Annotated in this window: 45 protein-coding genes (1 of these 45 running past the window's edge); 24 read left to right on the top strand and 21 right to left on the bottom strand. The window is 59.4% G+C overall.

All coding sequences use genetic code 11. The features are described from left to right. Positions 1-181 (bottom strand): ubiquinol-cytochrome c reductase iron-sulfur subunit N-terminal domain-containing protein (locus tag AC1DPR_RS20315; protein WP_477817039.1); only part of this gene is annotated, 181 nt, incomplete at its 3' end. A gap of 263 nt (positions 182-444) precedes the next feature. On the opposite strand from AC1DPR_RS20315, the gene napE reads away from it, so the two are divergent. The 6 genes from napE to AC1DPR_RS20285 are packed head-to-tail and all read left to right on the top strand — an operon-like array spanning position 445 to position 5098. Then, the gene (gene napE / locus AC1DPR_RS20310; RefSeq protein WP_192303306.1) at positions 445-639 is read left to right on the top strand and encodes a periplasmic nitrate reductase, NapE protein; all 195 of its coding nucleotides are present in this window, start codon (positions 445-447) and stop codon (positions 637-639) included. A gap of 7 nt (positions 640-646) precedes the next feature. Continuing rightward, entirely contained in the window at positions 647-1147 is a 501-nt protein-coding gene (locus tag AC1DPR_RS20305; protein WP_477817038.1) for a ferredoxin-type protein NapF, read from the top strand. Further along, a complete protein-coding gene (locus AC1DPR_RS20300; protein WP_018856239.1) occupies positions 1140-1427 on the top strand; it encodes a chaperone NapD in 288 nt (95 codons plus the stop codon). The genes AC1DPR_RS20305 and AC1DPR_RS20300 overlap by 8 nt, the downstream gene beginning before the upstream one ends. Further along, the gene (gene napA / locus AC1DPR_RS20295; protein WP_477817037.1) at positions 1402-3909 is read left to right on the top strand and encodes a periplasmic nitrate reductase subunit alpha; all 2508 of its coding nucleotides are present in this window, start codon (positions 1402-1404) and stop codon (positions 3907-3909) included. Before AC1DPR_RS20300 ends, napA begins: the two co-directional genes overlap by 26 nt. Then, on the top strand, positions 3876-4379 hold the full coding sequence (locus AC1DPR_RS20290; protein WP_037089420.1) for a nitrate reductase cytochrome c-type subunit: 504 nt from the start codon (positions 3876-3878) through the stop codon (positions 4377-4379). The genes napA and AC1DPR_RS20290 overlap by 34 nt, the downstream gene beginning before the upstream one ends. 5 nt (positions 4380-4384) lie before the next feature. Continuing rightward, positions 4385-5098: a NapC/NirT family cytochrome c gene (locus AC1DPR_RS20285; protein WP_162763480.1), complete on the top strand. Its 714-nt coding sequence runs from the start codon at positions 4385-4387 to the stop codon at positions 5096-5098. Between the two features lie 255 nt (positions 5099-5353). Here AC1DPR_RS20285 and AC1DPR_RS20280 read toward each other — a convergent pair whose 3' ends face one another. From AC1DPR_RS20280 to AC1DPR_RS20245, 8 genes are all read right to left on the bottom strand, one after another. Next, positions 5354-6166, bottom strand: a complete 813-nt coding sequence (locus tag AC1DPR_RS20280) for a c-type cytochrome (RefSeq protein ID WP_018856235.1) — start codon at positions 6164-6166, stop codon at positions 5354-5356. Continuing rightward, positions 6166-7788: a b(o/a)3-type cytochrome-c oxidase subunit 1 gene (locus AC1DPR_RS20275; RefSeq protein ID WP_018856234.1), complete on the bottom strand. Its 1623-nt coding sequence runs from the start codon at positions 7786-7788 to the stop codon at positions 6166-6168. Before AC1DPR_RS20275 ends, AC1DPR_RS20280 begins: the two co-directional genes overlap by 1 nt. Further along, positions 7778-8335, bottom strand: coding sequence for a cupredoxin domain-containing protein (locus AC1DPR_RS20270; protein ID WP_062368230.1), 558 nt, complete (start codon positions 8333-8335; stop codon positions 7778-7780). The genes AC1DPR_RS20275 and AC1DPR_RS20270 overlap by 11 nt, the downstream gene beginning before the upstream one ends. After that, on the bottom strand, positions 8335-8502 hold the full coding sequence (locus AC1DPR_RS20265) for a hypothetical protein (protein ID WP_018856232.1): 168 nt from the start codon (positions 8500-8502) through the stop codon (positions 8335-8337). Before AC1DPR_RS20265 ends, AC1DPR_RS20270 begins: the two co-directional genes overlap by 1 nt. 7 nt (positions 8503-8509) lie before the next feature. Continuing rightward, positions 8510-9724, bottom strand: a complete 1215-nt coding sequence (locus AC1DPR_RS20260; RefSeq protein ID WP_477817041.1) for a c-type cytochrome — start codon at positions 9722-9724, stop codon at positions 8510-8512. 41 nt (positions 9725-9765) lie between these two features. Further along, positions 9766-10476 (bottom strand): c-type cytochrome, encoded by a 711-nt coding sequence (locus AC1DPR_RS20255; RefSeq protein ID WP_051085577.1) that lies wholly within the window; start codon positions 10474-10476, stop codon positions 9766-9768. Between the two features lie 726 nt (positions 10477-11202). After that, positions 11203-13860, bottom strand: coding sequence for an adenylate/guanylate cyclase domain-containing protein (locus tag AC1DPR_RS20250; RefSeq protein WP_477817036.1), 2658 nt, complete (start codon positions 13858-13860; stop codon positions 11203-11205). A 38-nt stretch (positions 13861-13898) separates the two neighbouring features. After that, positions 13899-14090, bottom strand: a complete 192-nt coding sequence (locus AC1DPR_RS20245) for an aroma-sacti cluster domain-containing protein (protein ID WP_018856227.1) — start codon at positions 14088-14090, stop codon at positions 13899-13901. Positions 14091-14258: 168 nt separating this feature from the next. Here AC1DPR_RS20245 and AC1DPR_RS20240 point away from each other — a divergent pair, with 168 nt between their 5' ends. Further along, positions 14259-14912: an iron-containing redox enzyme family protein gene (locus tag AC1DPR_RS20240; RefSeq protein ID WP_477817035.1), complete on the top strand. Its 654-nt coding sequence runs from the start codon at positions 14259-14261 to the stop codon at positions 14910-14912. 246 nt (positions 14913-15158) lie between these two features. Here the strand turns inward: AC1DPR_RS20240 and AC1DPR_RS20235 are convergent, their stop codons facing one another. From AC1DPR_RS20235 to AC1DPR_RS20220, 4 genes are all read right to left on the bottom strand, one after another. Next, entirely contained in the window at positions 15159-16670 is a 1512-nt protein-coding gene (locus tag AC1DPR_RS20235) for a mechanosensitive ion channel domain-containing protein (protein ID WP_477817034.1), read from the bottom strand. 459 nt (positions 16671-17129) lie between these two features. Further along, positions 17130-18083: a C45 family autoproteolytic acyltransferase/hydolase gene (locus tag AC1DPR_RS20230; RefSeq protein WP_477817033.1), complete on the bottom strand. Its 954-nt coding sequence runs from the start codon at positions 18081-18083 to the stop codon at positions 17130-17132. A 334-nt stretch (positions 18084-18417) separates the two neighbouring features. Next, a complete protein-coding gene (locus tag AC1DPR_RS20225) occupies positions 18418-18900 on the bottom strand; it encodes a hypothetical protein (RefSeq protein ID WP_477817032.1) in 483 nt (160 codons plus the stop codon). Between the two features lie 15 nt (positions 18901-18915). Further along, a complete protein-coding gene (locus AC1DPR_RS20220; RefSeq protein ID WP_018856222.1) occupies positions 18916-19071 on the bottom strand; it encodes a hypothetical protein in 156 nt (51 codons plus the stop codon). A 297-nt stretch (positions 19072-19368) separates the two neighbouring features. Here AC1DPR_RS20220 and AC1DPR_RS20215 point away from each other — a divergent pair, with 297 nt between their 5' ends. The 6 genes from AC1DPR_RS20215 (at position 19369) to AC1DPR_RS20190 (ending at position 25103) form a co-directional block, all read left to right on the top strand. Next, entirely contained in the window at positions 19369-19908 is a 540-nt protein-coding gene (locus AC1DPR_RS20215; RefSeq protein WP_477817031.1) for a cytochrome c oxidase subunit 3, read from the top strand. Beyond that, positions 19905-20192 carry a cytochrome C oxidase subunit IV family protein gene (locus AC1DPR_RS20210; protein WP_477817030.1) on the top strand — a complete coding sequence of 96 codons (288 nt, stop codon included), beginning with the start codon at positions 19905-19907 and terminating at the stop codon, positions 20190-20192. Before AC1DPR_RS20215 ends, AC1DPR_RS20210 begins: the two co-directional genes overlap by 4 nt. Positions 20193-20551: 359 nt before the next feature. Beyond that, positions 20552-21004 carry a c-type cytochrome gene (locus AC1DPR_RS20205; protein WP_018856218.1) on the top strand — a complete coding sequence of 151 codons (453 nt, stop codon included), beginning with the start codon at positions 20552-20554 and terminating at the stop codon, positions 21002-21004. 18 nt (positions 21005-21022) lie between these two features. Next, positions 21023-22363, top strand: coding sequence for a cbb3-type cytochrome c oxidase subunit I (locus tag AC1DPR_RS20200; protein WP_477817029.1), 1341 nt, complete (start codon positions 21023-21025; stop codon positions 22361-22363). 27 nt (positions 22364-22390) lie between these two features. Next, positions 22391-23203 carry a CbbQ/NirQ/NorQ/GpvN family protein gene (locus tag AC1DPR_RS20195; RefSeq protein ID WP_018856216.1) on the top strand — a complete coding sequence of 271 codons (813 nt, stop codon included), beginning with the start codon at positions 22391-22393 and terminating at the stop codon, positions 23201-23203. Between the two features lie 7 nt (positions 23204-23210). Beyond that, entirely contained in the window at positions 23211-25103 is a 1893-nt protein-coding gene (locus AC1DPR_RS20190; RefSeq protein ID WP_477817028.1) for a nitric oxide reductase activation protein NorD, read from the top strand. 525 nt (positions 25104-25628) lie between these two features. Here AC1DPR_RS20190 and hemN read toward each other — a convergent pair. Beyond that, positions 25629-26981 carry an oxygen-independent coproporphyrinogen III oxidase gene (gene hemN / locus AC1DPR_RS20185; protein ID WP_477817027.1) on the bottom strand — a complete coding sequence of 451 codons (1353 nt, stop codon included), beginning with the start codon at positions 26979-26981 and terminating at the stop codon, positions 25629-25631. A gap of 219 nt (positions 26982-27200) precedes the next feature. On the opposite strand from hemN, the gene AC1DPR_RS20180 reads away from it, so the two are divergent. The 5 genes from AC1DPR_RS20180 to AC1DPR_RS20160 are packed head-to-tail and all read left to right on the top strand — an operon-like array spanning position 27201 to position 29962. Continuing rightward, on the top strand, positions 27201-27485 hold the full coding sequence (locus AC1DPR_RS20180) for a DUF2249 domain-containing protein (protein ID WP_112665258.1): 285 nt from the start codon (positions 27201-27203) through the stop codon (positions 27483-27485). A 15-nt stretch (positions 27486-27500) separates the two neighbouring features. Further along, positions 27501-28874, top strand: a complete 1374-nt coding sequence (locus AC1DPR_RS20175) for a hypothetical protein (protein ID WP_477817026.1) — start codon at positions 27501-27503, stop codon at positions 28872-28874. Then, positions 28858-29376: a DUF2249 domain-containing protein gene (locus AC1DPR_RS20170; RefSeq protein ID WP_477817025.1), complete on the top strand. Its 519-nt coding sequence runs from the start codon at positions 28858-28860 to the stop codon at positions 29374-29376. The genes AC1DPR_RS20175 and AC1DPR_RS20170 overlap by 17 nt, the downstream gene beginning before the upstream one ends. Then, positions 29369-29671 (top strand): metal-sulfur cluster assembly factor, encoded by a 303-nt coding sequence (locus AC1DPR_RS20165; protein WP_477817024.1) that lies wholly within the window; start codon positions 29369-29371, stop codon positions 29669-29671. The genes AC1DPR_RS20170 and AC1DPR_RS20165 overlap by 8 nt, the downstream gene beginning before the upstream one ends. Before the next feature lie 30 nt (positions 29672-29701). Further along, a complete protein-coding gene (locus AC1DPR_RS20160; RefSeq protein WP_018856209.1) occupies positions 29702-29962 on the top strand; it encodes a DUF6522 family protein in 261 nt (86 codons plus the stop codon). A 181-nt stretch (positions 29963-30143) separates the two neighbouring features. Here the strand turns inward: AC1DPR_RS20160 and AC1DPR_RS20155 are convergent, their stop codons facing one another. Then, complete coding sequence (locus tag AC1DPR_RS20155; protein WP_477817023.1) at positions 30144-31358, bottom strand: NnrS family protein; 1215 nt, start codon at positions 31356-31358, stop codon at positions 30144-30146. Between the two features lie 201 nt (positions 31359-31559). Between AC1DPR_RS20155 and nirK the strand changes: the two genes are divergently transcribed. The 5 genes from nirK to AC1DPR_RS20130 all read left to right on the top strand — a co-directional run bounded on the left by nirK (position 31560) and on the right by AC1DPR_RS20130 (position 35166). Then, positions 31560-32708, top strand: a complete 1149-nt coding sequence (gene nirK, locus AC1DPR_RS20150; RefSeq protein ID WP_062368251.1) for a copper-containing nitrite reductase — start codon at positions 31560-31562, stop codon at positions 32706-32708. 78 nt (positions 32709-32786) lie between these two features. After that, entirely contained in the window at positions 32787-33746 is a 960-nt protein-coding gene (locus tag AC1DPR_RS20145; RefSeq protein WP_477817022.1) for an SUMF1/EgtB/PvdO family nonheme iron enzyme, read from the top strand. Next, the gene (locus tag AC1DPR_RS20140; protein WP_018856205.1) at positions 33736-34431 is read left to right on the top strand and encodes a Crp/Fnr family transcriptional regulator; all 696 of its coding nucleotides are present in this window, start codon (positions 33736-33738) and stop codon (positions 34429-34431) included. The genes AC1DPR_RS20145 and AC1DPR_RS20140 overlap by 11 nt, the downstream gene beginning before the upstream one ends. 6 nt (positions 34432-34437) lie before the next feature. Then, the gene (locus tag AC1DPR_RS20135; RefSeq protein WP_025660782.1) at positions 34438-34818 is read left to right on the top strand and encodes an RrF2 family transcriptional regulator; all 381 of its coding nucleotides are present in this window, start codon (positions 34438-34440) and stop codon (positions 34816-34818) included. A gap of 177 nt (positions 34819-34995) precedes the next feature. After that, complete coding sequence (locus AC1DPR_RS20130; RefSeq protein ID WP_477817021.1) at positions 34996-35166, top strand: hypothetical protein; 171 nt, start codon at positions 34996-34998, stop codon at positions 35164-35166. Positions 35167-35397: 231 nt separating this feature from the next. On the opposite strand, the gene AC1DPR_RS20125 is transcribed toward AC1DPR_RS20130, so the two are convergent. The 4 genes from AC1DPR_RS20125 to AC1DPR_RS20110 are packed head-to-tail and all read right to left on the bottom strand — an operon-like array spanning position 35398 to position 38493. Beyond that, positions 35398-36768 (bottom strand): 4Fe-4S binding protein, encoded by a 1371-nt coding sequence (locus tag AC1DPR_RS20125; RefSeq protein WP_477817020.1) that lies wholly within the window; start codon positions 36766-36768, stop codon positions 35398-35400. Further along, positions 36765-37619: an FTR1 family iron permease gene (locus AC1DPR_RS20120; RefSeq protein ID WP_477817019.1), complete on the bottom strand. Its 855-nt coding sequence runs from the start codon at positions 37617-37619 to the stop codon at positions 36765-36767. The genes AC1DPR_RS20125 and AC1DPR_RS20120 overlap by 4 nt, the downstream gene beginning before the upstream one ends. Next, the gene (locus AC1DPR_RS20115) at positions 37616-37951 is read right to left on the bottom strand and encodes a cupredoxin domain-containing protein (RefSeq protein WP_025660786.1); all 336 of its coding nucleotides are present in this window, start codon (positions 37949-37951) and stop codon (positions 37616-37618) included. The genes AC1DPR_RS20120 and AC1DPR_RS20115 overlap by 4 nt, the downstream gene beginning before the upstream one ends. Beyond that, complete coding sequence (locus AC1DPR_RS20110) at positions 37951-38493, bottom strand: iron transporter (RefSeq protein ID WP_062368259.1); 543 nt, start codon at positions 38491-38493, stop codon at positions 37951-37953. Before AC1DPR_RS20110 ends, AC1DPR_RS20115 begins: the two co-directional genes overlap by 1 nt. A 161-nt stretch (positions 38494-38654) precedes the next feature. Between AC1DPR_RS20110 and AC1DPR_RS20105 the strand changes: the two genes are divergently transcribed. Beyond that, positions 38655-39335: an NnrU family protein gene (locus AC1DPR_RS20105; protein ID WP_477817018.1), complete on the top strand. Its 681-nt coding sequence runs from the start codon at positions 38655-38657 to the stop codon at positions 39333-39335. Here the strand turns inward: AC1DPR_RS20105 and AC1DPR_RS20100 are convergent. Both AC1DPR_RS20100 and AC1DPR_RS20095 read right to left on the bottom strand, forming a co-directional pair. Further along, the gene (locus tag AC1DPR_RS20100) at positions 39290-39925 is read right to left on the bottom strand and encodes a UbiX family flavin prenyltransferase (RefSeq protein WP_477817017.1); all 636 of its coding nucleotides are present in this window, start codon (positions 39923-39925) and stop codon (positions 39290-39292) included. The two genes, AC1DPR_RS20105 and AC1DPR_RS20100, sit on opposite strands and share 46 nt — an antisense overlap. Then, positions 39912-40743, bottom strand: the 3' portion of a protein-coding gene (locus AC1DPR_RS20095; RefSeq protein WP_477817016.1) for a UbiD family decarboxylase. The gene runs 677 nt beyond the window's last position; only the last 832 of its 1509 coding nucleotides appear in the window; the start codon falls outside the window, past its right edge; the stop codon is at positions 39912-39914. Before AC1DPR_RS20095 ends, AC1DPR_RS20100 begins: the two co-directional genes overlap by 14 nt.

The following is a 40743-nucleotide window of genomic DNA, read 5'->3' as shown; positions in this document are numbered from 1 at the left end:
GGCTGGAAACGTCAACCTCGATCGAGGCCAGCGCCAACGTCGAAGCATCCGGACGCATCTGGTCGATAAACGGCCATGCAACCGCAACGGCCCCAACCGCCCCCGCCATGCCTGTGGTGAGATAAAGGAAATCACGGCGAGTCGGCTCGTTTACGGTTTCTTGCTCTGTGCTGTCTGTCACGCGTTTGACCTTTCGACGCTTGGATCGATCGCTTCGCCGACTGGCGTCCCCTTGCTTAAGCAAGCGGCTGCACGGCGATTATGACCTCCATAGGTCGAAGGGCGCTCCCGGTATTTGCGCTCCCTCAAAGATCGTTGCGCTCGCCCGGCCGCCCTCGGCAAAACAGCTCAACGTTCCCATAGCCTTGCACGCAGGAGGAAGTGCAATTGAGACTATGCGTCTCCAAAAACGTGTGCTACGATTCTTGCCGTGGGGGAGCCGCCATGACCGACCTGATCGACAAAGCTCCGAAGGAAATCAACCCCCGCGGACGGCGGCGGGTCGAGGTCCTTGCCTTCCTCGTCTTGGCCTTTGGAATCTGGCCGCTCGTCGCCGTTGGCGTCGTCGGCGGATACGGCTTCCTCGTCTGGATGTTCCAGATCATTTACGGCCCGCCGGGGCCGCCTGCGGGTCATTGAGGGCGTCATGCGGACAGAGCCCATCTCACGTCGATCGCTGTTTTTCGGCCGACCTGCCAAAAGAAATATCGGCATCTGTCCTCCTGGGGCGACGGCCGAAAGCCTCAACGCGTGCACGGGATGCGGGCTTTGCGCCGAACGATGTCCGACGGGCATCATCCGGCTTTCGGACGGGATGCCCTCGATCGATTTCGCTTTTGGCGAATGCACCTTCTGCGGCGAATGCAGCTCGGTCTGTCCCGAACCCGTCTTTTTGACCGTGAAAGCCGATCGTTTCCCGCATGTGGCGGTTGTCGGCGACGGCTGTCTCGCGAAGCGCCACGTCGCCTGCCAGTCGTGCGGCGAATGCTGTCCCGAGCAAGCGATCCGCTTCCGCCCGCGGATGGGCGGCCCGTTCGTCCCGGAATTGAACGAAGCGCTCTGCAGCGGTTGCGGCGCGTGCCTCAGCCTATGCCCGGTCAGCGCCATCGGCCTCCAGGCCCGCCAAGCGGAGGCCGCCGATGTCTGAGCAGCCGCAGCGCTATCATATTTCCAGCGCGGTGATCGCGACGGTGCCGGCGCGAACCGAAGACGTCCTGGCTGCAATCGCCGGGATGGAGAATGTCGAAGTCCATGGCCACGGCGGCGGCAAGATCGTCGTCGTGATCGAGGGAACGAATACGGGCATGCTAGGCGAATGCCTGACGCGCATTTCGCTGCTTGATGGGGTGATCACGGCGAGCATGGTTTTCGAGCACGTCGAGACAGAGGAGATGCGAAGCGATGACCGGAACACTGACGCGGCGTGACATCCTGAAGGCCCACGCCGCCGGCATCGCCGCGGCGACCGCCGGTATAGCACTACCTGCCGCCGCCCAGCCGGTACCAGGCGGCGTCGAGGCGCTCGAGATCAAATGGTCCAAGGCACCCTGCCGCTTCTGCGGCACCGGCTGCGGCGTGATGGTCGGCGTGAAGGATGGCAAGGTGGTCGCCACCCATGGCGACATGCAGGCCGAGGTCAATCGCGGCCTGAACTGCATCAAGGGATATTTCCTTTCCAAGATCATGTACGGCGAAGACCGGCTGAAGACGCCGCTCTTGCGCAAGCGTAACGGCGTCTATGCCAAGGACGGCGAGTTCGAACCGATCACCTGGGACGAGGCGTTCGACGTGATGGCCGAGCAATGCAAGAAGGTGCTGAAGGAGAAGGGACCGACGGCCGTCGGCATGTTCGGCTCCGGCCAGTGGACGATCTTCGAGGGCTATGCAGCGACGAAACTGATGCGCGCCGGCCTGCGCTCCAACAATCTTGATCCGAACGCTCGCCACTGCATGGCCTCGGCGGCCTACGCCTTCATGCGCACCTTCGGCATGGATGAGCCGATGGGCGTCTATGACGATTTCGAGCATGCTGACGCCTTCGTGCTCTGGGGCTCGAATATGGCGGAAATGCATCCAATCCTGTGGACCCGCGTCGCCGACCGTCGTCTCGGTCACCCCCATGTCAGGGTTGCGGTTCTATCCACCTTTACCCACCGCAGCATGGATCTCGCGGACATACCGATGATCTTCAAGCCGGGGTCGGACCTGGCAATCCTCAACTACATCGCGAACCACATCATCCAGACCGGGCGGGTTAACCAGGACTTCGTGGATCGGCATACGCGGTTTGCCCGCGGCGTTACCGACATAGGTTACGGGTTGAGGCCGGATAACCCGCTGGAATTGAAGGCTGCCAATGCGACCGATCCGGCGAAGATGGAGCCAATTGACTTTGCCGCCTTCAAGAAATTCGTGTCCGAGTACACGCTGGAAAAGGCAGCTGAGCTGAGCGGCGTTGATGCAGGCTTCCTGGAGCAGTTGGCGGAACTCTACGCCGATCCGCAACGCAAGGTCATGTCGCTCTGGACGATGGGCTTCAACCAGCATGTGCGCGGCGTCTGGGCGAACCAGATGGTCTATAACATCCACCTGCTGACGGGTAAGATATCGGAACCCGGCAATAGTCCCTTCTCACTGACCGGGCAGCCGTCGGCCTGCGGTACCGCGCGCGAGGTCGGCACCTTTGCCCATCGCCTCCCGGCCGATATGACCGTTACCAATCCCGAGCACCGCAAGCGGGCGGAGGAAATCTGGCGCATCCCGCATGGCATCATCCCGGAAAAGCCGGGCTACCACGCCGTTCAGCAGGACCGCATGCTGAAGGATGGAAAGCTCAATTTCTACTGGGTGCAGGTCAACAACAATATCCAGGCAGCACCCAACACGAGCAACGAGACCTGGCAGGGATACCGAAACCCGGAAAACTTCATCGTCGTCTCCGATGCCTATCCGACAATCACGGCGATGAGCGCCGACCTGATCCTGCCGGCTGCGATGTGGGTTGAGAAAGAGGGCGGCTACGGCAATGCCGAGCGCCGCACCCAGCTCTGGCGCCAGCTTGTCCAGGCCCCTGGAGAGGGACGGTCGGACCTCTGGCAGATCGCGGAATTCTCCAAGCGCTTCAAGACTGACGAGGTCTGGCCCGCCAATATCCTCGACGCCAATCCGGAATATCGCGACAAGAGCCTGTTTGACGTTATCTTCCGCAATGGCGAGGTCGACCGCTTTCCCCTCAGCGAACTCGATGCCGACTACGACAATCAGGAAGCGAAGGCCTTTGGCTTCTACATTCAGAAAGGCCTGTTTGAGGAATATGCCACCTTCGGGCGCGGACACGGCCACGATCTCGCACCCTTCAACATGTACCACGAGGTGCGCGGGCTGCGTTGGCCGGTGGTCAACGGCCAGGAGACGCTCTGGCGCTATCGCGAGGGCTTTGATCCTTTCGTGAAACCTGGCGAAGGCGTGAATTTCTACGGCCAGCCGGATGGCAAGGCGGTGATCCTGGCCGTGCCTTACGAGCCGCCGGCGGAGGCCCCGGATGATGAGTTTGACGTCTGGCTGGTGACTGGCCGTGTGCTGGAACACTGGCATTCGGGTTCAATGACATTGCGCGTTCCCGAGCTCTTCAAGGCATTCCCGGGTGCACGGGTATTCATGAACGCGGAGGACGCCCGCAAGCGCGGCATCAACCAGGGTGCGGAAGTGCGGATTGTGTCACGTCGCGGCGAGATCCGGTCGCGTGTCGAGACGCGCGGGCGAAACCGCATGCCGCCCGGCGTCATCTTCGTCCCATGGTTCGATGCAAGCCAACTGATCAACAAGGTTACTCTCGACGCCACCGATCCCATCTCAAAACAGACGGATTTCAAAAAATGCGCGGTCAAGATTCTCCCCGTCGCCATTTGAGGCGGCCTGATTGGATGCTGGTCACGGCGGGTATTCTGCTTTTCGTCGCGACGGCCACGATTGCCCAGGTATTGCCGGAAACGGCACCGCAACTGGTCGGGCGAGTGCCGTCGATGGCGATCGGCCCGGCGGCGCCACTGCCGAAGTGGATCGTGGACGACCGCCGCAGGATGCGCGCCTATCCCGACCAGCCGCCAGTGATCCCTCATTCGATCGAGGGATACGAGCTCTCGGTGAACGCGAACCGATGCCTTTCCTGCCACAAGCGCGAGTTCACCCAGGACTCCGGTGCGCCGATGATCAGCGTGACACACTACATGACCCGTGACGGCCAGATGCTCGCGGATGTCTCGCCCCGGCGATACTTCTGTACCGCCTGCCACGTGCCGCAGGCGGACGTGCGTCCGCTGGTGAACAACCTGTTCAGGGATATGAGCGAAATGGGCGTCAAGCCTGCCGGAAGCGAGTGACGCCGATGATCTCATGGATCAAGAAAGCGATTGTCTGGGCCTGGTCGATCCTGACGACGCCTGCGGCCACGATTGGGCTCGGCGTCCTGACGCTCGGCGGTTTCATTGGCGGCGTGATGTTCTGGGGCGCGTTCAATACGGCGCTGGAACTCACCAATACCGAGAAGTTCTGTACCTCCTGTCATGAGATGCATGACAATGTTTACCAGGAACTGTCTCGCACGATTCACTTCTCGAACCGCTCAGGCGTCAGGGCCACCTGTCCGGATTGTCACGTGCCGCATCAATGGACCGACAAGATCGCTCGCAAGATGCAGGCATCCAAGGAGGTGTGGGGCAAGATATTCGGCACGATCAATACGCGGCCCAAATTCCTGGAGAAGCGGTTGGAGTTGGCACAGCACGAATGGGCGCGTATGAAGGCCAACGACAGCCTGGAATGCCGCAACTGCCACACCGCGGTGGCAATGGATCTGCAGAAGCAGACGCAGCGGGCTGCCGAGATTCACACCCGATATCTGCTATCCGGGCAGGCAACCTGTATCGACTGCCACAAAGGGATCGCCCATGAGCTTCCGAACATGGAAGGCGTCGACCCCGGCTGGAAGATGCCGAAAGAGCTGGAAGGCAATGCGATGACGAGATCGACGCCGATCGAGGATCTGCAGGATGCCATAGCCAGAGCGCATGCATCCGCCTCCTCGCAGATGGTTGATTGATCTGCCGCGGAAACCGCACGCGAAGTGGCCATTCATTGGAAGGACGGCAAGTGGATGAGACGGCCTTCCGCCGAGTGACTGACAGCCGAACACGATCGCGGTGAGGACCTCGCCCTCCCCCATGAGAGGAAATGTTTTATCGGTCGTTTTTCTTCACGTGGCGTGTAACCACAAGGCGCGATCGAACGAGATGACAGTCGCCATTCAAGCACCGTTCGAATCACCGGCATTTTGACGACACTGCGACTGATCGGTTCATTCGGTGGACAGATAGGGCGGCGGCTGGTTTGCGTAGTACCGGGCTGCCTCTTCGATCTCTTCGGGCGTCATCGCGCGCGCAACGTTGCGCATCTGACTGCTGATGTCGTTCTGCCGCGAGCCAGATACGAAGGCCTGGAGCTGGGTCTTGAGGTAAAGTTCGGACTGGCCCTCGAGCCACGGACTGCCCAGCTTGTTTTCAATAGTGCCGTGACACGAACCACAGGGCGCGATTCCTCTCGTTGGCGCGCCGCTGATCACGATGCGCGGGGCGGGATTGGCCCCGGCGGGATGAAAGCCAGGCAGTCGCGGCAAGAAGGCGTAGTATGCAGCAAGATCCTGCATGTCCCGCTCGGTCAGTTTTGCCGTGAACGGGCTCATGACAGCATTGACACGAACGCCGTCCTTGAAGTCGCGAAGCTGTTTATAGACCACGCTTGCATACTGGCCGGCCAGATTCGGGGAGTCTGCGCGGCTTATGCCTGTGGGGCCGTGACAGATGGCGCATTGCTGCGCAAGCGTGGCCCCTCTCCCTATCGCCTCCTCGTTGCGAGTTCGCGAAACTGCGGTTGCAATCTTCACAAGAGAAGTCTTGTAACCTGGCTGCACGGGTTCAGAAGCTTCTCCGCGCTGCGGCAGCCCGGCCGCCCGGCAGATGGTATCCCATAAGCCCACCACCTGCTCCCTTGCGTCAAGGCGCGGAAGCAGCACAAAGCCCAATAGCGCGGCGACAACAAAGATTGCGGCTGTCACGAGGACGCTGGTGAGCGTCCACCGGTTCCGAAAGCTGGTCAGCCTGTCGCCGTTCATCACCTTTCTCCCACATATACCGCTGGCACGGAGGTGTCATTGCGTATGGCAAGCTGAAGGATCGGATATCCATAGTTCGTGATCGTCAGTGCTACCATCAGGCCAACCCAAAGACCGTAGCTGTTCAGGGCCGCAGGAACTCTGGTGGTAGGATGGACAGCCAGCGCGAACCGATACTCCTCAGGCTGGCTTGGCGAAGCGAGATGCGAGCGGATAAGAACGACAAGGAAAAGAATACCCGAGGCAACGAGTATGAACCCACCAATTGCCGAGAGCACGACCGAAACCGCCTCGTTCGCAAGAGCCGGATCCGTATAGTCGAAGAAGGACATCCGGCGCGGCATGCCGAGAATCCCGACATAGTGCCATGGGAAAGTCGTGACGATCATTCCGATGAACCAGAGCCAGAGCTGAAGCCTGACCAGACCAAGGCTGACGAGAGGACGTCCCGTCAGATGGGGCCACAGGTCATAAGCGATGGCGAAATACATTATGACGATCGCGCCGCCGAAAATGAGATGAAAGTGCCCGGTGATCCACTGCGTGTTGTGGATCGACGCGTCGAGCTGGTAGCTCATGTTTATGAGCCCCCCGGCCCCGCCAAAGCCGAGCATGATGAAGGAGAATGTCACCGCCAGCATCATGGGGTTGCGCCAGGGGAGCGCGGTCAGCCAGCCGAAGGCGCCCCTGCCCCCTCGCGCACGCGCCGCGATTTCCACAGACGCCAGTATGGTGAAGACGGTCAGCAGCGTTGGAAGTGCGACCAGGGCGGTGAAAGTGGAATGGATGAACTTGAAGCCTGCACCGACCTGAGGGTCGGCGAAGGCGTGGTGGATGCCGATCGGCATGGCAACCACGAGAAAAAGGATGAACGAGATACGCGCCATGGTGTCGCTGAAGACGCGACCGCCGATCGCCCGCGGAACGATCGTGTAGTAGGCGATATAGGTCGGCATGAGCCAGAAATAGACGATTGCGTGCAATGTCCACGAGAAGAACACGCGCGCAAGACCGGCGTCGATGGTCGATTTGAACCCGAGTGCAACCGGGATGATTTGCAGCAGTAGCTCCAGGGCGGCGCCGACGGCGGTCCATGCCCATAGATACGAGCCGGCCACGTTGGCAAACATGGCGAGTGGCACTGGAGCGCCCGGATTGGCCCTTTTCCAAACCCTCAGATTGATGGACATGAGAGCCACCCAGATCCAGGAGCCGACAACGACCATCACCACGCCGATATAGTATAGCGCGCTTCCGATCAAAGGCGGGTAGAAGGTGTAAAGCACTGACGCCCGACCAAGGGACACGGGGATCATCGCGATGACAGCGCCGACCGCAATCAGCCAAAAACCGGTCCAGGCCCAGCGGACTCCAACGAGGGCCTGTTTCAGGGAAGCCTCGCTGATCGCATAGCCGAAGGCCATTGCGACAAGCGTTGGGAACACATAACCCATCACCGTGCCATGAGCGGTCAGGGAACGGTAATACCATTCAGGATTGCTGATCCAGGGAGAAAGCGGACTGCGGACGTACATCTGCCAGGCGCCGAGCGGCAGGGCAACGCCAAAGGTCGCGAAGGCGAGCCAGAAGTGCGCCAGAATTAGCCTGCGATTATGGAGCACAGGAAAGCCTCCTCTTGTCCGCAATTTCCGAAAGGAACTGCTGCTTGTCGACGGCCTTCACTTTCGCCCACATGCCTTCGTGGCCAACACTGCAGAACTCCTGGCATGGCATGAGGTGTTCACCGGGTTGGTCAAAGCTGGCCTTCTGAACCGATACGTAGCCAGGAACGAGCATCGTGTTGATGTTGGTGCCCTGGATGAGGAAGCCATGCACGACGTCGGCGCTGGTGGCCCTGAAAGTAACCGGGGTCTGAGTTGGAACGACGATGCAGGGCGGGGAGAACGAATACTGCTGGCCGATCGCCCTTACCGTCACGGAACCATCCTGCTCGACCGCGCTGCCCAGATTGGACTCAATGAACTCGCCCTGGAGATGGATCGTGGTCGGGTCGATGGTTTCGACCGCTGTCTGCGGCATGGTCGCCTGATGTATCCCGGCGAACGCCGCCATCCCCGCCAAAAACACAATAATCAAGATCGCAACGGTCGCCCAGCGCCGTTCGACGCGCTCAGCGACCGCCGCTGCTTCGTTGTGAACATCGCTCATCAGACGCTCCGGGGCACGAACACAAGCAAATAAAACAAGACCCACATTGCAACGACGGCGGCGGTCGCAATCCCGGCCACAACAACTGCTCCTCGTGGCCCTTCAGCGACAATGCGTTCGACCATCCGGTCGTCGGGGATATGGGCAGGCTCGTCAGGATTGATCATGTCGTCCTCATTGCAGTGGAGCAGATCGAAGCTTGTTCGCCTCGGCGGCGCTGACCGGGGTGCCACGGTTGCCCCATGCCGTCCTGATATATGATGCTACTGCGGCGACCTCGTCGTCGGAAAGCGTGACGGCAAATGGCGGCATGCCATGCGGCATGGGGTTCTTGGCGGTAGCCGGCGGATATCCGCCGTTAAGAACCATGCGAATACCATTTACGGCCGATTCCATCTGGATCGACTGGTTTCCGGCTAGCGGCGGGTAATGAGGAGGCTTTCCTTCGCCCTCTGCCCCATGACAGCTCGCGCAGTGCTTGTCATAGACGGTCTTCCCGAGACTGATGAGGAGGCTTGCCTCTTCGGTCCTGACGGAAGGTTTTGGCGGGGAAGGTTCATCCTGCGCGATGCTTTTCAGATAGACGGCCATCGCGCGCGTGTCCTCGTCGGTCATGTACTGAAGACTGTTGTACACGACTTCGGCCATCGGCCCGTAGACCGCTCCGCGGGTCGATATTCCCTTCTGCAAAAGATCCGAGATCTCCTCGATCGACCAGTCGCCCAAGCCTGCTTCCTTGTTCGATGTCAGTGATGGAGCATACCAGTCCTGCATCGGAATCAAGCCGCCCTGAAACGCTTCGGACTCGCGACTCCCGCCGAGTGCGTTGATGGGCGTATGGCACATGCCACAGTGGCCAAGCCCCTCCACGAGATAGGCTCCCCGGTTCCACTCGTCGGACTGCTTTGGATCCGGCTTGAACTCGCCCTCATTGAAGAAGAGGGTTCGCCAGCCGAGGATCAGAGACCTGTTGTTATATGGGAATTGCAGGTCATGCGGCCGGTTCGTCTGGCGCACGGGCGCAATCGTCTTCAAATAGGCGAAGATCGCATCGCTGTCGTCGCGCGTGACCTTTGTGTAGGAACCGAAAGGCATCGCCGGATAGAGGAGACCGCCGTCCGGGAACCTTCCGCTGTGCATGGTCCTGTAGAAATCGTCGGCCGACCATTTCCCGATGCCCGTTTCGGCATCGGGCGTGATGTTCGAAGTATACAACGTGCCGAAAGGCGTGGGCATCGAACGACCCCCAGCAAATAATTTGCCCTCGGGCGCTGTATGGCATGCGACGCAGTCCCCGGCTCGCGCCAGATACTCTCCCTTTTTGACGACATCGCCCGATTGCGGCGACTGCGCGGCAGCCGGCACCAGCGTTGCGGCTATCGCCAACATCGATGACACGACAAGAGCGGTTGAAAATCGAAAACGCGCGCTCATGGCGTCCTCCCCTTCTCGGGCTGGCTGCCGCACGCGAAGGGCAACGAATAAGAACCGGCCGCAGATGGCGCAGGATCGGCGGGCTGAGCCTGATTGGCGAGATAAGCTGCGACGGCTCGAACATCGTCTTCCGTCAAACGTCCGGCGACGAGCTGCATGCAGTCGGGCGCAGTGGCCGTGCGTGTTCCATAGCGCCATCCGCCGAGCTGAGCGCTGATGTAACTGGCGCGCAAACCGAGAAGGCCCGGAATACCAGGCTCCTGGCCAGTCAGGGAGCCGCCATGACAGCTCACGCAGGCCGGAATAGAGCGGTCCAGGTCGCCCTGCGTCACAAGCGCGTGCCCGTGATCAAGCACTGCGGCGCTGGCATCCGTTGGCGGCTTCTCGGGAAGCGCCGGCCGCTGATCGGCGAAATATGCCGCAAACTGCCGCAGATAGTCGTCCGTCAGGAACGCGAGGAGATAGTTCATTGGCGGATATTTCCGCCTGCCCGATTTGAACGCTTCCAGCTGGTTGTAGAGATATCCGGCGGGCTTGCCCGCAAGCCGTGGGAAATACGGATCGTTCGTACCCTTTCCCTGCTCCCCGTGACAGGGTGTACAGGCCTGAACACGGTCGGCCATGTCGGGAGGATAGGCCTCCTCAGCAGACGCCACCGCGCTCAAGAGGCTTAGACAGCTTGCAAGGAAAACCCCTCGTACGAACACCAGCTTCACCCCACAGCATCGCACTTAGCTAAAAATCGTGATGCGATAGGATATCGCGCGAAGGCGCCTGTCAAGTGTGCCGAGGTATAGCTTTTCAGTGGGCCGTCGGTCAGCTAGCCAAAGGACTTGGTCAAAGCAGTTTTGTCGCTTAAGGGCAGAGTTTCTTTAGCTGACTTTGCCAACGAAGCCGCGCTTCGCCACGGCTGCCGAGATGGCAAGCCGTAGAGATGTATCTGGCGACACGCAGTACCCCGAAGACGCGTTCCACGGCTGCCTCGGCAGCGCTTCATGTTGATGCGCTCGCAAGCCTTCTGCGCAATGTAACCACGCCGACCGACGGTCGCCCTGACGATTTGATGGATAAGTCCAAGCTCTGGTTGAATTTGATTTCGCATCGCTGCCTGGCGGGTTTCCGACACGCTTGAAACAGGCGGACGCGACTTCCTCAATCGACCGCAAGTGGGTCGGTGCTTCGTCCTCTCCGGGAGCAGCACATGAAGCGGGACGAATACGGTTGCAAAGCATGAAGGAAGCGCTGGAATGGTGCGAAAAAAGTGATCTCCAGACGCGGTCGTATCGATGATGGGCATATGCAGCGACCTCCCGGCGCTGTCAGCCTTGTCAGACCTGTGACGCTGTATTTGCCGTATCGAATGGGGACGTTGCGACAGTACGTGCCTACATCAAAGGCTTCGAATAAGTGGCACGCGGGGTCAGTCGCAAACCTTATTCTTGATGCGAAATTCCATGCGCGAACGCGAGCGCCCTGGTTTTATCCCAAGACATCCCTTCCGCGTGCAGTTCGCCGTAACGCTCGGCACCCAGTTGCGCCGTTGTCGACTCAATCGCCTTGTCGAACTCGACCTGATCGGCAAACTCGAATGTGACGCCGACCCGATGCAGCATCGTGGTTACCGCTCCAAACAGCCTTGCGGCATCGTCGAAGTTCGATTCCTTCAAGGCGATCTCTCCTGCAAGGGCAACGTAGAGATTGATCATCATGGTGTAGTCAAATTCGGTCGCCAGCTGGATCGCCTCGCGCAGATATTGCCTGGCGGTCCCAACATCGCCGTTGCTGATGCAGACATGGCACATGTTCAGCAGAAGCGCGCCCATCCAATATTGGTCACCTGATCGCCGCATGAGTGTCAGGGCTTCTTCGTAACACTCCGCCGCCGACTGCATGTCACCGCCACCACGCGCGCCTTCTCCCAGCGCGATAAGGGCAATTGCGGCGGAGTGCCAGTCTTCGAGCTTCTTGCACTCATCCAGGGCGGCAATAACCATGCTCGGCCCGGTGTCGCTCTCTATGGTGGCCGCCATGGTTGCTCCGAGCGTGATCATGGTGCGGGCAACATCCTCGGCGCGACCGAGGGATTTGAAAATTTCGTGCGCGACTTCGAAGTTCGGCACGGCACCCGCGTAATCGCCGGAAATCAATTTGAACCAACCGGCAACGTCATTCAGGATCGCGAACTCTCGCGTTCCCTTGATACCCGAAGCGATGGCCAAGGCCCGATCTGTCCACATGAGCCCTTCAGTGAATTGGGCCCTTGGGATCAGATACCACAGCACTGCCTGCAGGTATCGACAGATATGGTCGAAATCGGCGCGCTCCAAACTCCAGCCAAGGGCCGCCCGGATGTTGTCCATTTCCATCTGGAGTTCTCCGACCAGCCGCCGCTGGTCCGGACCCACCAATCCAGGTGACACTTGCTCGACGAATTGCAGATAGTAGATCGCGTGGGCATCCTTGCAGGAATCGAGTTCGCCAAATTCCTGCAACTTTGCCAGGGCGAACTGCCGGATTGTCTCCAGGATGGAAAAACGCGAACTCCCGCCAGCGGTATTCGTCGTGAGAAGGCTCTTGTCGCACAGGGAAATCAGGATATCGACAACCGGCAGGTCGGGTCGCGTTTGATCGCCACACAGGTGCTCGGCTGCTGCCAGGCTGAAACCGCCCCTGAAAACCGACATCCTTGCGAAACAACGTTGCTCGTCGGGATTCAACAGGCGATAGCTCCAGGAGATTGCTTCGCTCAATGTCGTGTACCTCTGGTCGTCGTCGTAATGAGCTTTCCCGATGATGGACAGGCTCTGGTCAAGGCGGCCCGACAGTTCGGCAAGCGTCAGTATCCGCAGCCTTGACGCGGCCAGTTCAATCGCCAAAGGAAGACCGTCCAGACGTCTGCAAATATTGGCAACCAACGGCACAGTGCGTTCGTCGAGAACGAAGTCGCGCTTCACGGCTCGTGCTCGCTCCGCAAACAATTGCACGGCATCGGACTGACTGACTGCCTCATGGGCAGTTGCGTCAGGAAGCTGCATCGGGGCGACTGGATAGACCACCTCCTCTGCGAACCTAAGGGGCTCGCGGGTGGTCACCAGAACATCCAGCCTGGGACAGATACCGAGCAGCTTCTTAAGATCGGCAGCGGCTTCGATGAGGTGCTCGAAATTGTCGATAAGGAGCAGAAGGTGTCGTTTTGTCATGAAATGGGTCAGTCCTTCCAGGACCGTGCGCCCGCGGTATTCCGGCACTCCCAGCGTTTGTGCAACAACAGGCAAGAATAGGCTGGGTTTCGCGACAGCACCCAACGACACCATGAAAACACCATCACCATAGACAGGAACAAGCCTGTACGCCGTCTCGATGGCCAGCCGCGTCTTACCTGCGCCGCCCGGACCCGCGAGCGTCACCAGCCTCTGGTCACTCGTCAAAAGGCTGGTGATTGCCGAGATATCACTCTGGCGGCCGACAAAGCTGTTGGTCGCCTTTGGAAGGTTGGTAGGGTGGTTGTCGATGGACTTTATGGGAGGGAATTCCACCGACAGTCCGGCTATCTGGATTTCGTAGAGATGCTCTGGAAACGAAAGGTCTTTCAGGCGATGGCTGCCAAGGAAACGAACGCTGCCCTTCTCGGCGATTTTGTCTTTGTCCAACTCGGCCATGGTGGAACTGGACATGAGAATTTGTCCGCCACTCGCGGCTTCAGAAATGCGGGCTGCGCGGTGTACGTCAATTCCCACGTAACCGATGCTCGTGTCGGAAACGGGGTACACCTCGCCGGTATGGAGACCGATCCTGACCTTGAGAACGACATCGTCGGGCCAATCTTCCTCGGACAATGCTCTCTGGACTTCGACTGCGGCGCGAAAGGCGTCGTCCGCATTGTCGAAAGACGCGAAAAAGGCATCGGAGTGCACAACCACTACCTTGCCGCCGTTGGATACCGTTTTTTCCCTGAGGATCTCGAAGTGGCGATCCACCACTTCGAAGAAGACCTCGGAATGATTTTGGACGAGCAAGGTCGACCCCTCGATGTCCGTAAACATCAAGGTAGCCCACTCGGAATGATCAAGTCTGCGGGGCAAAGCAGGCATTTGCGTCAATCGAGCTTATATTGGGTTGAGGTCTGTGCTTACAGCATTGTCGGCTTCTTGACGGTCTTAATCGGCCACTCGAACTTGTCGAGTTTCGCCTTGATGTCGATCAGCGCCTTGACCTCCTGCGGGGTCAGATCCTCAAGCTGCTTCTTTTGCTCGTCCGCCATCTGTTGTTCGTCGTCGAAAACCTTGGCTTGCTTGAGCTTTTCGTAATTCGCGGAAGCCATAGTCGTCTCCCCTCAGAAGCAAGATGAAATTCCAGCACCCCAGCAATTCAACTATACACTTTCGATGTTGTTTGAGCCATAACTAATATAAGTTGAACGTTGTTGTTGGCTCCATTTCCTTACTTCTTTCGAAGCGTCGATCAGCGATCGGCCAATGGGGATTTTACAATGGAAACGAGTGATCGGCTTCGGCTCAGAATGGCGATGACCAACGGGCATCTCGTTAGATCCCTCGACGCGCTTTGGAGCAGCCCCGACATTGCCCGGCTCTTTCCGGAATATCTGATCCTGCTGCATCAGGTCATCCGGGCGAGCGTCCCCTTGATGGAGGCTGCTCGCTCCGAGGCCTTGAAGCTTCCGATCGGGGACCCGCTTCGCGATCCGCTAGCGAGCTATTTTCAGCACCATATCGACGAGGAGAAAGACCACGATGACTGGACGCTCGAAGACCTGAGCGCGGCAGGCTTTTCCAAGGACGAGATACTGAACCGGATCCCGCTGCCGACGACCGCCGCGTTTGTCGGATGCCAGTATTATTGGATCTATCATCATCACCCGGTTGGGTTGCTTGGCTATATCCTCATGCTGGAGAGCGATCCCGGAACCACCGACGTATACGATGACCTCGAACGCCGGACAGGGCTCCCCAAAGCCCTTTTCCGGACATACAGGATGCATGGTGAACTTGACCCGCAGCATGTGAAGGAATTGGACGAGTTCATCGATTCCCTGCCGTTGTCGGAGAGCCATCTGTCATTGATGGGGATTTCCGCGATGAGCGCCTGCATCGGATTTGCTGAGTGCGTCACCCGGCTGCAATAACCCGGCTCCAAAGACGAAGATCACCTTCCTCCACTACGGAACACAAAGATCCTGGCGACGTCGACCTCGCACCACTGCTCAACAAATCCCAGTTTGGGCACTGTTTCACTGCCGTGAGCAGCGCGGGCATCTTTCAGTGAGTTCATTTCGCTGCCTTGTGAGCGGCGTGGTCGGATGGATCAATTGCGTAAGCTGCGCCGTTGTCCCTCCAGGACCACGGTCGAATAGGGGTTCAGGATAGACACGTCATCCAAGACCAAACAAATGCCTTATCCTTGCCGATACCGACGACGCATGTTGCAGAGGAGAAAGATGGTTCGCCATGTGCAAGCGTTCCTCCGCTTTCGACCGAGCGGACAATAGCATCGCCAGTTCTTCCGCAATGGCGGGACGTTCTCGCATGATCGCGGCGAGCCGTTCCTTGGGAATCTCATATACTACGGCGGCTGTGATCGCCTTGATATCACCCGGCTCCAGTGCTCCCATCAGCACCCCCCGCTCACCGAAGACATCACCCGGAGCAAGGCGTTCAAGCTCGATGGTTTGGCCATCCTCAATCTCCTCGACTGTCATCACACCGTTTCGAAGGATCATCAGCGACGTCAGCGAGGTGTCCCGATGGGCGGCGATATCGCCTTCTTTGAACGACAGCTTGTTCATAGCGGAGGCCAACTCTTCTCGTTCCTCGCTTGTCAGAGAGGAAAACAGAGAAATCGCATCCAGAAGACGCCGCCTTGACGTTTGTCGTTGGACACTCATCTCGGGTGTCTCCTGGGTGAGGACTACCCTGGTAGCTCCTCCGTCGGAGGCAAGCTGAAGACCTGACGCCTCGGTGTGACGAAAGACGAGATCGTATAATTCGTTTCGAGCACGAGGCAGTTGACTGCGTTCCGCCACCCGAAATGACAGTTCGATCTCCAGATAATTCGCATCCATCGCCGTAAAATTCGCGGTGGGAGGGGGCGTTTTCATGATCGCATTACTGCTCAACAGTACACGTTCCATGGTCTGAAGGATTACAGATGGCGGCTTGGTCGGGGCCAGCTTGAATTTCAAGGTTGAGCCGTGTGTGTTGTCCGGACTACTGATGTTGACTATCCGGCTCTTGGCGAGGACGCTATTGGGCACAATGATGAGGTCGTTGGTGCCGCTAAGGAGTTCGGTGGACCGCCAGTTGGTTTCCACAACGCTTCCTTGCGTGTCGTCTTCCAATCTGATCCAGTCACCTACGGACAGGGGTTTTCCGAGATTCAGCGCAATGCCGGAAAAAACATCGTTGAGGGTACTTTGCAAAGCCAGACCCAAAACGATAGCGAACACACCGGAGGTGGCGATGAGGGTGCCCACTGGTAAACTGAAGACGTATGCGATGATGCTCAACGCGGCGCCAAGATAGACAATCCCGACTACCAGGTCCTGCAGAAGTCTCCCTTCCCTCGGTTTCCGTTCGAGTGTCAAAAACGTGCGGACCAAACTGGCAAGGAGCATCGCTCCTCCGATCCACCAGATCGCTTTGAGGATCCCGGAGCCGATCCGATCAGCCACCGTTTCCGCAGTTATATCAGGCGCATACGGCGGAATTCTATGGTAAAGGAGCAAAGCCGTTAGGGCGACGAAAAATACGATGTTGGCCGCGAGCCGTCCAATTACGCGATCGCCCGTCAATGGCGTCGCGAGCATTCTCAGAAGTACCAGGATGGCAAACTGGACAACAGGCTCTTTCAGCAGACTGGCGAACTGATCAGAATACGATAGCATCAACCGTGACCTTGTCTAAAATCTCAGCCCGTCGCGAACTTCTCGACCTTTCTGATTTCAAAAGCACTATTCCCTCGCGCACGCAACTGCGTCGCAAGTCTGGGGCCCCGGCAACATCATCCGGGACCGCGGAAGCCACCTGAACCTGCCCAAGAAGACCAGGCCGCCTCGGGGGTGGGAGAAAACCACGAAAACACACTTCGCCAACGCCGCGACCTGCGACACGAAGTGGAAGAAGGCGAACGACACCTCGACCGCCGGCGGCAAGATTCTGGGGGGCTGGCAAGCTTATGGACGGGGCAGCGTAGTTGCGAAGCCCACTCGATCAGTCTCCTCGCCAACACGCCAGCCATGTGCCGTCGATATGCGCGAAGATAGACACGATATATCCGCCGAGAGCGTTGGCGACTGCTGCTGATTGTTCGGTGGCTGAACTATCGCTGTGGAAGGTGTGATTGGCTAGCCATAGCTGTGCATATACTCGTCTTCTTCGAAATCCTCGAAACCTTGGGACCAGTGCTTGCCGGGCCAGATATAGGCCACTCTCCCTTCCACAGGGCGGTAGACGGCAGTGTAAAGCGTCGGAAAGGAACCGCTCCTGGAATACAACGGCGGCAAAAGAAATAGATCGGTCAGTCGCGAGAGTGTCATGGTTGGATCGTCGATCGCCTGCTGAATCAGATGCTGGCGCGCCAATGATGACGATGGGGGCCTGGCGGTTCGCTGGTGGTTCGTGCAGGCCTTCAACCTGGTAACGATCGGCCGCTGGTGGGGAGCGAGAAGCACTGTGGCGTAGTGCCCTGAACGGTCGAGGACAGTTACGTTTTGTGGGAGCGCTACTGGTATTCGGCAAAGCGTCGCCACCGCCTGACTTACATCGTGGCAAGTTTCGAGGATGTAGCGGATGATCAAAATGATCGAGAAGCCAAGTCCTTGAGCACGGCTGCCGCCAAGGGTGACACTGGCGACGAGTCCGTTCTCGTTCATACCATCGACACAGCCTCCCCAGGGCCGCTGCGCCTTGCAGATCACCCGCATTCCCGACCAGGCTGTGATCTCAAATCGTTCCGAAACAATATCGGGTGGGTAATCGAAATTTCGGATGAGGGCTGGCCCTCCTCTTCCCAACCAGACTGCCTGACTGCAGCCATGGCGTTCTGGCGCAGGACGGAAGTGACTGAGCATTCGATGCGCCACGTCATCGTCGCCAACGAGGTCGCACGCGCGGTCGTAATGGAGCGTCAACTTAGGCATGTACTTCACCAAGGCCGCGCGGCAATCCTTCGCCGTTGGCGTCGGTGATGCTTGATGGCCGAAATACCATCGTTCTGCTTCCGCTCGCCCAGCAACGAACCGGGAAAGCCAAGCCTTTCCGGGGCGATCTTCCCGTTCCATGAGGAATCTCTTGAACATTGTGCAGCTATTGTAACCCGCTGCAAGCAGTGCGGCTACGTCGCTCTATTGCAATAAACAACAACAGATCGTTCGGCTCTGTTGCGGCGGCAACTTCGGCTAGTCACCCCGTTCAAGTTCAGGCTGCACCCCTAGGCCCGGTTGGTCGCGCGCCGCTACAATTCGAAAAGAGGCTTTTGGGTGGATATCACAGATGAGGCGATTGATTCGTGGCCCGGTTGAAGATTGGCGGCCCATTGCCGAGTTGTTCGAGGGTGGCGTCGGTTCCGCCTTTAAATGGTTGCCGGCGACGACATCACAATCACCCCGAAGCTTACTATTCAAACAGACGCACTTAGACGATCTCAGTCGCGCGCTGTGCGTCCAGAACGGTCATGCCCTCATGTCGCGCAAGTGCTTTCCGGATCTGCCCTACGATTTCCCGTTCGGCCTTGATGCGTCGCCGCATCAAGCAGAAGAACGATCGCAGGAGATATCCGATGGCATCCCACGACAGCCTGCAGTCGCCGTTCTTCAAAGCCAGCAGGACGTCGACGACCTCTTGCGCGGCATCCATGTCGAACAGGCGTTCGTTGGATCTTCTATTTTCGGCCTCCACGCGATCATGGTCCGGCATGATTGCATGCAGTGACGCAGAAACAACATGTTCCTCCAGGCCATGGGTTGCCTGGAGCAGCGGGATCAGGCCGCCCGTCACGGTGTCACACAGCCTCTCGTCTACGTGGCAGGGAAGAAAATCGGCAATCGCTTCCAGAAGGTCGCACCACGATACAAGCTGCCCGTAGCACGCCTCGAGCTCGGCGAATTTGTTCGGCATTTGCATGATCGCCATCTACCTTTGCAGAAAGAGGCTTGCGGCGATCGCAACGGCGGCAAGGACGGCTGACACGACGCCGGTCCGCTGCAGGACGCCCATGCGGTAGAGTGTGATTGCGAAAATGACGATCACGGGGGTGGCTATGGAAAGTCCGATCTGGGCGTCGGTCATCATGGTCTCCTTTGAACCGGACCATAGGCCGGTCGAGAACAGACGTCTTTGAGATCGATCAAAGAGACAACAGCAGGCCCGGAAGCGACGGAAGGAGCAAGAAGAAGTGGGGGAACGGGCTGGCTACTCAATACGAAATGCCAGCCATTGCCGTCCCGGATATCATCGAGGACGGCACCAAGGTCTCATGTCTTGGTAAACAAAACCTTGCCGACTGGATTGACCGCTGATGCGAGGATCCTAGGGTTTTTGCGTTTCATCAAAGAAGAAAGCAGATCCATTGCCTATCGAGGGCGCATGACCTCGACGACATCAGACGATCTCGCGGAGCCTGGAAGTGGCGACCTGCTTGTTTGGATTCTTGCCTGGAGCGAACTGGCCGCGTTCGGGGCTCTCCTGGCTGCGTTTGTGATAGCCTCCTGGATTAGTCCGGAGGACTTCCTCGCAGGCAGGGCAAGGCTGGACACCACCATACCCATAGCAAACACCGTCGTCCTGCTTGCAAGCGGTTGGTTTGCCGCAATGGCCGCCCGGCAAACGAGATTGTTGGAGCGGCGGCTATTGTTGCTCGCAGCTGCGGCAGGAGGGTTTCTTTTCACTGCCCTGAAGGTCCATGAGTACGGTCAGGAGGGAGCGTCCCTTCTTTCAAACGACGCGTTCTCGACGCTCTATGTGCTGATAACCGGCTTCCACCTGGCGCACGTGCTCTTCGGCTCTTGCGTGCTCGCCCTGATAGCTCGCTTCCCTTCACGTGAGAACGTCCACCTGATGACGACGCTGTGGCACGTCATCGACATTGTGTGGCTCGTAATGTTTCCACTGGTCTACCTTCTATGAAAATCGAAACACGGACTTCCGCACGTCCGACCAAGGCGCTTGCCTATCTCTTCGCGCTCACCGGATGCATTGTCATCGGATCGACCTATCTGGGCGTCGCATCAAGACAGGCGTTTATGGCGCTTGTGGTCGTTGTTGCGATCGCAAAAGTCAGGTTGGTTGCGGCTGATTTCCTTGGACTTCGCGGTCGCCGTTCGCCGATTTACCCAGCCTTGATTGCCTGGGCGGTGACTATCCTCTCCATGGCATTGCTGAAGACCCTCGCTTCGGGCACGTTTTTCTAGATCGCACGGGTCCAGAGCAGACAAAGCAATCGTCGAGCGCGGCAAGGGCAATCGGGTCGGTGCCGGCGCAGGTGCCCCTCGCAATGACGTGACGCTATTTTGCGGTCGACGGAGCGGTCCGTCGGATCGGGCTTCGACGTCTTCCCGGTGTCCAGCCCGGCAACGTCGGTCTGTCGACATCCGGCTGCCTTCTATGACGCCCGCTACCGAGCCCAGACCTCACCAACAATGCGTAATATTTCGCTTACTTGCGAATTGACAAAGACCCCCCGGCGGAATTCGGCCATCCACCAATAACGAGCCCCTGGCTCGATTTCCGACGTCACGGCGGCACCGCCACTGACATGAAAGGATGATCGATGGCTGAACGCCTGACCAAAACCGCGGCCCGAAACGTGTTCTACGGCGGGTCCGCTTTCTTCTTCGCTATATTCGTGGGCCTTACGGCCCACAGTCACTATTACATTCGAACGGTGTCCACCAACGAGGCGACCCTGACAGAAGGCGTCGCCCGCGGAAAACACATCTGGGAAAAGAACTCCTGCATCAACTGCCATACGCTTGACGGTGAAGGCGCCTACTTCGCGCCGGAACTGTCGAACGTCTGGATACGCTGGGGCGGCGACAAGGATCCGGCAAGTGCCCGCGAGGCGCTTCATGCGTGGATGGCCGCTCAGCCATCAGGCATCGAGGGGCGCAGGCAGATGCCGCAATTCAATTTGACTGACCAGGAGGTCAACGACCTTGCCGATTTCCTCGAATGGGTCAGCAAGACGAACACCCAAAACTGGCCACCGAACCAAGCCGGCTGACAGGGAGAGGTTTTTAAGATGAAGTACAAGACTCAGAGCGTTGCAATGCTCTACTTCTACGGAGCGCTAGGCCTCTTCATGGCACAGCTCCTGTTCGGCGTGATCGCGGGCACAATATACGTGTTGCCCAACACTCTCTCCGTCATGCTGCCCTTCAACATCGTTCGAATGGTACATACGAACGCACTGATCGTATGGCTGCTCATGGGCTTCATGGGCACCACATACTTCCTCCTTCCCGAGGAGTGCGAGACGGAGCTTTACAGCCCGAAACTCGCAAAGGCGCAGTTCTGGATCTTCCTCGTGGCCGCCGCAGTGGCGGTCGTCGGATACCTCTTCCATATTCACGAAGGCCGGGAATTCCTTGAGCAGCCCTTTGCCATCAAGGTCGGTATCGTCATTGTCGCCCTGATGTTCCTGTTCAACGTCACGATGACGGCTCTCAAGGGGCGCAAGACCACCATCACCAACATCCTTCTGTTCGGTCTATGGGGCGTTGCAATCTTCTTCCTGTTTGCCTTCTACAACCCCGTAAACCTTGCGCTGGACAAAATGTACTGGTGGTACGTCGTTCACCTGTGGGTCGAAGGCGTGTGGGAACTGATCATGGCCTCGGTTCTGGCCTTCCTCATGATCAAGCTGAACGGCATCGACCGCGAAGTCGTCGAGAAGTGGCTCTATGTCATCATCGGCCTGGCCCTCTTTTCGGGGATCCTCGGCACCGGCCATCACTATTACTGGATCGGCGCACCGGGATACTGGCAGTGGATCGGCTCGCTGTTCTCCACCCTCGAAGTCGCACCATTCTTCACCATGGTCGTCTTCACCTTCGTCATGACCTGGAGGGCTGGACGCAAGCATGAGAACAAGGCGGCCCTCCTCTGGTCGATCGGATGTTCTGTAATGGCCTTCTTCGGGGCCGGCGTCTGGGGCTTCCTGCATACGCTGTCGTCGGTGAACTACTACACCCACGGCACGCAGGTCACCGCCGCTCACGGTCACCTCGCCTTCTTCGGTGCTTACGTGATGCTGAATCTCGCCGCCATGGCCTACGCCATTCCGCAGATCCGCGGACGCGCGCCATACAACCAGTGGCTCTCGATCAGCAGCTTCTGGATCATGTGCGGGGCGATGTCGGTCATGACTTTCGCGCTGACCTTCGCTGGCGTCATCCAGGTTCATCTGCAGCGCGTTCTCGGTCAGTCCTACATGGACGTCCAGGACCAGCTCGCCCTCTTCTACTGGGTCAGGCTCGGCTCCGGCGTCTTCGTCTTCATCAGCGCGCTGATGTTCATCTGGTCGGTGCTTGTCCCCGGACGCGCACGCATGCCCCACGCAGCAGTACAGCCCGCCGAATAAGGCGGGCCCCCTCACTGGAGATCAGTCATGACAATAGCCCTCAATCATCCGCTGCATCCAAAGGACGAAATTCCCTACTATGCGCCTCAAGGCAATGAATGCGCCCTTTTCGAAAGCGCCTGGACCCGGCAACTTCCGGTTCTGCTGAAGGGCCCGACAGGATGTGGCAAGACCAGGTTCGTACAGCATATGGCAGCCCGCCTGGGGCTGCCCGTATCGACGGTATCCTGCCACGACGACCTTACCGCGGCAGACCTGACCGGTCGCTACCTCCTGAAGGGAGGCGAGACCGTATGGATCGACGGCCCGCTCACAAAGGCGGTTCGCAACGGTGGCATCTGCTATCTCGATGAGATCGTCGAGGCGCGCAAGGACGTGGCAGTGGTCCTCCATCCGCTCACCGACGATCGCCGGATCCTTCCCCTGGAAAGGACCGGCGAGCTTCTCGAGGCACAGTCGGGCTTCATGGTCGTCGTTTCCTACAATCCCGGCTACCAGAACCTTATGAAGGCGCTGAAGCCCAGCACGCGGCAGCGTTTCGTGTCGATCGAATTCGACTTTCTGCCGCGGGACAAGGAAATCGCCACCGTCTCGCGCGAGAGCGGGCTTCCTGAAGCCAGGGTCGCGTCTCTCGTCGATCTCGCCCGACGGCTCCGCTCGTTGAAGGGACAGGATCTCGAGGAAGGCGTTTCGACCCGGCTCCTGATTTATTGCGCGACGCTTGTCGAGGCCGGAATTCCCATGGCCGAAGCCGTCAGGGCCGCAATTATTGAACCACTGACCGACGAGGCCGATGTCAAGGCGGCGCTCGTTGAAGTTGCCAAGGCGACGATAGGCTAGGTGCGACATGCTTGAGTTTCTGGAGCTGGAAGAAACCGTTGGACGCACCTGGCATCGCCTCGTAGGCGATACCAGCTCCTGGAAGCGCCATCCGGAGCACGCTGTCCATCTTGCCGACCTAAAGGCGCAGCTCGCGGTCTGCTTCCGCGCCTTTGGTGGTGGGCGCACGCTTCAGATCCAGAAAGCGCGCCAGAAAACCTCGTCTCATCGTCTGCGGCTTCGCCAGGTTGTTGGTCTCGGCGAGGAAAAAAGCGATCATCCATCCTGGGATGGTTCCGCGATCCATCTACAGGCCACGATCGACCTCTTCCACGACGAGAGGCTCAATCGTGACCTCTACTTCTGGCTCGTGGGATATATCGCTGTCGCACAGATGCCGGGGCCGGCCTCCAGCGACAGGATGCTGGGCGACATCGCCCGGATCGAGGCGGGGCGCAGCAATTGCGCACGGTTGGTCAGGGAATTCCCCGGTATGGCAGAGCGATATGCCCGCCTCAGCCATGCGGTCCTTTCCTGCCGCGTTCGCGGGAAACTCCCTCAGGCAGAGATGCTTGTTGAAGATTTCGTGAAGAGTGCCCTCTCCTTCCCCTTGGAGCATGTCCTCCCGTCGGGGTGCCGGCCCGCTCTTGCGGCCGCTCCTCCCGGATACCTGCCGATGCTTCCCGTTCCCCTCTGGCCCGACTTCACTGGGCGGGCGGAATGCCAACCGACCGACCGAGACGACCTCCCATCCGACGACACATCGTCTGATGACGATGGAAAGCGAGTTTCTCACGAGGCAAAGCGAAAGGACGATGCCGCCGACCGAAAACGCGACCCGTTCATTCTCAACCGCTTCGAGAAGATCCTCGCCATGGCGGAAATGGTCAATGTAGACCGCCCGACGGACGACAGGGAGGACGACGAACCGTCGGCTGCCGACGAGCTCGACGACATCACGCTCAGCGGAACCAGGGAGCGGCCGAAGTCAAAGTTCCACTTCGATCTCGACCTCTCCCCCGAAGCCGTTGATCCTTCGCGAATAGAAGGCGAGCTGCTCTATCCGGAATGGAATTTCAGGACACAACAGTACGCTGAAGACCATTGCCGGGTTGTGCTCGGGACAATTCAGGACGCGGAGATTTCCCCGATTGCAGGCGACCAGTCCGTGATCCGGAAGGTACGCAAGCAGTTCGAGATCCTTCGGCCACGACGTGAGATCTGCCGAGCACAGTTGGACGGAAACGAAATCGATCTTGAAGCGGTGGTGCGCTCGCGCATCGATCTTTTGGCCACCGGTTATCCCGATGACCGCATCTACGAATCGTCGCGTCCTGCGGCCCATGAGCTGGCCACGTCCATTTTGGTCGACGTCTCGCTATCCACGGATTCGTGGCTCGACAATCGGCGGGTGCTCGACGTGGAGATGCAGGCGCTTAACGTGCTGGCTCGTGGCCTCGACGCCTGCGGCGACAGCTTCGCGATCGACACGTTCACGTCTCGCCGACACAGCTGGATCCGGGTGGACAGCGTAAAGCGCTTCGAGGAGCAGTTCTCCGCCACGACCGCCCGRCGCATCGCCAGCTTGAAGCCCGGCTATTACACCCGCATGGGCGCGGCGATCCGACACGTGTCCAAGCAACTCGACTTACAGGGGGCAAGGAAGAAGCTGCTGCTGATTCTGACCGACGGAAAGCCGAACGACGTGGACCATTACGAAGGCCGGTTCGCGCTCGAGGACTCCCGGCGGGCGGTGATGGAAGCCCGCAATCGCGGCCAGGCAGTGTTTGCGGTCACCGTCGACCGCAATGCTGGCGATTACCTTCCCGCGATCTTCGGGCGGTCGGGCTTCTCGCTGGTCTCAAATATTGCGAAGCTTCCGAGCGCTCTGCCTGTGATCTATCGAAACCTGACGGCATAGCGGGACTACGATCACTGCCAGGGGCTTATGTGGGGGCGTCTGTGCGGGCGATCCAGCGGGTTCTTCTGGCATTGGACGGGGGCCGACGTCGAGGCTGAGGGGCAGGGAAGATTTCCGGCGGCGATCGCGCAAGCCAAGTCGCCCTTGTTTCTGCAACTGGTCGCCCGCAAAGGGGTTCGCCGGATTAAGGAGCGTCGCAACAACGACGTTGCCATCTCGCGGACCATCCCATGTCACGCCGATCGTTTGACGAACGGTGCCGCCTACTGGCGGCGAGTTTCACCGAAACTGGCTCACCGCGAACTTCCATCCACGAGATACTGCGCGACAGGATTGAGATTGGCAGCGGTGACGGTGCTCGCAAGAGGAGCCTGGTCGCCAACCCTGCCAATGGCGACGAGGGAGACCCCGGAGATTGCCGGAAATGGCGGATACGGTCTTGCGGGTTGCGTCTGGCCGAAACCGTCCCGGCCAGCAGAGAAGGCGAAAGGTCAACACCCCACGAAGAAGCGGGCGCCGACCAGCTTAGGCTGCCTTGCTGTGAGACCGTCCCAAGGACCCGAAATAGGCGTCGAACGCGGCAGCAACCGCCCTGACCATAAAGCGGGAGCTCCTTGAAACGACCACCCGGCCCTCCTCGATCGTGACTACGCCGTCCGAGACAAGCGCCTGCAACCGGTCGTTCCTGTCGAGCAGAAAACCGCTCTCGTATCCTGATTCCTCGGCCAGCTTCGGCAGATCCACCTCGAAGTCACACATCAGGCGCTCGATCACTTTGGCACGAAGCTTGTCTTCCCCGGTTAGCATATAGCCTTTCGCCGTGGGCAAAACACCGGATGCCACCCGTTCAGCATAGCGGCCCAACGCCACGTGATTTTGGTAGTAACCGGACGGCAGCCTTCCTATCGCGGAGGCGCCAAGGCCGATCAGGGTGGCACAGTCATCCGTGGTGTAACCTTGGAAGTTCCTGTGGAGGGTGCCGGCGCTGGAGGCGACTGCGAGCTCGTCACCTGGCAGCGCAAAGTGATCTAGGCCAATGCGGACATAGCCACAGTTGACAAGTTCCTCCGCCACCGCCTCGGCCTGCTCGTTTCGCTGCGCGGCATCCGGCAACGCGGCTTCATCTATAAGCCGTTGATGCTTCTTGAAGGCCGGGACATGAGCATATCCAAAAACCGCGAAGCGCTCGGGGCTCAATTCGACTGCCTGTCTGACCGTATCCACGCACGATTGGACAGTTTGATGCGGCAGGCCATAGATCAGGTCGAAATTGATGCTCGTCACCCCGAAGGAGCGCAACCCTGCGACGGCTGCCTGGGTCTGACCAAAGGTCTGGATGCGGTTGATGGCCTTCTGTACGACGGGATCGAAACTCTGCACACCGAGGCTGGCACGATCAACGCCGTTCTCTCCCATCGCCGCGATCATTTCTGGCGCGAGTGTGCGCGGGTCGATTTCGACGGCCACGCTGGCGTCGTGCTCGAACTGAAAGGCGCTCCTGAGTTTCATCATGAGCGCCGCGAACTCGTGGGGCTTCATGATCGTGGGCGTTCCGCCTCCGAAGTGGACGTTCTTGACCGGCACATTGTTTCCGGTCGCAAACGACACCAGTTCGATCTCCTGGCTCATGACGTCGAGATATTCCAGGATCGGTGCGTCCTGCCGGGTGATGGTCGTGTGGCAACCACAGTACCAGCACATCGAGCGGCAAAAGGGTACGTGCAGATAGATCGAGACAGGGTCCGAGGCGGATATGGCTTGAAGTCCTTGCGCGTATTCGTCAGGTCCCACTGTCTCAGCGAATGCCGGTGCGGTTGGATAGCTTGTGTAGCGCGGGAGTCGGGCGTCGCCGTATTTGGCGACCAGAGCTTCCGACATGGCGATCTCCTTTCTTGAGGATCATCGCGCTCTTATGTCTGCCCGCCGCCTGCATTTCCTTGTCATATGTCAATGAAAACGAATTCGCACGGGCCAAACCTCCTCGATGTTTGTTCGCTGTCAAAGTGCCCCAATCCGCGCAAGCCTATCGTTGCCAACTGACAACGGATGCGCCGCGGTCCCGTCGATCATCATGCCAGCGGCTGAAGGAACAATCACATGACTGACGCGCCCTCCACGCACAGCGAAATCACGCATATCGACGTGCGTGTACTACCGCCATTTGAGCGTCATCCCCAAATCTTCGGCACGCTGCATACGCTGACGCCTGGAAAGGTCTTGCATATCACCAGTGATCACGAACCCCGGCCGCTTCAATACCAGTTGGAAACGGCACTTCCTGGAAAGTTTTCCTGGGAATACCTGGAGCAGGGGCCGGAGGTCTGGCGTGTGGAGATCACCCGTCTCGACGCCGGCTGCGACTGCTGCTGCGGCAGCCACTAGCACCGGAGAAGCACGATGATGCCAATGGGCGCCAGTCTGTCGCGCTGGACCATGTGCTACTTCGGCGCAGCGCTCCTCTTTCTGCTGTTTGCGGAGGTTCTGCTTTCAACAGGAAGCTGGGCGCCATCCGTCGACGTCAGCGATCCTCGCGCCCTCATCGTCGTGCACGCTGTAACGATTGGATGGCTTGCCCTCTTGATGATTGGCGCGCTGCTGCAGTTCGCACCGGTTCTTACGGGGTTGAGCCTTCCCAAAGGACGGTACGACGTCCTTGGCCTCGGCGGCATCGTCGCCGGGCTTGCTCTTCTGCTGCTGGGCTTCCATTTGATCGACCGTGGATCCGAACTCGCGGGTGGGGTGATGCTCGCTGCAGTCGCCGCTCTGGCGCCTTCGCTTTCCTGGGTGGGAACTGCGTTGCTGCTCGTGCTGTGGCGCGGTCGCAAAGGCCATCCGGCATCGCCCCTCGTCCTGATCGCAATCGGTTGCCTCGCGGCAACAGCCGCCCTCGGCTCGCTCTTTGCTGTAACCGTTTCGGGTGTCTCCCAGGCACCGGTTTTCATCGTCCTTCTGCTCCATGGGGTTCCCTTCCACGCGAGCTTCGGCCTCGGGGGGTGGATGACACTGGCGGCCATCGGCGTAAGCTATAAATTGCTCCCGATGTTCCTGTTGTCCGACGACATGAAGCGGGCGCAGCTTATCGCCAACATGGCTGGCGTGAGTATGGTCGTGCTGGCGGTGGCGACTGCGATTTCACTGACGTGGCCGACCGTTTCCCAATGGTTGCTTGCAGCGGCAGCAATAGTGTTCGCCGTAGCGATCGCCATATATGTACTGGAGTTGATATCGGCCTACAAAGGACGCCGCCGCGGGCCTCTGGAGGTGAACATGTCCGGATCACTGCCGGCCTTCACGCTACTTGGACTGTCAATGTCGATGCTCGCGACAGGCCTCGCAACCAATGTGGGGATCCATTTTCTCGCAGCCGCAGTCTACCTGTTCGTCTTCGGCTGGCTGACGGGTCTGGGTCTTGCCCAGTTGCTCAAGATCATTCCCTTCCTGACGTGGATCGAGGTCTTCGGCCCCCTCCTCGGACGCCGGCAGACGCCGCGCCTCTCCGATCTCGTATCGGGAGGCCGGGCCGCGATCTGGCTTTGGCTCTTTTACGGCGCGGTTGTCGTGGCGTCGTTTGCAATAGCTGTGGCTTTCGACGGCCTTTTCCGTGTTGCCGTCATCCTCCAGACCTTCTCGACCGCTGCCCTCATCATCGAGCTTGTCCTTGCTCGCTCACTCGCAAATATAGATGCTTCGATGAAGACAGCACCATTCAAAAAGCCGGCGCTTCTTTTCGCCGTTAATCAAAGGGGTAACGCCAATGGTTCAGCTTCGTGAACTCGACGTACGTCAGATCCTGCGGGACGGCGGGATGCCGTTCCAATTGATCATGGATACCGTCTCCAGCCTTGATCCTGGCGAGGGACTTAGGCTCCATGTGATATTCCAGCCGGTTCCCCTGATCCGTCAACTCGAGCAGCGGGGCTACACGCACGTCGCTCGAAAGCTTTCGGAGGATGACTGGGAGATCGATTTCGTCCCCGGTGACCAAGCTGTCGAAGCTGAGCCGGCGGCCCCGGCGACGGAAGCCATCTGGCCTGATCCCGTTTGGAACCTCGATCTAACCGACCTTCCGCCTCCCGAACCGATGGAGCGTATCCTCGCGCGGCTCGAGACGATGGAAAGCGGCGAAGTCCTTTTCGCCCTGCTGAACCGTGAACCGGTTTTTCTCTTCAATGAGCTGAAGGACCGCGGCCATGAGTGGATCGGGAACTTCGACGACAGCGGAAAGGTTTACAGGATCATGATCAGAGCGACGCCGGCAGGTTCGGATGCCTAATCTCTCTCCAAATATGATCCTCGACATGCTCCGGGGCATCAAGGACCCGGAGGTCGGAACCAGCATCGTGGACCTGGGTCTCATCTACGAGATAGATACCGACCCCACAGGCATCGTAAGGATCAAGATGACCACGACCACGCGCTTCTGTCCGGTATCGGGCTTCATCGTCGAGGCGGTAAAGAACCGTGCCGCCGAGGTCGAGGGCGTGATCGATGTCGTTGTCGATCTCGTCTACGATCCTCCATGGTCGCCAGACATGGCCGCGCTATTTTCATTCGAGCAGCCAGCCTGACGACGGCAAAGGCTGGAAAGGCATCAAACTGTGAACATCGACCTTGATAACCTGGCCGTAGATGCTTCCTATCTGGCAGGCCGGTTTGGCCTGTCGGCAGAGACGCTTCGAAGCTACATGAAGCGGGGCCTTGTCCGTGGCACAGTCGAGGCCGGTATAGGTGACGACGCCGGCAGGACGCGCCTCTCTGTCCGTTTCGGCAACCGCATGTGGATTGCAATCGTGAGCTCAAACGGCAGCGTTTTGAGCGAAGAGACAAGATTTGTCGCGAAGGGACCGCAGGGCTCGTAATCGGGTACGAAACGGTTGCCCCACCCTGTCGCTTGTTCCCGCCCGTCTCGCTGGAGCGTTCCCTTGCTGACGGCTGCGACCTCCTGAGCGTCACAGAACCGTCATCGCGCGTCTTGCCGCCTCCCCTTTCGGCTGTCGGACGACCGCGCCGAAACGCTCGGCGCGGAACGCTGCCCGACACTCATTTTCCCCTGACGGTCAACGGCTTGCGGCCAGTGCAGAGCATCGGGGCATGCTCGAATGCAAACATTGCCAACGCAGCCATCCATCCGATCGCCGAAGTCATCAATATCTGTGCAGTGAACGATGGCGCGATTTCTGCAAGCGGTCGCAGAAGAGCCACGAAGGCAAGAACGACATAGGATGCATTCGTCATCCTGCTCGATTTGAGCTTGCGTCCGGTATGGCCACGAGTGGCACGCGTCATGACGGCCAGCATCATCAGCGAAATGGCGCCGATGGCGAAGACATGCAGCACTGCGATCTGGGGTAGGCCTGCGGCACCAAGAGCGACGGCGGCAAATCCCAAAGGGACGAAGGCAAAGGCGGCATGTAGGACGAACACGATCGGCTCCGCCCAAGTGGTCCAGCCGCGCCAACGGTACAGGCGAATGACATTCATCACCGTCGCGACAGCGGCGACGATGCCGGTCGCGATCGCGTCTGGCCAGACCGCCCAGGATCCGAGCGCGACTGCGCCCACGATGATCGTTGCCGCGTCATACCGATTGTACGGTACGGGAAAGTCGGTTCGCCCGAACTGGTTCAGCCAGTTGCGGGTAAAACTGGGAAGGATTCGCCCACCGACGATTGTCACCAACAGCACGTAGGCGCTCAGCCCGAGACGAATAGGCAGCTCGGGGTTTATCCCGTTGATTGCCTTCACCTGGAAGCAGATGTTGGCGACGGACAGGATGAAAAGCCCGGCGACAACCTTCAGGTCCTTCCATTTCTTGCCTGCGATTACTTCTCGCGTGCACAGGACAAGCATTGCGGGCAAGAAGAGGGCGTCGACAAAAGCGGCTGCCACAACTCCGGTAAGACCGCTCGCCAACATCGCGAGGCGGCCAGCGCACCAGATTGAGAACAGGAAGGCCAGCGGTCGCCCGGCTATCGGAAGTCTGCCCGTCCAGTTCGGTATCGCCGTGAGCAGAAATCCCGCCAGTATTGCCGGCGCGAAGCCGAACAGCATCTCGTGGGCGTGCCAATATAGTGTCCCATAGTCTTCAGCGACCGGAACGCCAAGCGTCAGGTAGGCGGTCCAGAGGCCCATGCTGACAATGCCCCAAAGCGCGGATGCGAGAAAAAATGGCCGGAAGCCATACGAGAAGAGGACAAGGCCGGTCCGCGACATGCCGCGGGGGACGCGCGTCTCGGCGTCCATGGTCTTCTGCATGATCGTAGTCTCCAAATTGACGGCCAAGCAATGCCAAGTTTTGGAGCGCAGGTCGTTGATATTACGCAAATAGGGACAGTACAACTTTGCGCTGCCACAAATAGCAAATTTGCTCCAAGTCAAAGAGTTTGACCGCCTTTTCTCTACTCTCCTTCTCGACAGGGCGAGGTTCGCTCGCTCTTCGACCACAGGAGTTGGGAAATGACAAACACTATGCAAATGACCCGGCGCACCATGCTGACCGGCGCCGCTGTCGCAGGGGCGCTTACACCCATCATCGTCGCGAGCACCGCTGCCCACGCCGACGATCATGCCGCCCCCGCGGAACTCAAGGGTGCCAAGAAGGTCGACCTGTCGAAGCTGGCTCGTGAAAAGGTCGAACTCGTAAAGCCGCCGTTTGTGCACGCTCACGATCAGAAGGCCAAGGGTGGCCCAAAGATCAAGGAATTCACGCTTACCATCGAAGAAAAGAAGATGGTGCTGGACAAGGACGGCACGGAAGTGAACGCCATGACGTTCAACGGCTCGGTCCCCGGCCCGCTGATGGTTGTCCACCAGGATGACTATGTCGAGCTGACGCTCGTCAATCCCGAGACCAACACGATGCAGCATAACATTGACTTCCACGCCGCGACCGGCGGCCTTGGGGGTGGCGCGCTGACCGTCGTGAACCCCGGTGAAAGCACCGTCCTGCGCTTCAAAGCCACGAAGGCAGGCGTCTTCGTCTATCACTGCGCTCCTCCCGGAATGGTGCCTTGGCACGTGACATCGGGGATGAACGGGGCAATCATGGTGCTGCCGCGTGAAGGCCTGACAGACGGTCACGGAAAGCCGCTCGTCTATGACAAGGTCTATTATGTTGGCGAACAGGACTTCTACATCCCTCGGGACGAAACCGGAAAATTCAAGAAATACGAAAGCCCCGGCGAGGCCTACGAGGACACCGTTGCGGTGATGAAGACCCTTACGCCGACCCACATCGTCTTCAACGGCGCAGTTGGTGCACTGACTGGCGACAACGCGATGACTGCCAAGGTCGGCGAAACGGTCCTGATCATTCATTCGCAGGCCAACCGTGACACGCGTCCGCATCTCATCGGTGGCCATGGCGAATACGTCTGGGCAACCGGCAAGTTCGCCAACGTGCCCGACATCGACCAGGAGACCTGGTTCATTCCGGGCGGTACCGCAGGCGCTGCGATTTACACCTTCGCTCAGCCTGGCATCTACGCCTACGTGAACCACAACCTGATCGAAGCGTTCGAGCTTGGTGCGGCGGCCCACTTCAAGGTCACGGGGGACTGGAACGACGATCTCATGACGTCGGTCAAGAGCCCGCAAGCAAGTTGACCATTGGCGGGGGAGGTGCGCGGACGGGGGTGGTCCGCGCACCGTTCTTTATAAGGAGGCGCTACTCGCGAAAAGATCATGAACAGGCACGCTGAGACTGGATCGGTTTCAGGCATTTCGATCGCTATTCCACTCGCTCTTCTGGCCGCGCTCTCCGGAGCGGTTGCCGTGAAGGCGGGTTTTGCTTCGTCCGGTCAACACGACGGTGGAGTTACCGCTCCGGAAGTGGTCACCATACAGCCTCATTCTTTCGAGTATCGCGAGGCGACCGAATACTTTCGCAAGGGCCTTGCCGTCGACGCGCCAAAACACGACGCGAAGGTCCGCCTCCCACTCGACGTCATGAAGTTTCAGACGAGCCGCGCAGAATATCAGCGCTGCGTGCTGGACGGCGCGTGTGCACCGGCCGAATATGAAGGCCAGGCCGGGCCTGACCTGCCGGTCACAGGGGTGAGCTACGACGATGCAGTGCAGTACGCGGCATGGTTATCGCAGCAGACAGGCGAGAACTGGCGCCTGCCGAGCGACTTTGAACTTGCATACGCCGCAGCCGACCGCTTTCCTGACGATGCGCTTGGCATCGACGCCGACGACACGAACCCGGCGACACGTTGGCTTGCCGATTACGAGCGCGAGGCCCGCCGCGCGGCCTCGACCAACCCCAAGCCGCAGCCAAGAGGTTCGTTCGGCATCAGCACGACCGGCCTTGTCGACTTCGCGGGCAATATCTGGGAATGGACCTCCACGTGCAACAGGCGGGTCGATCTAGACAAGGCAGCAGAGGCGGAGACACTGGATCCAGCAGGCTGCGGCATTATAATAGCTTCTGGTAAGCACAGGTCGCCGATGAGCAGCTTCGTTCGAAATCCCAAGGGCGGGGGCTGCGCAGTCGGAGCGCCGCCCGACAATCTCGGTTTCCGGCTCGTCCGCCGTCCCACGTTTTTCCAGAGCGTGGTGGCGTTCGCCCGCAGGGCCGCAACGGACGCTCTTGGCCCCCACATCAGCGCCCACACGGAGCAGAACGAAAATGAAGGTTGATCGCGCAGTATTGAAGTCCCTGCCGCTCTTCGAACGGATGACGGACACCGATCTCGACACGATGCTCGAGCACGCTGTGCCGCGTCGCATCGCCCAAGGAGATACCGTTTTCGAGCAAGGGGCACAGGCGAAGTCGTTCTTCCTGCTGCTGCATGGGCGGCTCAAGGTGACGCAGGTGACGCAGGACGGCCAGCAGATCATTGTCCGGATGGTACACCCCGGCGACTTGTTCGGCTTCGCCATGGCGTTTCGCAGGACCGACTACCCAGGCACGGCCCGTGCCGCGGCCGAGAGCTTGATCCTCGGATGGCCGACGGACATGTGGGGACGCTTCGTCGAACAGAACCCACGCCTGGCGATGACTGCGATGCAGACCATCGGCCAGCGGCTTGAAGAGGCCCACGTCAGAATTCGCGAGATGTCGACGGAGGAAGTTGAAAAGCGCGTCGCGCACGCCGTGCTCCGCCTGTCCAAGCAGGCGGGAAAGGCCGACGGTGTTGGCATCCGGATCGACTTCCCGATATCGCGGCAGGATATCGCGGAGATGACCGGAACGACCCTTCACACGGTCTCACGCATCCTCAGCGCGTGGGAATCAAAGGGTATCGTCGAGGGCGGGCGGCAGAAACTCACCGTCACCGATCCGCAGCGCCTTCTGAAGCTGGCCGACGGCGAACGCGAGTAGACCGCCATGGCCGTGATGTTGGACAACGGCATACGGCTGCTTCTTTTGGCCGCTGGGCGCCATCCCTTCCGGGTTACGATCGCCGAGACCGCCGAGGCTTTCGGGGCGTCACACCCACACCTTGCGAAGGCAGCGAACCTTCTGGTTCGTCGCGGTTTTTTGGCGAGCCGGCGCGGCAAGAGAGGAGGCCTTTTCCTTGCGCGGTCGCCAGAGACGATCTGCCTTGCGGAGGTTGCCGCAGCGCTCGTTTCCTGCGAGGCCAGGTCGGATGCGCTGGACACTCTCCAAGGATGGCGGACGATAGAGCAAGGAGCTGCCCTCGCCTATAAAGGTCATCTGGCCAGACATACGCTCGCAGACCTCCTTAAACCTGCCAACTCAAGGTAGCTCCCCCTTGCACCTTTGAAGCGCTGCGGCATGCGGGATGTCTTCGCCATGCGTCGATATTCGCCTTCCGTTTCCCGATAACTTTGATGGAGGTCAAAGTGCGCTCTTGCCTGCTTCGCTAGGCTTCGTGCAGGCACTGAATCAACTGCTCGCTCAAGCGGGTTCAACGGAAAAGAAATGAAAAGAACCATGAGACCACAGCAGAAGCCGTTCGTCGTAGAGATCAAGAAGCGCAGAGCTCCCCGTGCGGCCAGAGCCGAACACAAGCCCGACCTTGATGCGCGCACCGGCAAGGTCGATACGGACAAGCTTTGCCGGCTGGTCTTCGGTCGCCTGCAGCGTTCCTGAAACAGGCTGATGCCTTGTGTGCGGCCGGCGATTTTTCCAAACCTTCCGGGGCACTCAGAAATCCTTCCGCACCAGCGGTTTTCCATCTCCATACTGTTTTGCGATGGAGAGCTTTGATCGGCCGCAATCGATGGTCACCGCATCTGATTGGTTTGCCTCGCCGACGGCTGAATGATGCCCTCTTCCGACAAGTGGTGTCCTTGCCAACGGGCCAGCAACCCTGGAGCGTTGCTAGCTGAACGCCGCCCAGCCGACTGCAAAGGTCAACGTCGGAAGCGCCAAGAGGCACGTCGCCAGGAGCCGCCGGCCGAGACGCCGGTCGTAGAGGCCAGTGATCTGGTGGCAAAGTGCGACAGACCAGACGGCGGCCGCCAGAACCAGCGCGCTTCTTAGATCGTCGACGATGGGCAACATGATCCCGTCCATCCGCAGCTGCGATATCGTGAGCGACAGAAGGCCCGTGAACAACGAAGCGGAAGCAAGGGGAATAAGGGATTGTGCGAGGTGATGCATCGGGCGGACGCGATTGCGAAGGATCCAGGCGCTCGCTGCCAGAGGGAACCCAAAAGCGAGGGTCGCCAAGGCAGCTGACAATGCGAGAAGCGCAAGCAGGGACAGGGCGTCGACGATCGTCATGATATCGCTGGCTGCAGGATAGTTGGTCAACAGCCACCATGGCAGCCGTAACGAAAGCGGCCACATCAGCTGTGCGTCGAGGCAGGCTTCCACCAACCACTGGCGTATGGCCAGAAACCAGTCGCTGCCCGACCAGGTGAGCGCTGCCGGGACGAGACCAAGCATGACCGGGAGCAACATCGCAGTCTCCCATCCGGTCGCCATCCGGCCGGATCCTCGCACGATGTCGATCGCCGGCTTTCGCCACGCCAGCCGGATCGCGCCCCTATGTCCGGAACAACGGCCGCACATGTGACAGGCGGCAGCTCCCTGCATGGTCTTGATGGGCACCAGGGGCGCACAGTTCACGGCATCAGGTCGGCCGCGTGGCGCGGGCCAGCTCGCCGGATCCACCCTGAAATGGAGGGGCGCCATCTTCGAAACGATGCCGAATACGCCGCTGACAGGACACAGGAACCGGCACCACACTCTCTTGGCCTTGCCATATCGAGCGCCTACGGCGATTGCTGCGAATGTCGAGCCGCCGAGCAGAAGTGCGGCCGGCTTGGGATACTGATAAATGCTCGTAAGTTGACCGTAAACTGTGGTGGAAATGAAAGACAGGACCGGCCAACCCGACCACTTCATCCAGCCAGGAATCGCCCTCCCCGCGCCCCGTTCACTGGCAAACTCCGAAAGCGCGCCTTCCGGGCAGAGTATCCCGCACCAGAACCTGCCGACGAGCGCCGTTGCAAGGATCACAAACGGCCACCAGAGGCCCCAGAACACAAATTGAGCAAAGCGCGTCAGGTTCGTCCATATGAAGTCGGTCCTCGCAGGAAGAGGCAGGACGACGGGCACGACCAGAAGCGCCGCATAGCCTGCCACGATCCCCCATTGAAGGCGTCGGATGAACACCTGCCGCCGCAGGAGAAGATCGCCGAAGCCGCCAAGAAGTGCCTGCGCGCCAATCTGGATGGAGGTCATGCAGGAGCCTTCTCTCCAAGCGGCGGCATGTAAGCCAGAGAGGCGGTGAACCAGTAGGCCCCGATGCCCAGAAGAGGAAGAAGTTCCGGACGGGCCCGATAGCCTGCGAGCCCGGCGAGGAAGGCGCCGGCCCCCCTGCCATCGTCGAGAAGCCAGCTCAAGTCCCATAGCGGCGCGGTCAAGGGCGTCAGGATGCCAAGGGAAATCGACTTGTCGATGACGGTCATGGCCAGGCCGCTGCCGAGAATGATGAGGAGCGCCTGACTGATCCGCGACAACACCTTCTTGGATGCCATCGCCGCACCGGCCCTAAACGCCCAGAACGTTCCCACGGCCAGCACCAGACCCACCGCGCCCGACACGACGACAATGCCGGTCTGCCAGCCTTCGGACGCAGAGAGCATTCCATAGAGAAAAATGACTGTTTCGGCTCCTTCCCGGGCTACGGCAAGCGCCGCCAGGCAAGCCAGACCCAGCCAGTTGCCAGCCCGTACATGCCCGAGCGCCTCATTGCGCAGTCCCCCGGTATCGCCCTGTTCCATCCGGCGCATCCAGAACACCATTCTCAGCATGAGGACTGACGCCAGCGACGCCATGATCATTTGGAGTATTTCCTCGGCATCTCCGTCGAGCAGTGCGGAGGCCCGGCTCATGATCAGCGCCAGGGCGGCAGCGAACAGGATGCCAGAGGCAACCCCCGCGGCAATCCATCCGACGGCTGTTCTTTGAGCGGAAGGCCCCTCCCGCAACGACCAGGTCAAAAGGATTCCGACGACGAGCAAGGCTTCAAATGTTTCCCGCCAGACCACGGATGCGATCTCGAAGGACTGCAGATAAAGATTCGCGCTCATTTGGCGACCATGCTCGCCGGTGGCATGTCGAGGTGAAAGTCGTCGAAGAAGGCATAGGTTCCGACATCCAACGAGCGAAACACGAGAAAGCTTGAGGCGCCCGGAGCGAGCACCTTTTCCTTGCGCAGCGGAATGCTTTCGAATTCGACCGGCGTCGAGCCGTCGTTGTGAAGCTCAAGCTTGAAACGCGTGTTGGCTGGCACCTCGATGACGGATGGCGAGATCATTCCGTTGCTGAAGTGAATCTGGATGACCGGATCGTCGCCCTGCGCAACGGCGGGCGTCACCGCGAGGCAGACCGAGAGCCCCGAAACAAGTGTTCGCAGCCACATCAGTAGCCGCCCTTCTTTCCGACGCCGGCAAACACGAATTCATATTTCAGGGTAAATGCTTCAGGCCACGCGGCTACTCCGGTCTCCTTGTCGACATGCCGGCCGAACGACATCATGCCGTGACCGCCAGGGTGCACGGTGAGCTCAAGCGCATAGCGGCCTGGCCCTGAGAGCTTGACGTTGTCGCCGTAGTGAGGCCCGTCGCTTGCGACCATCGCCTCAAGGGCACCCCCCTGTTCGGCGCCGTTGTCCAGGTTCTTCACCCTGTATTCGACATGAAGACCCGGCACCCAGTCGCCCTCGGCAAAGCCATTCGCGTTCTCGGCCGTGGCGTGTATGTCCGCTTCCAGATGAACGTCGGATTCGGCCGTTGCAAGCATCATTCCCGGAGGATCCATTTCGATCGGCTGAAGATAGACGGCTGCCACTTCCATCCCACCCGCAAGCTGCGGCGCTCCGATCGGATATTCCGCGGCGCGCACAGCAAAAGGCATGGCGGCGAGAAGAACAGGCGCGAGGCAAAGGCAGGTAGCTCGAAGCATTGTGTGTGATCCGTAAAAGGTGACTGAACGGCTCACCTTTATCAGCGCAATTGCCCCGCTCTTTGCGCTGGCGCAAAGATGAGGACTTCGCAAGGCTGATTTGACATTCCTCAACGCCCGTTCGTGCAGATCGTGCCATCGACAAGAAAAAGGAGGCGAGCGTGACCGAATTTCTAGCCGCGTTTACGGTGTTTCTGGCGCTTCATTCGATCCCCGCTACACCAGCGGTTCGAGCAGGCATCATCAGTCGGATTGGCAGGCGGACCTACTTCGTCGCCTATTCAGCAGCCTCGCTGCTGGCGCTGGCATGGTTGTTTGCCGCTGCGCTGAAACTTGACTATGTGCCTTTGTGGGACCTGCAACCCTGGCATGCGGTGATCACGTTTGTTCTCGCTCCCCTGGGCGGCTTGCTGGTGATTGCAGGACTTATTAGTCCCAATCCCCTTTCGATCACCGTCCGATCATCGGAAAGACCTGGCGCCGTCGTTGGTATCACCCGCCATCCGGTTCTCCTTGGATTCGCGATCTGGGCAGCGGGACACATCATCGCCAATGGCGATCTGCGGTCCATTCTGTTGTTCGGCGGTTTCGCCCTCTTTGCCATCGGCGCCATACCGATGATCGAGAAGCGGGCAAAGCGGCGGCTTGGATCACGGTGGGAGAGCCTGGCTGCGCCGACCTCGATCCTGCCTTTCCGGGCGTTTCTGGCTGGAAGGCGACCCGCCTTCGACGTGCCCTTGGTCGCCTCCATTCTCCTGACCGGTATCCTTGTTGGCTGGCTTTTGTTTGGCGGCGGTCATGCCCTGCTTTTCGGCGCCGACCCTTTTGCAATATTCGGCTGATCGAATAACGCCTCGCCAAGCCAGGCGCGCGATTGATGCGGGACAGGAAGTCCAAGCAGATCGACTGCCCGACGAGCGAGGTGGTCTACCACGTCCTGGATGGACTCGGGCCGATTGTAGAATGCCGGCACGGGCGGCATGACGATCGCTCCCATTTCCGTGACGGTGACCATGTTGCGAAGGTGTCCGAGATGCAACGGCGTCTCGCGGGTGAGCAGGACCAGCCTGCGCCTCTCCTTCAGTTGAACATCCGCCGCCCGAGAAATCAGGTTTTGAGACAACCCTGTGGAGATCGCTGCCAGCGTCTTCATGGAGCATGGCGCAACAATCATGCCGGTGACCGGAAACGAACCGCTCGCGATGGCCGATCCAATGTCCTTGTTGTCATATGTCCTATGTGCCTTGAGCAGCATGCGTCCGTGGGCTTCAGCCGAAACTTCGTGAGCGAGTGTCCGGCAGCCACTGTCGGAAACAACGAGATGCACCCTTACATTCAGCGAGACCAGCAAATCGAGCACGGCGACGCCAAGCGCAGCGCCTGAAGCTCCGGTCACTGCAAGCACGACATCCTTGTGTTCAGATACCCGCATCACGTCGCAGCCTTTCCCATGTTTGCGCGGCCTTTTCCTCAAGGTTTTCGGGCATCGCCAGCACTCGACCCCATTCCCTTTCGGTCTCAGCACCGATCTTGTTGGTGGCGTCCAAGCCCAACTTGGCGCCGAGCCCGGACTTCGGAGACGCGAAGTCGAGGTAGTCGATTGGCGTGTTTTCCAGCACCACCAGGTCCCGCGAGGCATCGAACCGGGTTGCGACCGCCCACATGATCTCCTCCCACTTCCTGACGCTGATATCCGGATCTACGACAATGATGAGCTTCGTATAGTTGAACTGCGGGAGCATCGACCACAGCCCCATCATGATACGGCGAGCCTGACCCGGATAGCGCTTGTCGATCGAAACGACGACTGCCCGATAGGAGCAAGCTTCCGGCGGAAGCCACAGATCCCTGATCTCCGGAAACTGGCGCTTCACGATCGGGATGAAAAGCTCGGTCATCGCCTCGCCCAGCCGTGATGGTTCGTCTGGCGGGCGCCCGGTATACGTCGAGAGATACACCGGCGAGCGCCGCGTGGTTATCGCACTCAACCTGACGACTGGAAACGGCTCCACGGAGTTGTAGTACCCGGTATGATCTCCATAGGGTCCCTCTGGCGCCGTTTCCTCAGCGGAAACGTAGCCTTCGAGAACTATTTCGGCATTTGAAGGGACCGCAAGCGGGACAGTGAGCGCGCTGGAGACCTCGGTTCTCGATCCGCGCAGAAGGCCGGCGAAGTTCAGTTCGCTCATGCCTTCGGGAAGTGGAATGACGCCGGCGAGAAGCGTCGCCGGATCGGCTCCTATCACAACG

The organism is Rhizobium sp. 01T417 (assembly GCF_056398905.1).
The sequence above is the reverse complement of the archived record's forward strand: the minus strand, read 5'-3'. Positions and strand labels throughout refer to the sequence as shown.

Coding starts and splice junctions, on each gene's coding strand:
- AC1DPR_RS20225 (WP_477817032.1), bottom strand. CDS start 18,900: ATGCCGAACAAATTCGCCGAGCTCGAGGCGTGCTACGGGCAGCTTGTA.
- AC1DPR_RS20285 (WP_162763480.1), top strand. CDS start 4,385: ATGATCTCATGGATCAAGAAAGCGATTGTCTGGGCCTGGTCGATCCTG.
- AC1DPR_RS20145 (WP_477817022.1), top strand. CDS start 32,787: ATGAACAGGCACGCTGAGACTGGATCGGTTTCAGGCATTTCGATCGCT.
- AC1DPR_RS20265 (WP_018856232.1), bottom strand. CDS start 8,502: ATGATCAATCCTGACGAGCCTGCCCATATCCCCGACGACCGGATGGTC.
- nirK (WP_062368251.1), top strand. CDS start 31,560: ATGACAAACACTATGCAAATGACCCGGCGCACCATGCTGACCGGCGCC.
- AC1DPR_RS20300 (WP_018856239.1), top strand. CDS start 1,140: ATGTCTGAGCAGCCGCAGCGCTATCATATTTCCAGCGCGGTGATCGCG.
- AC1DPR_RS20280 (WP_018856235.1), bottom strand. CDS start 6,166: ATGAACGGCGACAGGCTGACCAGCTTTCGGAACCGGTGGACGCTCACC.
- AC1DPR_RS20240 (WP_477817035.1), top strand. CDS start 14,259: ATGGAAACGAGTGATCGGCTTCGGCTCAGAATGGCGATGACCAACGGG.
- AC1DPR_RS20200 (WP_477817029.1), top strand. CDS start 21,023: ATGAAGTACAAGACTCAGAGCGTTGCAATGCTCTACTTCTACGGAGCG.
- AC1DPR_RS20110 (WP_062368259.1), bottom strand. CDS start 38,493: ATGCTTCGAGCTACCTGCCTTTGCCTCGCGCCTGTTCTTCTCGCCGCC.
- napE (WP_192303306.1), top strand. CDS start 445: ATGACCGACCTGATCGACAAAGCTCCGAAGGAAATCAACCCCCGCGGA.
- AC1DPR_RS20115 (WP_025660786.1), bottom strand. CDS start 37,951: ATGTGGCTGCGAACACTTGTTTCGGGGCTCTCGGTCTGCCTCGCGGTG.
- AC1DPR_RS20235 (WP_477817034.1), bottom strand. CDS start 16,670: ATGCTATCGTATTCTGATCAGTTCGCCAGTCTGCTGAAAGAGCCTGTT.
- AC1DPR_RS20125 (WP_477817020.1), bottom strand. CDS start 36,768: ATGACCTCCATCCAGATTGGCGCGCAGGCACTTCTTGGCGGCTTCGGC.
- AC1DPR_RS20100 (WP_477817017.1), bottom strand. CDS start 39,925: ATGCGGGTATCTGAACACAAGGATGTCGTGCTTGCAGTGACCGGAGCT.
- AC1DPR_RS20195 (WP_018856216.1), top strand. CDS start 22,391: ATGACAATAGCCCTCAATCATCCGCTGCATCCAAAGGACGAAATTCCC.
- AC1DPR_RS20155 (WP_477817023.1), bottom strand. CDS start 31,358: ATGCAGAAGACCATGGACGCCGAGACGCGCGTCCCCCGCGGCATGTCG.
- AC1DPR_RS20220 (WP_018856222.1), bottom strand. CDS start 19,071: ATGACCGACGCCCAGATCGGACTTTCCATAGCCACCCCCGTGATCGTC.
- AC1DPR_RS20245 (WP_018856227.1), bottom strand. CDS start 14,090: ATGGCTTCCGCGAATTACGAAAAGCTCAAGCAAGCCAAGGTTTTCGAC.
- AC1DPR_RS20180 (WP_112665258.1), top strand. CDS start 27,201: ATGACTGACGCGCCCTCCACGCACAGCGAAATCACGCATATCGACGTG.
- hemN (WP_477817027.1), bottom strand. CDS start 26,981: ATGTCGGAAGCTCTGGTCGCCAAATACGGCGACGCCCGACTCCCGCGC.
- AC1DPR_RS20215 (WP_477817031.1), top strand. CDS start 19,369: ATGACCTCGACGACATCAGACGATCTCGCGGAGCCTGGAAGTGGCGAC.
- AC1DPR_RS20135 (WP_025660782.1), top strand. CDS start 34,438: ATGGCCGTGATGTTGGACAACGGCATACGGCTGCTTCTTTTGGCCGCT.
- AC1DPR_RS20260 (WP_477817041.1), bottom strand. CDS start 9,724: ATGTTGGCGATAGCCGCAACGCTGGTGCCGGCTGCCGCGCAGTCGCCG.
- AC1DPR_RS20305 (WP_477817038.1), top strand. CDS start 647: ATGCGGACAGAGCCCATCTCACGTCGATCGCTGTTTTTCGGCCGACCT.
- AC1DPR_RS20165 (WP_477817024.1), top strand. CDS start 29,369: ATGCCTAATCTCTCTCCAAATATGATCCTCGACATGCTCCGGGGCATC.
- AC1DPR_RS20205 (WP_018856218.1), top strand. CDS start 20,552: ATGGCTGAACGCCTGACCAAAACCGCGGCCCGAAACGTGTTCTACGGC.
- AC1DPR_RS20140 (WP_018856205.1), top strand. CDS start 33,736: ATGAAGGTTGATCGCGCAGTATTGAAGTCCCTGCCGCTCTTCGAACGG.
- AC1DPR_RS20290 (WP_037089420.1), top strand. CDS start 3,876: ATGCGCGGTCAAGATTCTCCCCGTCGCCATTTGAGGCGGCCTGATTGG.
- AC1DPR_RS20250 (WP_477817036.1), bottom strand. CDS start 13,860: ATGCCTGCTTTGCCCCGCAGACTTGATCATTCCGAGTGGGCTACCTTG.
- AC1DPR_RS20120 (WP_477817019.1), bottom strand. CDS start 37,619: ATGAGCGCGAATCTTTATCTGCAGTCCTTCGAGATCGCATCCGTGGTC.
- AC1DPR_RS20175 (WP_477817026.1), top strand. CDS start 27,501: ATGATGCCAATGGGCGCCAGTCTGTCGCGCTGGACCATGTGCTACTTC.
- AC1DPR_RS20270 (WP_062368230.1), bottom strand. CDS start 8,335: ATGAGCGATGTTCACAACGAAGCAGCGGCGGTCGCTGAGCGCGTCGAA.
- AC1DPR_RS20230 (WP_477817033.1), bottom strand. CDS start 18,083: ATGTTCAAGAGATTCCTCATGGAACGGGAAGATCGCCCCGGAAAGGCT.
- AC1DPR_RS20170 (WP_477817025.1), top strand. CDS start 28,858: ATGGTTCAGCTTCGTGAACTCGACGTACGTCAGATCCTGCGGGACGGC.
- napA (WP_477817037.1), top strand. CDS start 1,402: ATGACCGGAACACTGACGCGGCGTGACATCCTGAAGGCCCACGCCGCC.
- AC1DPR_RS20210 (WP_477817030.1), top strand. CDS start 19,905: ATGAAAATCGAAACACGGACTTCCGCACGTCCGACCAAGGCGCTTGCC.
- AC1DPR_RS20130 (WP_477817021.1), top strand. CDS start 34,996: ATGAAAAGAACCATGAGACCACAGCAGAAGCCGTTCGTCGTAGAGATC.